This window comes from Pseudomonas pisciculturae, from assembly GCF_015461805.1.
Taxonomy (GTDB): Bacteria; Pseudomonadota; Gammaproteobacteria; order Pseudomonadales; family Pseudomonadaceae; genus Aquipseudomonas; species Aquipseudomonas pisciculturae.
In genome coordinates, this window is the sequence record NZ_JACVZE010000005.1 from 517,601 (window position 1) to 574,613 (window position 57,013).

Sequence of the window (57,013 nt, forward strand, 5' to 3'; positions counted from 1 at the left end):
CGGTGCCGGCCATGGGCATCCTGTTGTGCCTTTCGATGTGGGTGGCCACGGTGAAAGTCGGCGGGCTGGATGGGCTGCTGGCGGTGGTGCCGACCGGTGAGCTGGACTTGTCCACGGCGATTACCCTGGTGTTCGGCACCTTTGTCAGCGGTGCGACACAGGCCACCAACTGGACGCGGTTTTCCCGCTCGGCCAAGGTGGCGGTACTGGCCAGCCTGATTGGTTTCTTTATCGGCAACGGCCTGATGGTGTTGATCGGCGCTTATGGCGCCATCGTCTATCAGCAACCGGACGTGGTGGAAGTTTTGCTGCTGCAAGGCTTTGCCATGGCCGCGATGGCCATGTTGTTGCTCAATATCTGGAGCACCCAGGACAACACCATCTACAACTTCGCCGTGGCCGGCTGCAACCTGCTGCGCACCAAGCGCCGCAAGACCGTGACCCTGGCGGGCGCGGTGATCGGTACCTTGCTGGCGCTGCTGGGCATGTACGACATGCTGGTGCCGTACTTGATTCTGCTGGGCACGGTGATTCCTCCGATTGGCGGGGTGATCATGGCGGACTTCTTCTACCGCTATCGCGGCAATTACCCGCGCCTGTCGGATGCACGCTTGCCGGCGTTCAACTGGCCGGGCCTGGTGGCGTACGCGGTGGGCACGGTGCTGGCATTTAACTCGCCGTGGGTCGCGCCGTTGGTGGGGATTGCCGCCGCGTCGCTGACGTACATCGCGCTCACCGCCGTCCTACGGGTGCGTGCGCCCTTGGCTGACGCCTCAGCATGAGCCTGACGGTTGCCGATGTGCTGACCCTGCCGGGTTTGGAGTCCATGCACCTGCGTGCCGGCGAGGCCGGCCTGGACAACACTGTGCGCTGGCCCTATGTGGCGGAAAACAGCGGGATCGCCGAGTGGGTGCTGGGGGGCGAGTTGGTGTTCATCACCGGTATCAACCACCCGCGGGATGAGGCGAATCTGCTGCAGATGCTGGACGAGGCCTGTCAGCGCCAAGTGGCCGGGTTGGTGATCCTCACGGGGCCGGCGTATATCCAGGCGATTCCCCAACGGTTATTGGACGCTGCCGCTGCCGCCGGGATGCCCCTGATCGAGCAGCCCTACTCGCTGAAAATGGTGCTGGTCACCCAGGCTATCGGGTCGGCGCTGATTCAGTCCGAGCAGTTGGGGCGCTCGCGACACGACGTGCTGGAGCGCTTGCTGACCGGCGACTATCAGTCCCTGGAGTTGCTACTGCATCGTGCCGTGCAACTGGGTATGTCGTTGGCGGGGCACTGGCAGGTGGTGCAATTGCAGTTGGAAGGCAGCGAGTTGCTGTTTGCCCAGGGCGATGCCGCGGCTGTTGAAGCCCAATTGGCCCAGCAACACGATGGCATCACTCGGCGTTTGCATCAGCTTTCAGCACAGCTGCCGGTACTGGGGCGCGCCGGGCAATGGACCTTGCTGCTACCTGCCTCGGATGCCGTGGCGGCCTTGGCTAATCGACAGCAATTGGCCAACTGGCTAAAGCCCCTGAACCTGCGCCTGGCACCGCTCAAATTATTGATCGGCCTGAGCGCTGCCGCCCATCCACCTGCGCGGCTGGCACAGGCACAGGAAGAGGCGCGTCAAGCGCTAGCCGCTGCACGCCGTTTCAGCGAGCGCGCCGGGCTGTGCGTGTATGACGAATTGGGCGTGCTCAAGTTGCTCAGCGGCGTGCGCGATCGCGCCCTGCTCGACCAGTTCCTCAGTGAGCGCCTCGGGCCGCTGCTGCGCCATGACTTGCACCACGGCCCAAGCCTGATGCCTACCCTGGAAGCCTGGTTTCACGAGAATGGTAACCTTGTGGCCGCCGCCCAGCGGCTGGCTGTGCACCGCAATACCCTGACACACCGAGTCCAGCGAATCGAAGCCTTGTGCGGGCTGAGGCTGGATAATTCTTATGACCGCCTGGACATCGGCATCGCCCTGATGATCTGGCGGCTGTCTGCCTGATTGTTTTTAGCCAAGAGGAACTTGCCCATGCACATCATCAACGCCCGCCTGCGCAACCGTGAAGGCCTGCATGATCTGCACCTGGAACACGGCCGGATCGCCAGCATCACCGCACAGAAAACAGCACCTGTACTGACCGCCGACGACTTGGACGCAGCCGGTAACCTGGTGATCCCACCCTTCGTCGAACCCCATATCCATCTCGACGCCACCCTCACGGCCGGAGAGCCACGCTGGAACATGAGCGGCACCCTGTTCGAAGGCATCGAGTGCTGGGGCGAACGCAAGGCCACCATCACCCAGGCCGACACCAAGACCCGCGCCAAAAAAACCATCCAGGCCCTCGCCGCCCATGGCATCCAACATGTGCGCACCCATGTCGACGTCACCGACCCGGACCTCACCGCGCTCAAGGCCATGCTGGAAGTACGCCAGGAAAGCGCGCACCTGATCGACCTGCAAATCGTTGCATTCCCCCAGGAAGGCATCGAGTCCTACCGCAACGGCCGCGAACTGATGGAAGAAGCCATCCGCCTCGGCGCCGATGTGATTGGCGGCATTCCACACTTCGAATACACCCGAGACCAAGGCGTCAGCTCGGTGAAGTTCCTGATGGACCTCGCCGAACGCACCGGTTGCCTGGTGGACGTACACTGTGACGAAACCGACGATCCGCATTCACGCTTCCTCGAAGTGCTGGCCGAAGAAGCCCGCAGCCGCGACATGGGCGCCCGCGTCACTGCCAGCCACACCACGGCCATGGGCTCCTACGACAATGCTTACTGCGCCAAGCTGTTTCGTCTGCTGGGGCATTCCGGGATCAGCTTTGTCTCCTGCCCCACCGAGAGCATCCACCTGCAAGGCCGCTTCGATAACTTCCCGAAACGCCGTGGTGTAACCCGCGTCAACGAACTGCTGGAGGCCGGCATGAACGTGTGCTTTGGCCAGGACTCCATCGTCGATCCCTGGTACCCCTTGGGCAACGGCAACATCCTGCGGGTACTGGAAGCCGGCCTGCACATCTGCCACATGCTCGGTTACCGCAACCTGCAAAGCGCCCTCGACCTGGTCACCGACAACAGTGCCAAGGCCATGGCCTTGGGCGATCGTTACGGCCTGGAACCTGGGCGCCCGGCCAACCTGTTGATCCTCTCGGCAGACAGCGACTACGAGGTTATTCGCAGCCAGGGTCTGCCGCTTTACTCGATCCGCAACGGCAAGGTGCTGATGAAGCGTCAACCGGCGCAGGTAGAGTTCGTCTAAACGATCGAGTCGATATCCAAGGAATGCGCCCTCCCCCGTTCGCTATAAATGGAGGGAGGGACGCTGGCAAACTGGGACAACTCGCGGTTTTCACGGTGGCTGAACCAACGTTTCAGGCTCAGTTGCAGTTGGCTGGAATGGGCATGCGTGCCATACACATCGCGAGCTTCAAGGCGGCGCCAACGCAAGGTTTCGAGGCGCCCGCGGCTGGTCTGCAAGCGGTCGATTTCAGCGTTCAGCGGCTCATGGTGTTCATAGCCACGGTCATCGCTCGGCGAGCGGCGAGCAAGTTCCTGGCGCTTTTCTCGCAGTTGCTGACGCATGCTCGCCAATGCATGATCAAGCAGCTCAAACTCCCTCGGGGTCACCAACGGGCCATTGCTGTCCAAGGTCTGCTGCCAACGGCGCAGGGTTGCCCAGGCCGCCGGGATGTAGCTGGCGGTCATGAAGTGCTGGCTGGCCTGGAATAGCTGACTCAGCAGGTTGTCACGGTCTGGCATGTCGCCATGCAGTTGCAGCGCGCGATTGCAGCCTGCCTCTTCGATGGACTCACAACCTGGCTTCCATAGCACCGAAGACTGTGTGCCGTCCGGGAGCATAAGCGGCATGAAGTGTTGTTGTTCCCCATGGTGTTGATAAGGGTTGCCACCGAAGCGCACCAGCCCTGCGGCGAATAACAGCCCACCAGGCGCAGGGGCGCTGAACAGCGTGACGGCGCCGGGAACCCAGAGTTTGGCGGTGGTGTTCATCCACGGGGCCGGGACACTGGGGACGGGGTCGTTGTGGTTGACGATGCGGTGGTGCACCAGGTTTGCGGCGCCGGCGGTGAATTCGGAGTCGGCGGCTCGGGGGGCGCCGTAGGTGTAGAGGAGGATGTTGTAAGTGGTGTCTGAAGTTCGCCGCAGGCCTTCGGCCAGAAGCAAAGCGATTGCTCCTCCCAGGCTATGGCCGCAGATGAGTATCCGCTGGCCTGCAAAAAACTGGTCGAGGTACTGCTGCACGAAACCTCGCATCGCGCTGTAGGCCTGATAAAAACCTTCATGCGCCTTGCCGACACCTTCGGCGAAAGGCACCTGATGGGCGTTTGCATCCCGCAGCCCGTCGGCGGCGCTAGCGGTACCCCGCACAGCAATCAGGATGATCTCCTCATGATGAGTGACAAAAGCCTGGGTGTCGGTACCAAACTCAACATCATCGAAAAAGTGCAAGCTTGCTGGGTGCTCCTGGTTCTTCTCCAACTCTGGCTTGTTCTGCGAATACAACTCAGGATCGAAAGGCAAAATCTCGAAACGCTGGGAATACGGGACTTCCTCGTAGATAGGATAGAAACGCTGTTGCTGCTCCACATCTACCCGCCAGGCTTCCTGATAACCCGAAAGCTTCTCAGCGAATAAATGACCCACGCTTGGATCGAAGGGAAAGCGAACCTCATCTGTTGGTCTTTTGGGTGGCTCTTGCCCGAAGTCGCAGTAACTTAAGGTAGATATCAATGCCAATTGGTAGAGGTTTAATGCGCAGAAGCTATCTTCGGTGGAAAGCATTGGCCGAAAGGCTCGCAGTGGCCGAACCTCAAGAACGGTGTGCTGGTTGGGAAAAAGCACCACCCCGGACAAAGTTGGCTGGGGCGGGCTGAACCCCAGGTCGGCCATCATTTTTAGGGCGTGTCGCTGGGGGGGATGTGTACGTTGCGCAACCGGAGGTAAATGGGCAGTAAGGCGGACCAGATCGCGGACCTCAACCTGATAGAAGCGATTGGCTTTTTGCTTGGCCGGATTATTGTCAGCGCGCTGGCCATCAGCTTCAGCAAACCGACTCTGTTCAGCACGAACCTGGAGCTCGGTAATGGGAAGTGGGTATGTTTGGCGCTCAACAAGGCGGCTATAAGGTTTCTCGATTCCTGAATATATGTCATCAAAAACAAGAACTACCGGGCCGCAGTAAATAGCTTGAAGCTTGGCAAATCCGTCTTTATCCAGTCGACCTTTATGCTGCTGCCCTGCACTGTCGTGAACGGTATACGGCAATCCACCGTATACAGCGCCGATACCAAGCTCATCGACCAGACCAAAACTCACCCAATCGCCTCGCAACGCGCACGCTGGCTTACTGTCACTGAAAAAAGATTGCTTCCGTGCATCCAACTTCATGAAATTGCTCCTTGTCACTCACACGATGGATAGACATCACAGATACGGCCATCCGGCATTTTTATGGGCTTAAAATCGGTGCTATTGCCGCGGCAAAAAGCATCTATGTCTTCAAAACTATCGCCTTTACAACGCTTCCACCCACCCGGCACAGTCACCCAGTTATCGTTAAAATAGGGCTGTTCTTCATCAGTCAGCGCCAGCACCATCCGGAGTTTTTTCCCCGCCAGTTGATCTCTCTGCGCCACTCCTCCCGCAAGCCTCTGCTGCCCCGCTGCGTCCAACGAGCGACACCGCAAAATCTTCCTGATTGCATGCAGCGGACCTACCGTCCGGAACATCCAATGACACCGCCCAACCAACTTTTGAACACCCGACTCAGGCATACCGTTACCGTGACCCCAACGATCTCGAATACCAATAACCGCACGGTCTCCACCCATATCCCATTGGCGCTCCCCCCATTTCGCACGCACATCAAAATCCACACTGCTCAAAACCGTAGGGCAGCCTTCAATGACTTTCGACAGTGGCAAGTCAAAGCTCACCCGTTCAGCCTCCGGCTTGTATTGGGTGATTAAAATCTTGCGCTCCGGCCTCTTGCCCCGACGCGTCGGTAACGTGCAGGTTTCCCCGGTCGCCGGGCTGTAATTGGCGCCGGCTATAAACCGAAACTGCGCCGGCAGATCCACCTCCAACGTAACGTTATCAACCGGCCTCCCCGCACACCCCGCAAGCCCCACCATCAGCAGCACTATCAACCCGCCGACCCTTTGCCTACTCATCTTTCACCCTCGTCATTTCCCACTGTGCTACCACCCGCTCAAAGTGCTCCCTCGGAGCCTCCCCAGCCATCGGCGGCCATCGGATAACGCTGTTACGGGTAGCCTCTGCCAACCTGCGCACCACCAAAAACGCCAATTGCTCAGGGCTGCGCCACTGCCAGGCGCGGGCCTGTTCCAATACGTGGGCGAGCCAGGTCCTGGGGTTCTGGAACTCCACCAATGCCGCCAGGTCTTCGCTGTGTTCGGCCAGCAGATAGCGCAGGATATTGGCGTGCAGGATGGCGCCGGCGTTGGGGTTTGGCGTGTCTAGCCAAGGGGCCGGGTCGGGCACTGTGTACTCGCCGGGAGCGGGGTTTTCGTCGCAGCGCCAATGCTCATCGTGCCAATAACACACGCCAATTAATGGGCCGAGAAATGCTGGCCAATGGTCCGGGTTCAGATACGCCAGCGCTCGCGCCAAGGTGCGATTGTCGTGAAAACGGTACATCACCTGCTCGCCTTGCCCCCCCACCAACAGCCGGTCGCGCCAATGTCGAGTGACAGGCTCCAGGTCGTCGCTTGGCAAGCTGCCCAGCCACCCCCAGTTCGTCTCGGGCGCTTGCAGCAGGTTGAGCAACACGGGCTCACTTAATGACTCCAGCAGCAGGATGACCGGACCTGCCATCGCCAACTGCGCAACCCGAGTCTCGGCGTAGAGACTGCGATAGTGCTCCAGGCTTCGAGCCGCCAACATCGACTCACGTGCTTGGTTGTCGCCCTCAAGGATCAAGCACAGCCGGTGCCCAGCCTGTTGCTGTCGGGCCATCCATTGGCCTGGCATGTTCGGCATCACGCAGCCCTCCCCGGAAGATCGCATTGACCTTCGCGGCAACGTTCACACACCGGGCAGAAGTCTGCCCCCAGTTGACCCGCCAAGTGCATGATGGCGCCTTGTATCGCAGCGACCTTCGGCACATCCGCCACCATCAGGGAGCCCGCCAAGCGGATCGCAGCGGGTGAGCCGCCCAGGGTAATGGGCCGACTGCTGAAAATACCGCCGGCCTGGATCACCAGGTGCTCACCGCCCGCCTTGAGGCTCAGTTGCGCCCCCGCCTCGATCACCAGGCTCGCACCACAGCTGAGGTGCAGCTGTTGCCCGGCCTCGACGATCAGGGTCTTGCCAACATGCGTGCGGCTATCGCCTTGCACATCGAGATGATCGCTCGACTTGAGCACGATTTTACGATCGCCAGTGACCTGGTGATGCTCCTCGTTTTCCAGGTGAACGGTGCTCAAACCGTGGATAACTTCCTGTCGCTGCCCCGCCACTTCCAACCGACTGTCATGGCCCACCTGTTGCTCCAGGTCGCGCTGTGCTCGCAGGTAGATGAGTTCCTCGCCTCGGCGGTCTTCAAGATGCAGTTCATTGGCGCCTTCGCCACCTGGCGAACTGCGACTGCGCAACACACTGCGGGTCTTGTGCTGTGGCAACGGGTAGGTCGGCCTGTGCAGTGCGTTGGGCAGGCAGCCGTTGATCAACGGTTGGTCGGGGTCGCCTTCCAGGAAGGTCAACAGCACTTCCATGCCCACCCGAGGGGTCATGGTTACGCCATAGCCGTCACCGGCCCATCCGGATGCCACACGCACCCAACAACTGCTCGTATCATCCGCCCGGTCCAGACGGTCCCAGTGAAAGCGCACTTTCACCCGACCATATTCGTCGCAGTGCACCTCCTCATCAGCAGGCCCCGTTACGGTTGCGGTCTGGCTGCCAAGCAGAGTCGGCTTCGGGTGCTTGAGAGGCGGCCGGTGCACCGCTTGCCAAGGCGTCGCGGTGAAGCGATTGCGGTAGCCCTGGAATGCGTCAGTCGAAGGCGCCGCCTCCTCCAGCACCTGCGGCTGATACCCTTCATGGCGCACTGAGGTAATCAGCCATAAATCGTTGCAGGACGAATCGGGATGATCACGCAATTCAAGAAAATGCCCACTGCGCAAAACCGGCAGGTCGCTCTTGCCTAGCGCCCGAAAGCGATCACGTTGATGGCGCTCCAGCCCGCGATGTGCCAGGCGCATACCACGCGCACGGCCGGTAAAACCCGCGGGGTAGTGATAGTCCTCGAGGGTGGGTGCCTTCGTTGCACCGGCGGTGTCTTGCAGGCGCAATGAAGGGCGTTTGAAATCGCGGTCGCGGCGTACCGTTTTCTGGGCTCGGGTAGCCAGGCGCACATCAAATCGCTGGATAACCTGCGTCTCGGCTTGCGGCCCGCCGACAGGGCAATAGCGTTGCGCCGGCAAACGGCCGAATACCGTCTGATCATCGCCAAACACCAACATATGATTGTCTGGGCTGTGGCGAAAATGAAAGTGAATGCCCTCCTCTTCGCACAGCCGCTGGATAAAATGCAGGTCGCTCTCCGCGTACTGCACACAGAAGATACGCGGCGGGTACACCACGGGGCCGAGTTCAAACACATAGGCATCGGCCAGGATGCCGTGCTGTTCAAGTACCTGCGAGATGATCTGCGGCACGCTGCGCTGCTGGAAGATCCGCTGATCGCGCCGGTAGGCGAGAGAAGCCAGGCGTGGCGCAAGGGTCAGATGGTAGCGAGTCAACCGTCGGCCCGGATCATCGCGCCCGACGGAATGGACCTGACCATGCAAACCTTCGTTCGCTTCACCAAAGTCCAGATAAGCGGGCTGATGAAGCAGTGCCTCCAGATCAAGGGATGGGTTTTCACTGACCCACTGAACCTGGATAAAAAAGGGTTGATCAAGGGCTTCGCTGCCGTTGAATGCCAACACTTGAAAATCGTTATTTAGAGTAGGGAGAACCAATTTAAAACGTGACGATACAAACGCGCTATCCATCCGCTATTACCCGCCATCAATTATCACGCCGAAAACTTTCTCCCTTTGCACGCCGAATACACTGCCGAGAAAAAGCGCCTGAACGCCAACAAGCTTAGCGATTTCAGGCACAAATCGGCCGTCATAAAATAAAAAAGAAGTTTCGTACGAACTAGCTGGAAGTATCTTTTACAAAATATATAAACCAAGTCAAATTGCCACTTACCAGCGAATGAAATGCCCTACACAAACTTGCTATTTAAGTAACTAATAAAAAGAGAAACAGCTGACACTTGCTCAGGGCATCAGCGGTTCAATGGGGTCAGGTTTGCGGCCGCGCAGTCCCGAACAGACTAACGCTCAGCAGCGTCCCGGCTTGAGCGCGCAGACGCACCGGCGCAGTGCCACCTGGCATGACCACCGCAACGTCGCCCGCCTCAACCCAGCCAGCTCGCCACGCCGCGCAGGCCACGGCACTGGCGCTGGTACCGGATGACGCCGTGGGGCCTTCGCCTCGTTCAAACACCCGCGCTATCACGCGCTTGGCAGACTCTCGCGCAGCCCATTGGAGATTGACTCCAGCGGCGCAGGGCTGGCCGTTGCCCACGGGAGGCGCGAAGGCAATCGCCTTCAAGGGCTCGAACAGCGCCGGTTGCTGCATTTGCGGGTTATCTGGCAACGCCGACGCCTGCTCGACCAAGGTCACGCAATGGGGGTTTCCCACACGCACAAATTGGCTGCGCCACCACAGCGGGTTGATCGCCGCCAGCTCGCTGACGTGGCTGAGCCCGGATTCAACCCCTTGAGCCCCCACCGCCGTAGGCCCGAACTCGGGCATACCCAATGCGAGCCAAAAGCCCTCGGCCTGCTCGTAAACCGCCGGCTCAACCTGCGTGACCACGGGTGACAAGGCGTCCAATTTGTCGTGATGCACACGCAGCTCACAGGTCGCGGTCATCAGGCCTTGGTCAGTGAGCCCCTGGGCAAAGATGGTCAAGCCGTTACCACTGCGTTCGGCCAGGGTACCGTCGGTATTGACGATCAGCAGGTCAAAAGGCGGCTCGGCCTGGAACGGCCCCACCAGCAGACCATCGCAGCGGTGGGCCTTGGCATCGGGCGGGGGCGGCACTGAGCCCCAACCGCATTCGGCGGCGATGGCTGCCGGTGCCCACGACGCCCGATTACTTGCCGCCCGGGCTGCGCTCGACGGCACCTCGATGCCTTGGCCGCTCAGAGCCTCGGGGCTTACGACCCCATAGATATTGCCCCGCGCATCATAGAACCGGGTCATGTCACTACCTTCCAGAGAATTTTCATCCACCCAACTTATCCAGTTACCCACAGAGCTCGCCGGCAGCGTATTACAGATCAGCCCGTTGTGGGAGGCGGCTCGCACGCTGCGACCTGATGTGCAAGGATGTCGCGCCGGACATCGTTCACTGAACGCAAGACCAAGGATTTTTCATGACTGCCATCCCCACCTCCGCCCCCTTGGTTCCCGGGCGGCTGGAACAAATGTCGACCCGTATCGCATTTTTTATCGCCGGCTTCGGCATCGCCGCCTGGGCACCCTTGGTGCCTTACGCCAAAGCCCGCGCGCAACTCAACGAAGGCACGTTGGGCTTGCTGTTGTTGTGCCTGGGAGTGGGGTCGATCATCGCGATGCCCGTGGCGGGTGCACTGGCCTCGCGCTACGGCTGCCGTCGTGTGCTGACGGCCGGCACGATCATGATCTGTCTGGCCCTGCCGATGCTGGCCACGGTCAGCTCGATCCCGCTGCTGATGGTCGGGTTGTTTCTGTTTGGTGCTGGCCTGGGGACGGTGGATTCTACGGTCAACCTGCAAGCGGTGATCGTCGAGCGTGCCAGTGGCAAAACCATGATGTCGGGCTTTCATGGCTTGTTCAGCCTGGGGGGTATTGTCGGTGCGGCTGGGGTCGCCGGCTTGCTGGGGCTGGGTTTGTCACCACTGCAGGCGACTCTGGTGGTGATTGTCATCATGGTCGCAGCACTGCTCAAGGCAGGGCCGCACCTGTTGCCCTACGGCAGTGAAAGCTCAGGGCCAGCCTTTGCGGTGCCTCACGGCGTCGTGCTGTTTATTGGCTGCCTGTGTTTTATCGTGTTTCTGGCCGAGGGTGCGGTGCTGGATTGGAGCGCTGTGTTCCTCAGCGCCGAGCGTGGTTTGGACGAAGCCTATGCCGGCCTGGGTTATGCGGCGTTTGCCCTGACCATGACCGCCGGGCGCCTGACAGGTGATGTCATCGTACGGCGCCTGGGCGCCACCCGCGTGATCGTGATCGGCGGCGCGCTGGCTACCGCCGGGATGCTGCTCACCACGTTGCTGCCGGGTTGGGAAACCGCGCTGTTGGGCTATGCGCTGGTGGGTGCGGGCTGCTCGAATATCGTGCCGGTGTTGTATTCCGCTGTCGGCAAGCAAAAGGTCATGCCCGAACACATCGCAGTACCCGCCATCACAACCCTGGGGTATGCCGGCATCCTTGCAGGCCCGGCCATGATCGGTTTTATCGCCCACGGCAGCAGCCTGAACACAGCCTTTGTTCTGATCGCGTTGTTACTGGCGGGGGTCGCAATCAGCGGCAAAATTCTCAAGGTCTAGAAACCAGCCTCTCAATACCGGAGGCTATCGGGCTTTATACATTTTGTAGCGTTCGAGCCAGCGCTCCAGGCTTTTATTACTGAGCCACCCCTCATGGCTGGGTCGACCAAACAGCCGGGGGGTGTTGGCGCGCTCCAGTGACCGTAACAGCCCTGGCCTCTCGATGATGTTTTTGGCCGTGTACACGCAGTGTTCGCTGTACTTTTTTGTGGGCAAGCCGGTCGTTGGTTCCAGTCTGGGCTGCCCCAAGAGATCGGTGTCGTCGGGGTCGTTCATCACTGTTCTGAGCAGGGTGATTTCCACATACTCCAGAGCTTCGAAAAAGCCTCTCCGATCTTTGGTCGTGTCCCTTAGCTGTTTGAAATAGCCTTGCAATGCCAGGACGACCTTGGCGTTGCACTGCCCATGAAAAGGGTCCTGGCTGAAAGCGCTGGGAGAACTGTTGCCTCGTAATGCGGCCGCTGCGGCCCTAAGGCTATCGCGAGTGATGAACCCCTCGAAATCGATGATCGCGTCGTTCAACAGCGGGCGTTTGAGAATCTCCCTGACCACCAGGATAATGCGGTCCCGCACCTTAATCTCCCAATAGCTCTTGCGCTGCAATTGTGCGTAGAGATGACTGCGTCAAGCGTCCGTCCTTGAAAAATGAGTGCAGTTCACCGAAGTTCTTATCCAGCTCACTCGCTAATTGACTGTCTGTCGAGTGTTGGCCGGGCGGCGTGGTATTCGCGCGGATAACCGGCGCGATTTGTAAAGCCTGGTAGCGTAGCGACGACAAAGCACCTCGACCCAGAGCGCGCCGAGTGGGCGGCACCTCCCAATAGATGCGCTGGTCATCGCCAGGCTTGTGGACCATGGGCGTTGCGGCAATCGAGCGCTCATCTACCGCACCTATGACCACAGGTAGCCCAAGCGGTGTTACACCATTAATTGTCATACTTCATCTCCTGCCATTTGCGTATACCCGCGTACCTGGTAGCCACGAACACGTGGCCAACGTCTTCAAACAGACTCCAGCGAAGCGCGTCTTCGATATGTGGCGGGTCGAACGCAATAGTTCCGAGTGGCGGGCACGTAGCAATGACAGCATGTAAACGTTCACAGCACGCGGCCTGAGTCAGTCGGGGTGCAAACCTGCGCCCCTAATCCCTTTGCCCAGTGCACAGGCTCCGTAGGCCAAGGATCACCGACGCCAGCGAACCACGAATCGGGCGATTACCATCAACCGGGTCATGCCCGGGTGCAAGCATGCCGCGCGCAAAATCATCAGCGACTGGTGCCTGGAACCTGTGCCGTCCGGCAAAGTCTTTCATCCGCTGAACTTCGCAGGCATGGCGTACTGGGCCAGTCTCAAGTTCCCGGGTGGCCCCTGGTATTTCGCATTGGCCAGGCGTGTCTACGGGTTGCCGATACTCTGGCGGGCGAGTGTTTAGAAAAGACGTCGTCATAAAAACCCCAAAAGGGAAATCGCCCAGCATGCGGCGACTTCCCTGTTCAATGAATGACGCTGTGGCGCGGCTGTATCAATGAGCCATCTGGCGCAGCGTATCCTTGTGAATCCAACCGTCCTTGCCCCAATGATCACCACCGTCCGCCGCTGCCAGCGTATCGGAGCGCTTGAGGATCTCCTGTGCAATCCAGGCCAGGCGGCCATGAACCGGGTCGTCAGTAGGCCATTGGGCCATTCCGCGCAGCTTGTCGATGTTGATGTAGTCAGTGTTGTCAGGATCTCTCAATGCCCGGAAATGATTGAGCATCTCGCCAGCCAACTTATTGTCGTCCAGGTACTTCAGGGGGCTCTGACTGCCGAGGGTCATTTGGATTTTCTGGCGATCGATCAAGCCGTCCAGTGCACCCGTGGTGCTGTGCCGATCCATTGCGTTGACCAGTTCGGGGCGCTTCATCAACTCCCGGGCCAGGCGAATGTTTTGGTCCTGGGCCGCGTTACCCGTCAACGGCTTGTTGGCCATAGCCTCGATGCCTTGCGTGGTCACGTACTGAGGTTGCTTTGGGTCTTTGAAAGCATCGAAGCTATTGAGCAGCATTTTCGCCAAATCATCGTTGCTCTTGTTCGAAAACCAAGGGTCAGGCTTTCCATGACAAGGATCGGGTTTGCACGGCGTTGGGCGTACAGGCGGCCTGCTATTGCACGGGTCTGGCTTGCACGGCGTTGGACGCTCTGGCGGCCTGCTATTGCAGGGGTCCGGCTTGCACGGCGTCGGACGCTCTGGGGGCCTGCTATTGCACGGGTCTGGCTTGCACGGCGTTGGACGCTCCGGCGGCCTGCTATTGCAGGGATCTGGCTTGCACGGCGTTGGACGCTCCGGCGGGCAGGGTTTGGGTGGCCTCGGCGGTTTGGTGTAGCACGGCGGCGGCGGGCAAGGGTCCGGTTTTGGCGGGCGCTGCCCACCACACCAACCTTTCAGGTTCTTCTTGACGGTATCGAGGAGCCCCGATGACTGGGAATCCGACGCCGTTGATTGGCGGCTATTGCTCTGGAGCATGTTAGCGTCGGTGCGCGCCTTAGAGGTCGACTGTTGATCAGCAAACAACTTGCCGGGCTTGTTATCGCCTGCATTAAAGCTGACTTTGTCAGCCGTTTGCCCACTGGCGAACGCGTCTTTGTTTTTGAGTTCAGGTTTAGGCGGCGGAGCGTACGGGGGTGAGTTGGAAACAGGTTTTTCGAGGGCTGATACAGACATTTGAATCTCCAGTCCGGCTTTATCACAGGGTTCACCTGGCTATCCAATGCCGTTCCAAGCGCATGAATACAGGCAACATCTGTGTGGTTTCCCCACCCGATTCAGTTCCTGAAAGATGCTCCAAATAGCCGAGCACCGAGTAGGAGGCTGGATCATCGAGCAAAAAAAATCGCAGCATTGCGCTGCGATTTTTCCGTTTCTGGTGCAGGTCAGAACCCGACACTGGCCTGTACGAAGAACGTCCGTGGCTCACCCAGGTACAACCCGGAGTTGTTGTCACTGGAGCGGGTGTAGTGCTGCTGGTCAAAGACGTTTTTTACACCCACGCCCAGTTTCAGGTTGGACAGTTGCTCGCCAAAGTCATAACCGCTGCGCACGTTGACCGAGACATAACCGGGAATATCACCGTATCGGCCGTCTGCGGTGCCTTCAGTGATGTAGGTGGTACCGGTGCCTGGCGCACGCTGGCCCGACTGGGCGTAGACGTCGAGGTTATGGGTCCAGTGGTTGACGTCGTAGCGCAAGCCCAGGGTGGCCACTTCACGGGAATACAGCGGCAGGTCACGGCCTTTGAATGGCACGTCACCCTCGGAGGTGGCCTTGGTATAGGTGAAGCCGGCGTTGGCGGTCAGACCGTCGAGGCGTGGGTCCAGGTTCGACAGGTCGTAGTGGGCCGAAGCTTCGATCCCCGTGTGCTTGGTGGCGCCAAGGTTGGTCCAGCCCACCGCGTTGCTGACGTATTGCAGCTCATCCGCGAAGTCGATGTAGAAGAACGTCAATTCGCCGCCCCACACGTTGTCGCTGTAGCGCGTGCCTAGTTCGTAGGTTTTGGCTTTTTCCGGGGTCAGGCCATTGGCAGTCTGGTCGCCCGTGCCGCCCTGGGCCAGCTGGAAGTACTGCAGGCTGCCAAACGAGGTCTCGTAGTTGGCAAACAGTTTCCAGGCATCGGAGAGGTGATACATCACGCTCAAGGCCGGCAGCGGTTCGTTGTTGTGGACCTCGCGGCGTTTTTCGGTGGTGCGGGCGCCCGTCTGGGAGATGACTGGGCGGTCGTGCCATTCGGTGCGGATATCTTCAAAGCGGATGCCTGGGGTGATCGTCCACTTGCCGATATCGATCTTGTTGTCGATGTAGAACGCGTTGGCCTCGGTGCCGCCGGTGCGGTCCTGATAGACATGGCCGTCGTTGAGGCCGTCCGGGGTCGGTATGTTATTGATCAACCCCAGCATAGTGGCCTGCTCGTGCATGCCTTCCTTGAGGTAGCGATAGCCGACGCTGACTTCCTGCGTGCTGGGGCCTATGTCAAACACATGGGACACCCGCGGCTCAATGCCGAAGGTGTAGTAGGTGCGCGGGTACGAGCCGATAGTCAGCAGATCACGGTTGGCGATGTTGCTGCCCCGGAAGCTGTCGGAATAGTAGGTCAGCACTTCGGCCTGGGTGCGATCGTCGATCTGGCGGATGTACTTGAAGGACACATCCTTGCGGCGGCCGCTGAAATTGTCCCAGTCACGCACCGACTGATACGGGTTGGCGTCGAACTGCTTCTGGGTCAGGCCCCCGGGCATGTCGGCGCTGGCGTCGTAGTAGTGGAAGTTGAGCGAGAAGTCGTCTTGATCGGTCGGCGCCCAGTGGGTCTTGAGGATCACGTCGTCTATATCGTTGGAATTGTTGCTGTTGCGATAGCCGTTGCCATTGACCCCGGAATACAGCAACGCGACGCCAATGCCGTTGTCGGCGGTACCCCCGATAAACGCGTTATCGACGTGCTTCCAGCCACCGTGGGCAGAGGTTTGCAGGGTGGTGCCGACTTCGCCGGAAAATTTCTCGGGAATCGCACGGGTGACGAAGTTGATCACGCCGCCGACGTTTTGCGGCCCGTAGCGCACGGAGCCGGCGCCACGGACAACGTCGATGCTCTCCAGGTTGCCCGCGGAAATCGGTGCCATCGACAGTTGCGGCTGGCCGTAGGGCGCGAACGCGGCCGGCACGCCGTCGATGAGCACGGTGGAGCGTGGCGACAGGCGCGATGTCAGGCCACGTACGCCCACATTAAGGGAAATATCGCTGCCGCCGGTGCCGTTGGATTCTTGCACCTGCACACCCGGCACACGGCGCAGCACGTCGCCGACATTTATCGCGCCCTGCTCCACCATGGCTTCGCGACGGATCACCGTACGGGCGCCAGGGTGGTTCTGCACCACTTCGGCATTGGCATCGCCGAGCCAGTCGCCGACCACCTTGATGTCGGTGGCGCCGAGTTCCAGGGGCGCACCCGCTTCACCGCTGCCGCTACTCAGCGGGCGCAGGGTCACGTTGCCCGCGTCGATCTGGTAATCCAGGCCGCTGCCTTGCAGCAATTGGCGCAGGGCTTGTTCTGCAGAGAGGTTGCCGTCGACAGCAGGTGCTTGCTTGCCGGCGACCAGGTCGGGGCTGAAGAACACTTGCAGCGCGGTCTGCTGGCCCAGTTGGCTCAGCGCCGCACCCAGGGGCTGGGACTTGATATGGATGGCGTCGCCAGCGTAGGCCGCAGGCATGGCGGCACTGACGGCAAGTGCCAGGGCCAGTGGCGCCCAGCGGGAGATTTTATTGTTGTTAAGGGTGAGTTTTTTCACGTCGAACCTTGTCCTGTGATCGCAAGTGCATGCGGCCGTTAATGCAAACCAGTTGCAGTTGCAGGAGAAGACGAAGAACTCGAAAAAAACCTGAATGTCAGCGCGAAATAATTTCCTGGCTGCCGTCCGGCAAGGTGCGCAAGGCCACTGGCAGGATGTGCGGCAAGGCTTTGAGCAAGGCATCGGTGTCGTTGGCCTTGAACACACTGGTCAAGCGCAGGTTACTGACAGCCGCCGTGCTGACCCGCAGCGGATGCTCGCGATAACGCGAGACTTCCCGCGCGACTTCCCCCAGCAAGGCGTTGTTGAACACCAGTTTGCCGGTGCGCCAGGCGGTCAGTTCTTCGGTATTCACCGCGTAGGACGCCGCCACCTGGCCCTGGCTGTCCACATGGGTGCCCAGGCCCGCCGTCAGTGTCACGATTTTCTCCGGCGACTGCCCTTGCACCTTCACAGTGCCGGCCTCGACCACCACGCGGGTCAGGTCATCATCGCGGCGCACATCAAAGCGCGTGCCGGTGACCGTCACCTGCCCTGCTCCGGCGGCGACCACAAACGGGCGGCTGGTATCATGTTCGACGCTGAACATCGCTTCGCCCTGCTTGAGTTCTACGCCTCGACGGCCGTTTTCATAACGCACCACCACCACGCTACGGCTGTTGAGGTCCATCACCGAGCCATCGGGCAATGCCACCTGGCGATGCTCGCCCAGACGCGTGCTGAATTCGGCACTGTAAGGCTTGGGATGATTGAGGCCACTGAACAGGCCCAGCGTCAGGGCGACCGCCACCACACTGGCAGCCATGGCGTAGCGCAGCACGACACGTCGTTTTGGATGCTCGGCCGGGGCCTCGCACAGTGCCTGCAAGCGAGCTTTCGGCAGTAAGTCCGTGGCGCTCCACACCCCTTGCAGCACATCGAATTCGTATTGATGTTGGGGCTGTTCATGACGCCACGCATCGAACTGCTGGCGCTCGGCGGCACTCATTTCGGTGTCTTGCAGGCGTGCAAACCAATGCGCGGCTTCGTCGCGTACACGGCTATCCATCATGGAAGGTCCTGTTTCAAAGCGGGCATGGTTCATGGGGCCATCGCGTCCAGGCGGTCGCGCAGATGCCGCAGGGTGCGGATCATATACTTTTCCACCATGTTCTTGGACAAACCAAGGCGCTCGGCGATTTCCTGTTGGGTCAGGCCCTCGATCTTTTGCCAGATGAAAATCTTGCGGCAGTTAAGCGGCAGTTCGGCCAGGGCTTGCTCGATGGAGTGCGCCAATTGGATCGCGTGCATGAAATGCTCCGGGTCGCCGCTGGGAGGCGCGTGTTCCAAGGCTTCCCGCTCGATAGCCTCGCGCCGGTCTTCGCGGCGGTAGGCGTCCACGGCAATATTGCGTGCGGTCTGATGCAGGTAGGCACGCGGTTGTTCAACTCGTTCAGACTTGGCCTCCAGCACTCGCAAAAAAGTGTCGTGGGCCAAATCTTCGGCCTGCTGACGGTTTTTCAGGCGACGCGTCCAGGTGCGGATCAACTCTTCGTAGTGCTCGAAAAAGCCTGTTCTGCGGGGCGGCTGAGGGATCATCGCGGGAGCACTGGGGAGGCGGGGCGTGAATAGTAATGCTTCCTATTAAACGGGGCAATTGCTACCGGTCGGGCCTGTCATTGAGCCGCTTGCTTGAGGCGGCTGAGTTTCTCGCGGCTGCCACACACGCTCATCTGGCACCATTTGCGCTGCTTGTTCTTAGAGATATCCAGGAACACCCAATCGCAATCCGTGCAGCTGCAACTGCGCAATGCCTGCAAGTCGGCGACAACCAGCAGCTGCGTGGCTTCGATGGCCAGGCGCCCCAACAGCATCGCGGTCAACTCTTGGGCGTTTGCGCATGCCTTCCAGTCCCACGTCGGCGCCCCGTCAATTGAGCGCAGTACACGCCAACTGACACCTTGTTGAAACATCAGATTGATCTGCTGCAAAGCCTCATCGGCAGCCGACTGGCGCAACGACAAAGTGTAGAACACGCCGTACACGCATTCCCTGAACGCGATAACCGCATCCAGGTCAGGCTGGTAGGAAATAGGCGACTCGAACACCATCGACTTATAGGCCTCAAACTCTTGAGCCGAGACCAATGAAGCATGCAGCGCCCATTCAAAGAAGAACTGAAAACTGGTGAGCCGCTCTTCAACGATTTTGAGCGCCGTGCCAGGACGGCGCCCATTGGTGGTGTTGATAAAGTCCAATACCCGAGCCCCGCCAACCAAGCGAATCGACCTTGCAGTGCCCGTAAAGTGCGTCATGCGTGCTCCAAAAAAACGTGATACCCGTGCGATGGCGCAGGGTAACTTGTTTTTTGGAGTTACAAATACCGCCAGCCCTCACGCAAAGACCAACGGCTAAGCATGATCATCGCTGCGTGCAATCCAATCCAGGATAGCGACCACCGACTGTTCAACTGAAAGCGTCTGGGTATTTAGATGCACTTCGGGAAAAACCGGCACGTCGTAATGGGAGTCGATAGCGGTGAAGTTTTTGATCAAGCCTGACCGGGCCTTTTTATATAAGCCCTTGGGGTCGCGTTGTTCGGCGGTTTCCAACGGTGCATCGACGTGTACTTCAATAAAAGACGCGTTGCCGATAATCGAGCGCGCGTAATGCCGGCTGGCCGATGAAGGTGAGATCAACGCCACGATCACGATCAACCCCGTGTCCAGCATCAACCGCGCCACTTCGGCCACCCGGCGGATATTTTCATCACGATCACCGTCGGTAAAACCCAAGTCTCGACACAGACCACCGCGTACCGAGTCGCCATCGATGATGCAGGTGAACCGCCCTTGCTTCTGCAGGGCAATGTCCAGTGCATCGGCAATCGTCGACTTGCCGGAAGCAGAAATACCGGTCATCCAGATGACCCTGGGTGTTTGCTTCATTCGCGTGTGTGCTGCACTTGGGTGGCTGAACGCAAAGGTGTGCAGGTTCTGGTTTGCACTGTCTGGAAAATAACTCATGGCCGCTCACCCTGCGCTGCTGAATCCGGCTGTTTGCCCAACATGAACACCATCACGCACTGCACGAGCAGCAGCAGCGCAACCACCCCATACACCGTCGAAAACGAGCCCGTCAGGTCCTTGGAATACCCACCCAGAAAGTTGCCGCACACGCCGCCCAAGCCGATCAACACATTGGCAATGCCAAAGGCCTGGGTCAGGCGATTGACCGGTACGATTTGCCCGATGTAGCTGGGGACGAGCCCGAAGATCGGGTAAAACGCCAGCGCAAACAAAAACGCCGCCAGGTAGAACAACGGCAGGCTGTTGACGCTGTAAACCAGCGTGGCCGCCAAGCCTGCGCTAAAAAAACACATCGCCAGTGATGCCCGCACACCGACCTTGTCGGCGATCCATCCCACCAGAAAACCCGAGGCCATGCCCACGGCGCCTAGGGTGGTCCAGATGAAACCGGCGTCCTGCACCGACACACCCAACTCATCTCGCAGAAACGGCGCGAGGTAAGTCTGGAACGGCAGCAACGCCATGCCATTGAGAAAGGCGATGGCCCAGGTCAAGTACAGCGAACGACTCAGCCAGGGGGCAGCACTGTTGATCGTCGCCGAACGCTCACCGGAAAACCCGCTAACCGGCCCCGCCGCCATGGTGCGCAGCAGAAACCAGGCGACCCCACACAGGGCCAGCGATATCAGCCCCGCCGTCAGCCAGATAGAACGCCAACCGCCGTTCAACGTCAGGAACGACACCAGCAAGCCATTGATAAATACACCGTAGCTGGTGCCACTGGAAATCAGCCCCATGACCCGTGAGCGATTGCCCGGGCTGAAGCCCTTGGTGACGATCTCTGCCAGCGGGATATACACCGACGCCGAGCAACCACCGAGCAAAATCAACAGCGCGCCGGACACCCAGATGCTGTCGCTCAGACTCAACCCCAGCAGTGCCAGCGACGTCATCAGCGTAGACACCAGGCTGATCTTCCAGCCCTCGAAGAAGCGGCTGATATAACTGGTCACCGATGAAAACAACAAAAAGCCGATCTGCGCGCCGCCGGTAATCAGGCCCACCGTGGTGTAGTCGAAGCCGATGTCGCGACGCATGTCCACCACCAGGTTGGCGAACAGGTAAACCCCAAAACCATAGGTGCTGGCCACAAAACCCGTCAACACCACCGCCAGCACAACGCTGTCCAAGGTGCGCGGGCTGCTCTGTACAAGTGTGCTCATGCTGCCCCCCTTAAACGGCGCGCGCGGTGTGGATGACAAAGTCGCACTGCATCATGTCGTAGTCACGTTCAAAGTCGCCGTAACTCTCATGTACTGAAAACCCGGACGCGAGCACTTCTGTGGCCAGCTCCCCCGGCAACAGCGGGTAGACCTTGAGCCGGTACTGTTCGGCGTCGTTGAAGGTGTAGATGAACTCGCACAGGTGGGGGTCTACCTCGCCCAACGTGACCGACGCGTTGGTGCCGCAGTAATAGTAATTGCCGCTGGCCTTGAAGTTGCCCGCGCGAATGGCCAGGAAGTTACGTTGATCGACAATCAGCAAGCCCCCCGGTTTGAGCAGGGCCCTGAACTTTTCCAGCACGCTCAGGCGGTCGCACGCGGTAAACACATGGCACAACGAACTGCCCAGGCACACCAGCGCATCGAACTGCCCCAGGTCCTGAGGGTCAAGGGACAGCCAGTCGCGGTAATGAGACTGGATATCCAGGCCGCGCTCCCGAAAGTTCGCTCGGGCCTTGGTCAGCATGGTGCTGCTGCCGTCCGTGGCTACCACATCAAACCCCGCCCGTTTGAGTTGCACTGCATGAAAACCGCTGCCCGTCGACACATCGATCACCGATTGCACGCCGTGGGCGCGCAGCAGTTTTTCAAAAAAACCGCCCTCCCCGGCCTGACGCTTTTCCCAGTCGATCAACTCGTCCCAGCGCTCGACAAAATCCGCTGAATACTGCGCCGCGTAACTGGCGACTTCGTGGTGCTTTTGCCTTGACGTTTGATTCATCACACACCTACCAGGTTGAATTCTTGAAAGACAGGTACTTGCTCGCCAACTCACGGGCAAAATCGGCGGACTGCTCGATCGACATGATGTTCTTGGAGTAGCCCAGCATCGTGTGCATGACGGCCATGCACTGAGGGTTGAACGTGACGGAGCCATCGCAATGGATCTCGTCGATGCCATCCTGGGTCTGGCAAATGGTGTTGATGCGCACCGCTTCGTCCAGTGGGCAGGCATCCGAGCACTGCACTTCGATCTGCCCATCGTGCAGCCACACGGGATACCCGCCCGGCAGCCCCAGCGGGCCCGGCGCATGCACCAGCACCTGCGTGGGTGAAAACAGCCCTTCGATCACCGTGACCGCGGAGCAGGCGGTGAGGAACTGCCCATCGACACCGCCCAGGCGTCGGAACTCAGACTTCACAGTGGAGAAAATCGCTTCTGCCGGCAGGCGCGCCACCTCGGGTCGGTTACGCACTTCATATAACAAGCGATAGCTGGCATGGGGCGGCAAACCGCCACGCGGCACGTAATGGCTGAAATAGTGCTGGGCATACAGGCGCACCTGCACATCAGAGGCTTCGCACTCCAACAGCCGGGCGATGGAAAACCGCACCGCCGGGATCAGGTTGGCCACGTTGCCCACGCCGATATCCGGGGCCAGCCCGACCCTGGCCAGGATCGGGTTGACCGCATCGGGGAAGGCCGCATTGACGGTCTTGGCGTTGATCCCCGAAGCCTTCACCGCTTGCATCAGGCAATGCATCAGCGTCAGGTGCATGGGCAACCACGGGCCGAACTGGGCCTGGTCAAGCTGCTCAAAGGTCATCTTGGGCAACCCGGTGATCACCCGCCACGACTGCAACGACGCGCAATTGACCAGGATGTGCGGCGCCTCTTCGCGCAGCAGCCGCGTGACTTTACCGATGTCCATGAGGTCGGCTATCACCGGTTTGATCGCGATGTATTGCCCCAACTGCGCACACGACAGTGCCACCAGGTTGCACAGGCGCAGGGTTGACTCTTCATTGCGGCCCAGCACCACAAACTCGAATTCATTCTTGGGCCCAAGAATCTTGAGAATCTGCAGGCACAGGTTGCCCGCACCCACCAACAGCAGTTTTTTCTTGCCCAGGACCTGGCTCATCGTGGGTAGGCTCCGTTGTCCACCGGAATGACCCTGCCGGTGATGTGGCGCATGGCATCGCCGACCAGCAGCAGGATCACCTCGGCCACACCGCTGGGCTGAATCGGGTTTTTGAGGACTTCCTGGCGCGCGTACTCATCACGGCGGTAGGTAGGGATGGTGTCGTAGATGGCGGTGTCATGGATCAATGCCGGGGACACGGCGTTTACCCGCACAAACGGCGCGAAGTTCCAGGCGTTGGCTTTGGTGAGGCCGATCACCGCCGCCTTGGTCGCGCCATACAGCGCGTCACAGCTGCCCACCTCGCCGGCCACCGAGGCGATGTTGACGATGCTGCGCGGGGCCTCGTGTGCCATTTCGCGCTCAGCGAAGTCTTTGGAGAGATAGACCAGCGCCTTGAGGTTCACATTGAGGATTTCATCCACTTCATCTTCGGAATAGGCATACACGCTTTTGCCGTGGTAAATCCCGGCGTTATTGACCAACCCATAAATGGTCGCGTGGCGCTCATACAAACCCGGTATGAAACCCTTGATGACCGCAGGGTCCGAAAAGTCGGCGACATGGGTTTCCAACTGGTGCGCGCTGTATCGGTTTTGCAGTACTTTCAAGCCTTCAACATCCTTGTCAGCAGCAATAACGAAGTAGCCATCTTCAATGGCTTTTTCCAACGTGGCCCGACCAATTCCGTTGGCGGCACCCGTAACAATCAACTTTTTCATGCAACTGTCCTTATTGACAAAATTCGTTCATGCGCGCGTAAAACGTCCGATGGTATTCATACATCGCTTTTAACTTCGGAAATTGATCGAACAACGCCATGTCCAGCTGTTGTTTTTCTGGCAACCCAATACGATCGCTGTTCTCTGCCGCCACATGCCAACTTCGCCAGGTCTTCCACTGTTGTGGGCATTCGCGCTTCCAGGTCATGGCGTGGGGCAGAAATTCTATTTGCAAGTGCTCACACAATTTGCGAATGACGCGTTCCGGGTCTGCCGCAAGATCATCCGCATTAATCACATACGGCACAGTGCCTGTGAGTTTGGTGACTACACAAAAAATCTCATACAAGGCTTTATGCCCAATGGCGTGCAGCGGCATATCGGGGTGCACACGATGATGGGAAATAATGCTGCTGGCCGGCTCGCGAATAATAAAAATGTTGTGCTGTTGCGCCAAAAACGCCACATCAACTTTCAAATCATCCAGGCAGTGGTAGCACATATCTTTATGAAAGACGTTAGTACGCTCCCTGGCTTTGATAAGTTGCTCTTTTATGCCGGTGTACGTCGTGGGCAAACTGTGGTCCCACTCATCGGAAGGAATCGCCGAATCTGCCGAAAACGCCATATGGGCGAACGGCTCGTGAAAGACCTCAAAGTCGCCGCGTTCGATAAATACGCGCTCCAACACCGTAGAGCGCGAGCGTGGGTGGGCCCACAACCCGACCATCTTGTTCATGCGACCACCCCGTACTCGGCGGCCAGCAGGGCGTTGAGCGACACTGTGAAAGGCTTGGCCGCGGGGCATAATCGCACGCAGTAGTCGACCAGCCGTCGGTGTGCGCTGTTGGCTTCGTTGCAAGCGTTGAGAAACGCCTCGTGGTTGCCGAAGTCATAAGGTTCGATACTGCCTGGAAAGTAGGCATCGCAGAAATAGGCAATGCGCAGCAGTTTTGCGAAGGTCGCCGGCGGCGGTTGCAGCGGCTCGCTACCAGGCAATACCGGCTTGCCTCGGCTCTCGCGTTCGACCAGGAACTCCACCACGTCCGGCGTGAGCGTGTAGCAGGTGGTGCTCAGCCCGGTTTTTTCCAGGTGCCAACAATGCTTGTTACCGCGCTCGTCTACGTCAATTTTGATGCTGGACAGCAGCGTCTTGACCGGCACCGTCGAGGCCGCTACCACGGCCTGGACCTGCGTGTAGATCAGCAGTTCGGCCCAGCGCAGTTCCTCGGCCTCCAGCGCCAGGCCACGCTCGGCGGCTTGCACGGCGAACTCGGGCTGGCAGGCAAAGCGCCCGATCATGAAGGTGATTACGTATTTGCAGTGCCGGGTGCTAACACCGTTACTGCGCGCAGCCGCCAGGCCACGTTCGATGGCCTGGATGCCGGCCTGGAACTGCGAGACGGTGAAGCAGAAGGTGATATTCACCGAAATACCCTGAGCCGCCAGGCTTTCAACGGTCGCCAGCCCTTCTTGGCTGCCGGGCACCTTCACCATGACATTCGGCGCCAGTTGGTGCAGCTCAAGCCCTCGGGCCGTCATGCGCTCGGTGCAACGTACATCCACCGGGTCGACCTGGGCCGAAAACCAACCCTCACCCTGGCCCGACTGCACCCACAACGGCTGGAGCGCAGCAGCGCCTTCGGCGATGACGGCGTTGTAGAGTTTTTTGCGCAATGCCTGGGGCGACAGCCCGTCCAGATTGAAGCGCGAGGACCAATACTCACGCTTTTCAAGCACCGCCGCTGTCACCAGGCGCGGGTTAGTTGTAACGCTGCTGAAGCCAGTGTGCTGAGTGAAATTGTCGGGCATCAACTGCTCGATAGGCGCCGCCGCCGCCGGGTACTTGTCCAACAGATACTGTTTAAATGGCGCATACACGATGGGTGATGAATCCCACCACACTTCTGAAGCGCGATCGTTGCGCTTAAGACGTTCCAAGTAACCGAATGTGCTCACCCCATCTGCTCCCTGAATAATCGATCAATTAATGATGGTTAATAATTCACGCATATCGGCAAACGGCAGTGCCCCGGCTTCGGCCAACTTCACATGCCGACTCACTGGGCCAAAACCCAACACGTTTATTTGGGCTGCGATTGCCGCCTGGATACCGGTAACACTGTCTTCAACAACCAGCGCGTCATGCACATCAACTTCGTAAGCCTGGCACGCTGTCAAAAACACCAGAGGATCAGGCTTCCATCGCTCCAACTCATAACAACTGAATATTCGCCCTTCGAAATAAGGGAGCAAACCTGTCAGGCGCAAACAATGTTCGATCTTGTTACGCGGCGCACTGGAGGCCACGCAATAGGGCACTTGCAACTTTTCCAGCACCTCGAATATACCGTCAGTGGCTTTCAACTCATGTGTCAATGCGCTGAGTGCCTGCGCTCTAAACTCCTGTTCAAACTGGGCGGGCAGGCAAACGTTTAATAACTGCTCGGCCTCGCGCAAACACTCAGTAATCTTTCGCCCGCGAAAGTGCTCAATGAAACACTGCCCGTCCAGTGTTGTGTTGCCAGACGCATAACCATTTAGCAGGGATATCAATACCGACAGGGTGATCTCTTCGCTTTGGACCAAGACACCGTCACAATCGAAAATAATTAACTTAGGCGCTCTTTGCAGTAAAGAGGCTGCCGCCTGTTCTGGTAGTTCCCCTATAGCTGCCGATTGATACATGGGCATCTCTTATAGGTGACTCCGCGATGACTGCTGAACTACCAACGGAGTGGGTTGAGGTGTGCCTATAAGACACGCGGCCAAAAACCCTGTCAAACGCTTTTAAGCGGTTTTTTAGTATCTTATGGTTATTTTTTATAGTTCTGTTATTCCATTTTTCACCATGGTTGTAGTCGCTAAATTCACGCCGGTGAACTTCCGTTGCCCGTCATCAGTCAGCTGCTTGAACTCACGAATTCAAGGTCGGGTGGGCAATGCGTATTTCGTTGGAGCGGCAAGTGGCACTGGTGACCGGTGCCAGTTCCGGAATCGGTGCCGGTGCGGCAATGGCTCTGGCTCGGGCCGGAGCAGCGGTAGTACTCAACTACAATTCCCAGGCCGCGCCAGCCGAAGCCTTGGCGGCGCAGATCAATGCCGAGGGTGGCCAGGCCATCGCCATAGGGGCTAACGTATCTAAAGAAGCTGATGTAGAACGCCTGTTCGCCCAGGCCCTCGATGCCTTCGGCCACCTGGACATCCTTGTGGCCAATTCCGGCCTGCAAAAAGACGCCAACCTGGTGGACATGACCCTCGACGACTGGAACACCGTGATAGGCGTCAACCTCACTGGCCAGTTCCTCTGCGCCCGCGCCGCCGTGCGTATCTTTAATCGCCAAGGCGTGCGGGACGGCGTGTCACGGGCGGCAGGAAAAATCATCCACATGAGCTCGGTGCACCAGCTCATCCCTTGGGCCGGGCATGTGAATTACGCAGCCTCCAAAGGCGGGGTGGAGATGTTGATGCGCACCCTCGCCCAGGAAGTCAGCGAGCAGCGCATCCGTATCAACGGGATTGCGCCGGGGGCAATCCGTACGGCAATCAACCGCGCCGCGACAGAGGGGGCGGCGCAAAAAGAGCTGTTGAAGCTGATCCCCTATGGCCGTGTCGGCGATGTGGAAGACGTGGCCAACGCCGTGGTGTTTCTCGCCAGCGACGCGTCGGACTATGTCGTCGGCAGCACCCTGTTTATTGATGGCGGCATGAGCCTTTATCCGGAGTTTCGTGGCAATGGTTGATTTGAAGAGTGAGCAACAAAGCCCAATCGATGCCCACGGCATCATCGGCGATATGCGTAGTGCGGCACTGGTGAACGATAAAGGCAGCATCGACTTCTTTTGCTGGCCGGAATTCGACAGCCCCTCGATCTTCTGCTCGCTGCTGGACACACCCGACGCCGGGATTTTCCAACTCACCCCAGACCTGCCAAACGCCCGCCGCGAACAAATCTACCTGCCCGACACCAATGTGCTGCAAACCCGCTGGCTCAGTGATGACGCGGTGGTGGAGATCACCGACCTGCTCACCATCAGCGAAGAAATCGACGACCTGCCCTTGCTGATTCGTCGTGTGCGGGTGGTCAGCGGCAAAGCCGACATCCACCTGCGCTGCGCCGTGCGCCATGACTACGCGCGTACGGCCACCCACGCCACGCTCGACAGCGGCACTGCGTGCTTCAACGCCGACGGCCAGCCCGGCCTGCGCTTGTCCGGCAGCCAGCCGCTGCACGTCGAAGACAACGCCGCAGTCGCCCGCTTTACGTTGAAGCAGGATGAAGGCGCCGAGTTCGTGCTGGGCGGTCAGGACGACGAGCGTGTAGACAGCCGCTGCACCGACTTGGCACTCGCCCATACCCTGAAGTTCTGGCGCGGCTGGATCGCGCAGTCAAACTACCGTGGGCGCTGGCGCGAAATGGTCAACCGCTCGGCCCTGGCCCTGAAGCTTTTGACCTCACGTAAACACGGCGCAATCATCGCCGCCGCCACCTTCGGCCTGCCGGAAACGCCCGGCGGCGAGCGCAATTGGGACTACCGCTACACCTGGATCCGCGATGCTTCGTTTACTGTCTACGCGTTTATGCGCTTGGGTTTCGTCGAAGAAGCCAACGCCTATATGCGCTGGCTCAAGGGCCGGGTCAGCGACTGCTGTGGGCAGCCGACCAAGATCAACATTCTCTACGGCATCGATGGCCGCCAGGAGCTGCCGGAAGCTGAACTCGAACACTTCGAAGGCCATGGCGGGGCCAAGCCCGTGCGCATCGGCAACGGAGCGTTCGATCAGATCCAGCTGGACATCTACGGCGAGCTGATGGACGCGGTTTACCTGGTCAACAAGTACGGCGAAGCCATCTCCCACGAAGGCTGGAAACACACCGTGGAAGTCGCCGACCAAGTGTGCGAGATCTGGAACACCGAGGATGTCGGCATCTGGGAAATGCGCGGCGAGCAGCATCACTTCCTGCATTCGCGGCTGATGTGCTGGGTGGCGTTGGACCGGGCAATTCGCCTGGCCTCCAAACGCTCGCTGCCGGCGCCATTCGCACGCTGGGACCAGACCCGCCAAGCGATCTACGCCGATATCTGGAGCAACTTCTGGAACGAAGAGCGCGGCCACTTTGTGCAGCACACCGGCAGCACCGCCCTCGACGGCTCGATGCTGTTGATGCCGCTGGTGCGCTTCGTCGCCGCCACCGACCCGCGCTGGCTCTCGACCTTGGAAGCCATCCAGAAAAGCCTGGTGCGTGACGGCATGGTCTATCGCTACCGCAACGACGACAGCCAGATCGACGGCCTGCAAGGCACCGAAGGTGCGTTTACTGCCTGCTCGTTCTGGTACGTGGAATGCCTGGCCCGCGCCGGCCAAGTGGAAAAAGCCCACCTGGAATTCGAACAACTGCTGCGCTACGCCAACCCTCTGGGTTTGTACGCCGAAGAGTTCGACAGCCAGGCCCGCCACCTGGGCAACACGCCCCAGGCCTTGAGCCATTTGGCCCTGATCAGCGCGGCGACCTTCCTGGACCGCAAGCTCAGCGGGGAGAAGACGACCTGGCAGCCCTAGGGCACAATCAGAGCGCAAGGCAAGCTGTGGCGAGCGAGCTTGCTCGCCACAGGTAATCGCCCCCCTTAGGAGCTCCATGCGCCAGGTACTGCTGATCATCGATGTGCAACCCTCGTTCACCCCACCCGAATGGCTGGTAGACGGCATCAACACCCTGCTCGGCCGACTGCCCTCGGTAGCCACCGTGGAGCGCCATGACGAAAGCATCACCCCGTTCACCCGCCAACTGGGTTGGCAACCGGCGCCAAATGACCAAAGCCTGATCGCGGCGGATCGCATCTTTATCAAACATGGCTACGCGCCCACGCCCGAGACAGTCGCCTACCTCAAAAGCCTGGCGCCGGAGCGCGTGTTGGTGTGCGGCATCCAGACCGATACCTGTGTGCTGGCGGCGGGGTTTGCGTTGTTTGATGCGGGGCTGCAGCCGACCTTGATCAGTGATTTGACGGTGGGGTCGTCGCTGGATCGGTCGGGGCAGTTGGGAGTGGATCTGTGGCGGCATCACTTCGGCAAAGTGATTGCCCGTGATGATGTCTTCGCCACCGTCATGTCGTGAATAACTTCCCCACATTGCAAACCCAGCGCCTGCAACTGCGGGAGTTGGTGGCAAGCGACGCACCGCCATTATTCGCCATCTACAGTGATGCCGACAGCATGCGCTGGTTCGGAGCCGACCCGATGACCGACCTCGTCCAGGCACAGGCCTTGATCGAAACCTTCGCCCAATGGCGCACTCAACCCAACCCCGGTACACGCTGGGGGATCGAGCTTGAGGGAGCGTTGGTCGGCAGTTGCGGGCTGTTCAAGTGGAATCGTGGGTGGAATAGCTGCGCACTGGCCTTTGAACTGGCGCCTGGTGCGCGTGGCAAGGGTTTGATGGTCGAAGCGCTGCGCGCCATGCTCGATTGGGGTATCGCGCATATGCAGCTGCATCGCGCAGAAGCACTGGTGCATCCGCACAACAACGCGTCGCTGAAAGTATTGGAACGCTTAGGTTTTAAATACGAGGGGACCTTGCGGGAAGCTGGATTCTGGGGTGGTCAGCGGCATGACTTGCATGTGTTGGGTTTGTTGACCCAGGAGTGGCCGAACAAGAAAAAGACGGGTATATAACGGTATCAACCCAGTACGCCTCGCTTGATATTCAAGGAAAGAATATGACATCACGTATCCATCAAGACATCAGCACACCCCATCGCCCTGCGTTGAGCTGGCGTGATGGGTGGGATGGAGGCGATAAAGGTTTGATCAAGTGCTGGGAAGTCGGCCGAGAGCTCGCAACCAAACGACCTGATCTTGAACAAGCCTGTCTCAAAGGCGAGTTGCCCACGCTCGGCTGGAAAGGCGGTGTAAGCCGTAGTCTAAAAAAACTCGAAAAATTCGGTTCTCTGAACTACCTCGCACAATGGCAGGGCCTGCGGGGCGAAAACCTGGATATCGACCCTGCGCAAAACGTAGTGAAGACCTGCTCGCGCACAGGAATGATTGTCACGTTCACACCGGACAAGTCCCAATACATCAATCAAACAACGGAAACAGATGAGTAAGGAGCACGGATGCATGGTCGATCTTCATCAGGAATTCGAACGAAGCCAATTCTTCCATCAAGCTCGTATTGATCGGCGCTCTGCTGATGCATTGGTTGGAATTACTGCCGGACTAACTGCCGACGGGAAGATCAACCAACTGGAAGCTGATTTTCTCAAAAAATGGATAGAGACCCACCTGATACACCTTGAAGACCCGGTCGTTAACATTCTCTATCAACGCCTTGCCGACATGCTGAGCGATGGGGTATTGGATGAAGATGAGTCGGTGGAGTTGTTGGAAATACTCCATCAATTTTCAGGAATTCCAGTAGGAGCACCTCAACGTACAGCGAGTGTAACCAGCCTTCCTCTCAATGACCCAGCACCCCCACTCGATTGGCGAGATAAGGTGTTTCTCTTCACGGGCGTCATGGCTCTCGGTCCTCGCAAAGACTGTGAATTGCTGGTACTCGAACGAGGGGGAATGATAGGTAACTCGGTGAGCAAAAAAGTCCATTTTCTGGTCGTTGGCAGTGTTGGCAACGAGCAATGGCTTCACAGTTCATACGGCACCAAGATCAAAAAGGCCGTGGAGTTGCGAAACAGCGGTGTCCCCATTGCAATCATCAGTGAACGCCACTGGCAACAGGTGCTGTTCGGTTGACTCCGATCATCTCAATCCTCATTCACGTCCCGGACTGGCGTGCGGCTACCGAGTGGTATGCCGCAGCCTTTCCGTTGGCCACGCGCATTCGTCATGACCCAGATGACTTTGGTCACCTGGATCTGGCAGGCATAGCCCTCGAGATAGTCAACGCCGATAGTAAGGTCGCGTCAGGAGCCGCTGGGTCAGTTGTGTACTGGGCTGTGCATGACGTGCTGCAGGCACTCCGGCGGTTTGAGGTACTGGGTGCGACGTTGTATCGCGGCCCGATGGAAATCGAGGGTGGCCATTGGATTTGTCAGGTGCGCGACCCCTGGGGAAATTGCATCGGGCTGCGGCAAACCGGCCCGGGCGAGTAACCCCACTGCCACACATCCCCCCAAACCTTCACGGCAATCGGCTAGAGTTTCAACACCCCTGGCCAGCCGGTAATCGCCCACCATGACCACCACTTCACTGCTCTACGTGCGTACCAGCATGCTCGACGTGGCGTATGAAGCCCACGGCCCCCTCGACGGGGCACCGGTGATCCTGCTGCACGGTTTCCCCTACGACCCGCGTGGCTACGACGCGATTGCGCCGGTGCTTGCCGAGCGTGGTTATCGGGTGTTGGTGCCGTACCTGCGTGGTTACGGCCCGACGCGGTTCATCAACGGGCAGGTGATGCGCTCCGGGCAACAGGCGGCGTTAGCCAAGGACTTGCTGGACTTCATGGATGCGCTGTCGATCCCCCAGGCGACACTCGCCGGGTATGACTGGGGCGGGCGCGCCGCGTGTATCGTCGCGGCGCTGTGGCCGCAGCGGGTGCTTGGGTTGGTGACGGGAGACGGCTACAACATCCAGCACATCGCCAAGTCGCTGACACCACGGGCGCCCGAGACGGAGCATCGCTTGTGGTACCAGTATTACTTTCATACCCAGCGCGGCGTCGACGGCTTGACCGCCAATCGCCGTGCGTTATGTGAGTTGTTGTGGTCGCTGTGGTCGCCGTCGTGGGCTGAGGGGCCGGGCCTGTATGGGCTGACCGCGCCGTCGTTCGATAACCCGGACTTTGTCGACGTGGTGATTCACTCTTATCGCCACCGCTTCATGTACGCGCCGGGCGACCCCGCGCTGGAAGCCATTGAGCAGGCGTTGGTGCTGCAACCGCCGATTTCGGTGCCGAGCATTTCACTGTGTGGCGCCGATGATGGGGTGGGCCCACCCCCGCAAGTGGATGACGACGTGGAACATTTCAGCGGTTTTTATCAACGCCGAGTGTTGCCGGGTATCGGCCACAACATCCCTCAAGAAGCACCTCAAGCAACGCTGGATGCACTGTTGGAGTTGCTTGGCGAGAAGCGCTCGCGGTAGGCCTGGGGCGTTACCGACAAGGCGCGCAGAAAGCTGCGACGCAGGGTCTCTTCACAGCCAAAGCCGCACTGCACGGCAATGCGTTTGATCGATGCGGTGCTGTCGGCCAACTGCCGGCGCGCCGTCTCGACGCGGATCAGTTCAACCGCACGCGCCGGGGTCTGGCCGGTTTCGGCGCGGTAGTGGCGCACAAAACTGCGTTCACTCATGCCAGCCTGGGCGGCCAGGGTCGGGATGTTCAAATCCAACGTGAGGTTTTCGGCCATCCAGGCATGCAGTTCGGTGAAGCGGCTGTCGCTCTTTTGCAGGGACAACGTCACGCTGAATTGCGACTGGCCGCCGGGGCGCTTGAGAAACACCACTAAGTGCCGTGCGACTTCCAAGGCTACTGCACTGCCCAGGTCTTCTTCCACCAAGGCCAGGCACAAGTCGATGCCGGCGGTGACCCCGGCGGACGTCCATACACTGCCTTGCTGGATGAAGATCGGGTTGGCCTCCACCGTCAGCGTCGGGAATTTGCGCGCCAGCTCTTCACAACGCGTCCAGTGGGTGGCCACGCGGCGGCCATCGAGCATGCCGCTGGCGGCGAGCAAAAAGGCGCCGGTACACACCGAGGTCATGCGCCGGGTGTGCCGGGCTTTTTCTCGCACCCAGTCCACCAGGGTCGGGTCTTCGGCGGCGCCGTACACCCCCCAGCCGCCGGCGATCACCAGGGTGTCGCAGGGAGTGTCGGCATCGGGCAGCGGCTCGGCCACCAACGCCAGGCCAGCAGAGGTCATCACCGGCTCGCTTTGCGCGGCGATCACCGAGACGGTGTACGGCAACGGTTCGCCGCGCTGGCGCGCCAGGTCGTTGGTCGAGGCGAACACCTGCAACGGCCCGGTTACGTCGAGCACCTGGGCGTTATCGAAAGCGAGTACGTGGACAATTCTGGGCATGATTGGCGTGATCTGTGGGCTCAATGGCGTATTCGCCAAAGCCTAGGCCTCTAGAGTGAAGCCGTCCACCCCCTTTATCGGAGCGCCTTTATGACCTTGCAGATCGGCTTTGTGTTGTTCCCTGGTATCCAGCAACTGGACCTGACCGGCCCCTATGACGTGCTGGGTTCGCTGCCGGATGTGAAGTTGCACTTGGTGTGGAAAGACCTGGAGCCGGTCACCTCCAGCACCGGGTTGGTGTTCACTCCGACCATGACCTATGCCGATTGCCCCCAACTGGATGTGATCTGCGTACCCGGCGGTTCTGGTGTGGGTGCGTTGATGGAAGACCCGCAGACTCTGGACTTTCTAACCTTGCAGGCTGAAACCGCACGATACGTCACCTCGGTGTGCACCGGCTCACTCGTGCTGGGCGCAGCGGGCTTGCTGCGCGGTCGCAAGGCCACCACCCACTGGGCCTACCACGACATGCTCGCCCCGCTCGGCGCAATCCCGGTTCAAGACCGCGTGGTGCGCGACGGCAACCTGCTGACCGGTGGCGGCATCACGGCCGGTATCGACTTTGCCCTGAGCTTGGCGGCGGAGTTGTACAGCGAAGCGGCGGCGCAACTGGTGCAGTTGCAGATCGAATATGCTCCGGCGCCGCCGTTCGATTCAGGCAACCCGCAGACCGCACCGCTGCATGTGCTGGAAGAAGCGCGCAAGCGCACGGCAGAATCGCGCAAGACCCGCGGCGAAATCGTAGCGCGGGCAGCCGCGCGATTGGGCTGACCCCAAAGGGTCTAGTGGTGCACTCAATTCCCAGGCTTGGCACAAATCAAGGTGGGAGCTGGCTTGCCTGCGATAGCGGTGGGTCAGTCAGCATTTTTACCGACTGGCACGCCGCCTTCGCGGGCAAGCCCGCTCCCACAGGGGATTGCGGGTCTGGCACAGCGCCCCCACAGGGTCAGCTTGGACGCGACATCACTGCCAAGCGCACCGCCAACGCCATCAACACTGTCGCCAGCCCCCACTTCTGTAGCAAGGCACTGTTCGAGCGCCGGGCGAAGAACCGGCTCAAAGCGCCGCCAAAACTCCCCAGTACGCCATGAAACACGGCAGCGATCAGCGTCAGGACACCGCCGAGCACCATCAACTGCACGGCAATGGACCCGGCCTGCGGCCTTACGAACTGCGGCAAGAACACCACGAAAAACAGCAACGCCTTAGGGTTGAGCAGGCTGTTGAACATCGCTTGCAGGAACACTCGCCCCAAAGGCACACGGTTGACACAGGCCGTGCTCAGCCCCGTTTTTTTCTGCAAAGTCTTGAACACCAGCCACAGCAAATAGACCACCCCCGCATACCGGATCAAGTCAAAGGACGGCGGCCAACTGGCGACCAGCGCTGTCACCCCTGTGGCGGTCAATACAGTCAGCACCAGGTCGGCCACACTGATGCCCAAGGCGGATGCCACCCCGCCACGCCAGCCAAGGGTCATGCCATGGCTGATCACAAAGGCCATGTTCGGCCCAGGCGATAACAGCAACAGCAAAACAGCACCGGAAAAAACCGCCAGGGTTGCAAGGTCGATCATGCTCAAGCGCTCCACCGGGAAAAGCCTGCAGATTAGTCAGCGCCTGCTCTGCGAACAAAAAATTGTGCTGGATACATTGCTCATTGCCGTATCTCACCCCTGGTAAAACCGACCTCGGGGCAACTTACGTGTTAAACCGCATAATTTTACAGTGAGTGTCCAAACCAACTTCCAACCCTACGAAAGTCCCTCTGGCGGGGCACTTAATCCGTTCCTCCACCCTGTTTTGCCCCCCCTTTCCTACCCCATTCAGAAAAAGGTTTTACCTTTAAGCAGGAAAATTCCTGCATTTGTTCCTACACTCAAAATAACACCTTAAAACCGAGTGTACGGACAAGGAATGTCAATAAAATGCCGAAAAAAAGACTGATTAACCTGTCTAGCACGCCACCCCCGCACCATCGTCAATTCGTTGACAGAGCAAGATAAGGAAACACTCCTTTAGCCACGACCCCCGCAAATTCCCTTGAGTTAGATAGGTGATTGCGTATTACCCAGAGTAGCCGTAGTTCGACTTCCCTCTTTAAAGCAGCCCACCGCTTTATTGAACAAACAGCCGAACAGTAAAGTCTGGAGTGCAATGAGGGATGTTTTTATGCGAGAGAAGTCGTCCGTCGACAGCCTGTTTTTAACACGTGCCGGTTTTGTTGAGTTCTTCGTTGTTTTCGTCAAGTTCATCCATGGCCTGAGCGCCATTCTGCCCGCGTTGGCCCTGGTGTTTTTCATCGACCCGATGGAGCCCGAGCTGCGCCCTCACTTCGTGGGTTTGTTGCTGTTTTTCGCGGTGCTGACCATCATTCTGTTCCAGGCCTTGGGCATCTATTCCGAGGAGCTGTTCAGCAATCGCCTGCGCCTGAAAACCAAGATCAAGGCCTGGTCGGCGGCGTTTTGCATCCTGCTGTTCATGTACCAGATCCTGCAGTTTTTCCCTCAATTGACCCCGCGCAACCTGGTGGCCTGGTACTTCGCCAGCCTGGCGCTGTTCTGCCTGGAACGTCTGGTGATGCTGCGCCTGTACCGCAACCTGATGCGCAAGGGTAAATACCTGCAACGCACGGTGATCCTGGGGTTTACCGACACCGCCATGCACGTCGCCGATCACCTGCAACGCAACGGTGACATCCGCTCGGGCCTGATCGGCTTTATCGACGACCGCACCGAGCGAATACCCAAGGAATTAAGCAACCTGCCGCTGCTGGGCAACACCCGTGACCTGGAAAAACTGATCCGCGCCGAGCAGGTCAACCAAGTGATGATCTGCCTGCCGTGGGCCGCCGAACAGCGTATCCACGGGCTGGTCAACCGCCTGCGGCAGATGTCGGTGAACGTGATGCTGGTACCCGACATGGCCGCCCTGCGCTATGGCCACAGCAAGATCACCGACGTGGGCGGCATCCTGATGTTCAACACCTCGCAGTTGCCGCTGCGGGGCTGGTCGCCCGTGATCAAGCGCCTGGAGGATCTGGTGCTGGCCAGCCTGGCGCTGGTGTGCCTGTCGCCGGTGATGCTGGCGACCGCGATCGCCATCAAGCTCGATTCCAAGGGCCCGGTGCTGTTCCGCCAGAACCGCTATGGCTACAACGACAATGAGATCCGCGTGTTCAAGTTCCGCTCGATGTTCACCGACCAGAGCGACTTCACCGCCGAACGCCAAACCACCCGCCAGGACCCGCGCATCACTCGCGTGGGCCGCATCATTCGCAAGACCAGCATCGACGAGCTGCCACAGCTGTTCAACGTGCTGCTGGGCAACATGTCGATGGTCGGCCCGCGCCCCCATGCCACCGCGACCAAGGCCGCAGGCGTGCCCTTCGAGGTGGCGGTGAGCGAATACAGCTCGCGCCACCGAGTGAAACCGGGCATCACCGGCTGGGCGCAAATCAATGGTTACCGGGGTGAAACCGACACCCTTTATAAAATCCAGAAACGTGTCGAGTACGACCTGGAGTACATCTCCAAGTGGTCGGTGTGGTTTGACTTGTACATCGTCTTCATGACGGTCCCCGCCGTCCTGTCCACCAAGGAGGTCTACTGATGAACACCCTCAACGGGTTGATTCCCTGCATCATTTCCGGTGGTTCGGGCACACGGTTATGGCCGGTGTCGCGGCAGAACATGCCCAAGCCGTTCATGCGCATGCGCGACGGCCAGAGCCTGCTGCAAAAGACCTTTCAGCGCGCCGCCAAGCTGCCCGGCGTAGAAAGCGTGCTGACCGTGACCAACCGCGACCTGCTGTTTCGCACCCTGGATGACTATCGCGGGGTGAACAAGGCGCACCTGCCCCTCGACCTGCTGCTGGAGCCGTTCGGGCGTAACACCGCAGCGGCCATCGCGGTGGCTGCGCTGCATGTGCAGGAGCATTTCGGCGACATGGCGCAACTGCTGGTGATGCCGGCCGACCATTTGATTCTCAACGAAGTAGCGTTCGCCGAGGCCGTGACCCAGGCCCGCGACCTGGCCGAGGCCGGCTACCTGGTGACCTTCGGTATCCAGCCTGACCACCCGGAAACCGGCTTTGGCTACATCGAGCAAGGCGACGCGCTGGACACCGGCTACCGGGTCAAACGCTTTGTCGAAAAACCCGACCTGGCCACCGCGCAAGCCTACCTCGACGGCGGCAAGCACCTGTGGAACGCCGGCATGTTCTGCTTCCAGGCCAGTACCCTGGTGGACGAACTGGCCACCCATGCTCCGGATGTACTCGCCGCTGCCAAAGCCGCGCTTGAACACAGCCAGAGCTTGCAAAACAAAACCTCGCGCCAGCGCGAACTGGAGCCGGAGGCGTTTGGCAGCGCACCGGATATTTCCATCGACGTGGCACTGATGGAAAAATCCAAGAAGGTCGCTGTGGTGCCCTGCGACATCGGCTGGAGCGATATCGGCTCGTGGGAAGCCCTGCGCCAACTCACCCCCAGCGATGCCCATGGCAACCAGGTCAATGGCGAAGCGATTTTGCATGACGTGCACAACTGCTACATCGACTCGCCCAAGCGCGTACTCGGCGCGGTCGGTGTGCGCGACCTGATCATTGTCGACACCCCCGACGCCCTGCTGATTGCCGATGCCAACCGCAGCCAGGATGTGCGCCACATCGTCGCCGAGCTCAAGCGCCAGAACCACCCCGCGTACAGCCTGCACCGCACCGTCACCCGGCCGTGGGGCACCTACACGGTGTTGGAGGAAAGCAGCCGTTTCAAGATCAAGCGCATCGTGGTCAAGCCCCAGGCGTCGCTGTCGTTGCAGATGCACCACCATCGCAGCGAACACTGGGTGGTGGTCAGCGGTGCCGCGCAGATCACCAATGGCGAGCGCGAATTCTTGATCAACGCCAACGAGTCCACCTATATCCCGGCTGGCCACAAGCACCGCCTGACCAACCCCGGCATCATCGACCTGGTGATGATCGAGGTGCAAAGCGGCGAGTACCTGGGTGAAGACGACATCGTACGCTTCGATGACATCTACGGTCGCGCGCCGGCCGAAGTGAAAAAATGACATGCGCATTTCACTGATCATCCCGACCCGTAACGCATCCAGCCATCTGGCGCGCCTGCTGCCGGCGCTGAAGATGCAAACCCTGCAACCGGACGAGATGCTGGTGGTGGACAGCGCCTCCAGCGATGACACCGTGGCGCGTTTTCGTGAGTTCGGGGCGCGGGTCGAGGTGATCGATGCTCGTGACTTCAACCACGGCGGCACCCGACGTTGGGCCAGCGAGCAAGTGGGCGGCGAGGCCTTGATCGTAATGACACAGGACGCCATCCCCGCCAATGCGGACACCTTCGCCAACCTGGTCAGCGAATTGCAGCAAGACCCGCTCAACGGCGTGGCCTACGGTCGCCAATTGCCCCACCCCAACGCCGGGGTGCTGGGCGCACAGTCACGGCACTTCAACTACCCCGAACAGAGCCGCACCAAAAGTCTGGCCGATGCGCCGGAACTGGGGATCAAGACCTGCTTCAGCTCCGACTCGTTTTCGGTGTACCGGCGCAGTGCGCTGGAGGCGGTGGGCGGCTTCCCCCGGGACGTGATCGGCAGCGAAGACGCCTTTGTCGCGGCGCGCATGCTGCTTGACGGCTACCAGGTGTGCTACGCGGCCACGGCGCTGGTGCATCACTCCCACGATTACAAGCTCATGGATGAGTTTCACCGCTACTTCGACATTGGCGTGTTCTACGGCCGCGAACCCTGGATCCGCCAGGCCTTTGGCGACGCGGGTGGTGAAGGCAAGCGCTATGTGCTGGCTGAACTGGCCGCCTTGCGCAAGGCCGGCGCCTTGCACCGCGTGCCCGAAGTGCTGCTGCGCAGCGCATTCAAATTGCTCGGTTACCGCCTGGGGCATCTGGAGCGGCGCCTGCCGCTGAGCCTCAAGCGGCGCATCAGCATGTTTCCCGGTTATTGGAGGTGAGCAGCATGACCTACAGGAAGTCCCCCTTGATGAAACGAAGCCTGCTCGTCGTGGCCATGTTGGCCCTGGCCGCCTGCAATACCCCGGCGCGTATCGAGCCACCGGATGGCAAAACCGTTGAAGACGGCAAGCGCGCCCTCGAACAGTTGGCCCAGTTGCCACCGGCGGTGGAGCGCATCCGCGTCGGCGACCAGTTGCGCATCGTGCGCGATGCCGGCGAGATGCCGACGCTGTCGGCGTTCAACGTCAGCACCATCTACGAGCTGACGCTGTACACGGTGCAAACCGACGGCAAGATCAATTACCCGTTCCTGGGGCCGATCCAGGTTGCCGGGCGCCCGCCTTCAGAGCTGGCGGCGGAGCTGACCCAAAAGCTCGCGCAAACGTACCGCGAGCCCCGGGTGACCGTGAACATCAACCAGGCACCGAGCAACTCGGTGATCGTCGGCGGCGCGGTGAACAACCCGACGGCGGTGCAGATCGCCACGGCCAACACCCTGGAGCAGGCGATTATCGGGGCCGGCGGGGTGAGCCCGGCGGGCAATGCGAGCATGGTCGCCCTGCTGCGCGAAGACGCCCAGGGCGCCTATCGCGCGTACTTCCTGGACTTTAGCCAACTGCTCAAGACCGGCGCCAACGGGCGCAAACCCGTGCGCCTGCAACGGGGTGACGTGGTATTCGTACCCAAATCCAACGTGGGCGAGCGCATCCAAGGGGTGGATACCTATATGAATCAACTGATCCCGTTCACCAAGTCCATTGGGGTTGGCTACAACTACACCAAAACCAGCGGCGGTAACTAAAGGAGCGACATCCCATGATCGAGATCCGTTCTTTTCGTGATCTGCTGCGCTTGTTCTTCATCTTCCGGCGTGAGTTCAAACTGGCGGCGATTGCCGCGCTGGTGATCATCCTGCTGGGGGCTTTTTTACTGCCGGCCAAGTACGAGTCCACCGCGCGCTTGCTGGTCAAACCAGGGCGTGATTCCACCCTGCCCATCGAGATCAGCAACCGCCAGGCGCTGGTGATGCAGAGCACCCAGCGTGACCCGATTGTCGACGAAGAGCGCCTGCTCACCGGTCGGCCGATTGTGCGTGCGGTGGCCGAGCATTATCTGGAAGTGGTTAACAACGCGCCGCCGCCGGAAGGCTTCGTCAAGCGCACCAAGTATTACGTAAAAAGCGCAGTGGGCGGGGTGTTCGACGGCATTCGCGTGGTGCTGGAAAGCATCGGCATCATCGAAAAAACCACACCCGTGGAGCGTTTGGCCGCGGGCCTGGAAAAGAGCTTTGACGTCAGCCACGCCGCCGGCTCCACAGTGATGGACATCAGCTTCACCTGGAGCGACCCGGAGATTGCCCAGGCGATCGTCAAGGACTGGGTCGAGACCTACGTCAACGAACGCACCCAGGCCTTGGGGCGCAAGAGCCTGTACGTTTTCTACGAAGGCCAGGTGAGCAACAGCGCCACCGAGATCAAGAGTTACAAAGAACAGATCCTCACGCACCTGAACAAGATCGGCGCGGCGAGCATTACCGACCGCCTCGAAGACTTGTCCGAGCGCATCAACGTGCTGCGTGGCGAAGCCTTCAACACCACGCGGCTGATCGCCTCCTCCGACAGCGCCATTGCGAGCACCCGCGAACAGCTCAAAGGCCAGCCCAAGGAAGTGACCACGGTGCGCCAGATCGCACTCAACCCTCAGCAACAAGACTTGCGTCGCCTGCTCAACCAGAAGTTTCTGGAAAAAGCCGACATGATGCGCACCTACACCGACAACGCGCCGCCCGTCAAAGCGCTGGATGCGTCGATTCGTGCGATGCAGGCGCAAGTCGCCAGCGAAAGCCCGACCGTGCAGGCTTCGGAAAACCGTGCGCCCAACACCCTGGAGATCCACCTGCAGCGGGTGCTGCTGGATGAAACCAGCAACAACAAGGCGCTGCGTACCCAACTGGTGCAGCAGGAAAAACAACTGCTGAACCTCGACGCACAACGCAAGGAAGCCCTGGAGATTGAACCGGAACTGGCGCGTCTGTCCCGCGAGCTGAACGCCACCGAGCGCAACTACACGCTGTACGTCGACAACCTGGAAAAATCGCGCATCGACCGTGAGTTGGATAACAGCCAGATCAGCAACATCGCAGTGATTGAAGAAGCCACCCTGAACCCGGGCCGCATCTTCCCCAAAACCCTGGTGATGCTGCTGTTGGCGATCCCGTTTGCCATCGTTGTCGGCCTGCTGGTGATCTACCTGTGCTACCTGCTGGACCAGCGTATTCACGACGGCGGCCTGGTGGAGCGCAAGTTCGGCCTGCGCTTGTGGACCACCCTGCCGGAGTTGGACACCACCACCGCACAGAGCACCAACGCGTTCAATGCGAGCATTTACAGGCTATATAGCTTGCTCAAGCCCGACCGTATCGCCGAACAGGGCCTGACCCTCGGGCTGACCTCGGCGCGCCACGGCGAAGGCGTGACCTTTGTGGTGGAGCATCTGCGCCAATTGCTGCTGGAAAATGGCGTGAATGTGCGGGTCGGCGGCCTGGCCCCGGCCGAGCCCGGCGAAGTGGTGGTACTGGATGCGTCGGCGCTGCTGGATAACCGCGAAGCGTTTGTCACCCTGCGCCGCGCTGACCTGATTGCGCTGGTGGTGGAGGCGCACAAAAGCACAGTGCCGGTGGTGGAACATGCGCTGTCGATCCTCAATACCGCGTTCGGCAAAGTGGACGGCATCATCATCAACCGGCGCAAACTCGAAGTGCCGGCCAAGGTGCTCAGGTTCATCGCCAAGTACCGGGGGGCGTTCTAATGCGTATCGCCCTGCTCGCCCCGCTGCCGCCGGAGAAAAACGGGATCGCCGACTACGCGAACCATTTCCGCACGGCACTGGAGCTACTCGGCGTCACGGTGCTGACGCCGTTGGCCGGGGTGGCGGGCAACTCCGAGGCGATCAAGCAGGCCGTCGCGGCGTTCGACTGGCACGGCGTCGACCTGGTGCACGCCGAGTTGGGTGGCGGGCGGCTGGGAGAGTTTCTGGCCCTGCGCGAACTGCGCAAGGCCTACCCGCAGTTGCCGTTGACTGCCACCGTGCATGACCCCGAACGCATCGTGTGGCGGCGTGAACACCTGCCGTTTCCGCTGAACCTGCTGGAACGTTTGCCCAGCCCGTTGCCCCAGGCGGCGGTGGTGCTGGCCGACCCGCTGACCTTGCGCGAAGAACGCCACGTCGCCAAAGGCCTGACCCGGCTGGTGACCCTCACCCGCCTGGGCGCCGAGTGCCTGACTCAGCGCATGCAACTGCCAGCCGGCAAAGTGGCGGTGATCAACCACGCTAACTTGGCGATTGCGCCTGTGCCGCTGCCGCCACTCGAGACCTTGCGCCTGCTGTATTTCGGTTTTATCTACCGGGGCAAAGGCATCGAAGATCTGGTGCAGGCCCTGGCTAATGTGTTCGAAAAAGCGCCCCAATTGCGCGACCGTGTGCGCCTGACCCTGGCCGGTGGAACGGCGGCGGAAATGGCGTTTGGCGCGGGTGGCAATTACCTGGAGCAACTCAAGAGCCAGATCGCCGCACTGGGCCTGACGGGCTCCATCGACTGGCGCTTGAACCTGCCAGCCGACGAAATTGCCCAGACCATCCAGGCCCACCATGCGATGGTGCTGCCCTACCGCGAATCGAAAAAACTCGGCCTGCTGGGGCGCCAGCGTGGCACCAGCGGCGCGTTGTCGTGGGCCACCGCGTGTGGGCGCGGCGCGATCACTTCGGATGCGCGGGCATTTGCCGAGGAAGTCGCCAGCGGCAACGGCGCCATCTACCCCGAAGGCGACGTGAACGCCCTTGGGGAACAAATCCTGCGTTTGGCACGCACGCCAGCACTGGCCCGGGATTGGGCCGAGCGCGCTGGCGAAATCGGTCGCGAACGTTTGTGGCCGCTGACCGCACAGAAGTTCAAGCAGCTGTTCGAACAGGCGATTGCGGGAGCCCCCTATGGCGCGTAAACCGACCTTTTTTGCGACCCTTGCGGTGGTTGCCGTGCTGGGCCTGAGCGCCTTCCTGTGGGGGCGCCAGGCCGATGCCGAGAACCATGTGCTCAAGGGCAGCAAGGTGGTGGTGTGGAAGGATTTTCTGGGGGTGAACGCGCAGTTCCTGTGGTTCAGCCCGCAGCGTTACCAGATGCAGATCGACCGCCTCAAGGCCTTGGGCCTGGAATGGGTGCGCCTGGACTTGCACTGGGACCAATTGGAGCCGGTGGAAAACCAATACCAGGTCGCCGCACTGGACCAACTGGTGGGCAACCTGCAAAGCAACCAGCTCAAGTCGGTGTTCTACCTGGTGGGCTCGGCGCCCTTCGCCACCACCGCGCCAGTGGGTGCGCCCTATCAAGACCAATACCCGCCCAAAGACCCCAACGTATTCGCCACCCGTATGGCGCTGCTCTCTCAGCGCTACCCCAGTGTTGACGCGTGGCAAGTGTGGAACGAGCCCAACTTGCTGGGCTTCTGGCGCCCGGTGGCCGACCCCGCTGGTTTTGCCAACCTGTTGACCGCCACGGCGGGCGCGTTACGCGGTGTGAACCCCACCAAACCGGTGGTTGCCGCCGGCATGGCTTTTTTCAGCGAAATGCCCAACGGCCAGACCATGTTCGACGCTCTCGGCGCTCTGGGTGTCGCGAGCCTCAACACGGTGATTTCCTATCACCCCTACACCCAACTGCCCGAGGGCAACGACCCGGCCAACCTGGACTTTATCGCCAAGACCAACGCGCTCAACCTGGCCCTGCGCAATGGCGGCGTACAGACCTTGTGGAGCACCGAGTGGGGCTGGTCCACCTACCCCGGCCCCAAAGACGCTCAGGACATCATCACGCAACAAGGCCAGGCCGATTACATCGTGCGGCGCGTGGCGCTGATGAGTGCGATGGATTTCGACCGGATCTTCCTGTTCACCTTGAGCGACCTCGACCAGCGCGCCAGCGTGCGCGACCAGTTCTACGGCCTGCTGGACATCGATGCCAACCCCAAGCCGGCCTACACCGCGCTGAAAAATTTCCTGGATGTCAGCGGCCCGCAACTGACCCCCGCAGACCCACCGCAGGCCGACCAGTTGCCCGACGGTTTGTTCAGCGTCGGTTGGACCCGCAGCGATGGCAAAAAACTCTGGTTCTTCTGGTCGGCCGAAGGCGGCAACGCGCACTTGCCAGGCCTTGCCAGCGCCACGCTGTACGACCCCCTGCGCAGCACGCAAACCCCGGTCAGCGGGACCGGCGGCCTGACCGTACCGGTGAAGCCGAACCTGCAAATTCTGTTATGGGAGTAGAGCCCGCCATGCGCATTCTATGGATACTGCCCTACTCACCCTGGCCCGCCACCAGCGGCGGCAAGACCCGCCAATACCACTTGCTGCGCAGCCTGGCGGCACGCGGGCATCGCATCACCTTGCTGCTGCATGACAAACAGTCGGTGTCGCGCGCCGACCGCGAGGTGCTGGAGGGGTTTCTTGAGCAGGTGATCATCCTGCCGCGTCGCCCATTGAGAAGTGTCAAAACCCTAGTGGCCGGGCTGGTTGCGCCCTACCCGCTGCTGGCCAGTGTGAACGGCCTGTCGAGTGAACTGCAGGAGACATTCGATTGGCTGCTGGCCGAGCCATGGGACGTGGTGCAGATCGAGCACAGCTACAGCTTCCAGCCGTACGAAGAAGCGCTGGCACGCAAATCCCAGCCGTTTGTGCTGACCGAGCACAACGTCGAATCGGCCCTTGGCGCCGCCACCTACGACCGCTTGCCAAGCTGGGCGCTGCCGTTCATTCGCTACGATCAGTGGCGTTACGCACGCTGGGAGCGCCGGGTGATGCGCCAGGCCACTCAAGTCGTCGCCGTGACCGAGGCCGACGCCCAAGTATTGGAAACCATCGCCGGCAAACCCGTGCCGGTGGTGGTCAATGGCGTGGACTGCGATCACTTCGCCGCCGCCCATCCCGACCCGTCGACGCGCCGTGTGCTGTTTTTGGGCAACTACGAATACGCGCCGAATGTGGACGCCATCGAGTGGGCCCTGGATGAGATTTTGCCCAAGGTCTGGGAGCGTTGCCCGGACGCGCGCATGAGCGTGTGCGGCTTCGGCATGCCGGGCAGTTGGCGGGAACGTTGGAAAGACCCGCGCATCGAGTGGCAAGGCTTTGTGCCCAACCTGCTGGACCTGCAATCGAGCTGCTCGGTGTTTCTCGCGCCGTTGCGCCATGGCGGCGGTTCCAAACTCAAAGTGCTCGAAGCCCTGGCCGCCGGCCTGCCGCTGGCGAGTACCGCGCAAGGTGTGTCGGGCCTGGACCTGGTGGATGGCCTGGACTACCTCGGTGGCCAGACCGCCGCCAACCTGGCGGATGCGGTGGTGCGCCTGCTGCAGTTCCCGGACGCTGCCGCGCCCATGGGCGAAGCGGGCCGCGCCTACGTACGCCGCGCCCACGACTGGAGCGTCGCCGCCAGCCAGTTGGAGCAGGTGTATGCGACCCTTGCGCCATTGAATCAAAAGGAGCCCGCATGCGTGTAGGTCTTGATTACCGCACCGTCGGCACCTCGCCGCAATCGGGCATCAGCCGCCAGGTGTACGCGCTGGAAGCCGGCTTGCGCGCCCTGCCGGACGTTGAGCTTGAACGTTTTACCGTGGCGCCGCTGGGCGACGAAACCCGCTTGCAGGCCCATTGCCCCGCCTGGGGGTGCGCCAAGACCGCCATGCACCAACCCCACAATCGCCTGCGTTTCGAAGCCGGTTTCTTGCCCCGTGCGCTGCGCGAGCAGCATATCGACCTGTACATCAGCACCTTCAATATGGGCCTGCCGCTGCCGCCCAAACCCAAGGGCTTGCGCACCGTGGTGCTGCTGCATGACTTGTTCCAGATCACCTTGAACAACTACCACGCCAACCGCTTGAAAGCGCTGATCTACAAGACCAGTGATCGCCTGTCGATTGCCTACGCGGTGCACAGTGCCGACCGGGTGTGGACGCCCTCTCAGTACAGCGCCGATGAAACCGCGCGGTTGTTTCCCAAGGCCGCGGGCAAGATTCGTGTACTGCCCAACCAGGTGGATGGGTTTGTCGAACCGGCGGCAGATATCAGCGCCCGCCAATTACCCGAGCGCTACTGGTTGCTGGTGGGCACCCGTGAGTTGCGCAAGAACGTGCCGTTTTTGGTGGACGCCTGGCAGCAAGCGCGGCGCCAATCCCCCGAGGTACCGGAGTTGGTCCTGGTGGGCAGCCTTGAGCACTTGCCCGAAGCCCAACGCACGTTGCCGGGGATTCGGGCCTTGAGTGGTGTGTCGGACGCCGAGTTGCAGGCGCTGTACCGCCAGGCGTCACGCCTGTGGCAGCCGTCTTACGCCGAAGGCTTTGGCCTGCCGGTGATTGAAGCCCTGAGTGTGGGCACGCCGGTGGCCGTGGCCAGCGGTACGTCGCTGGATGAAATCACCCCACCGTCGGCACCGCGATTCTCCCCTACCGATGGTGTGGCGTTGGTGCAATTGATGCTCAGCCTGGGTGCCAGGCCCGATGAAGAAACACACGAGCAACGGCGGTTGTGGGCGCAGCGTTTTAATCAACATGCCTACCGCCAACGCCTGGCCGAACTGATCGAGGAGTTGAAGTGAGAGCAAACCTGACAAGCCTCATCGCGATTCTTTTCGGCCTGCTGTTTGGGGCACTGGCGCTGTTGTTGTCACCGGCCAAGGCGTTCATCGCCGTGCTCGGCCTGGCGGGGGCGGTGACCATCCTGCGCTTTCCGTTCTGGGGCCTGCTGCTGTTTGCCCTGATGGCGACGTTCATGCCGTATTCCACGGTCAACCTGGGCATTCGCACCACCGTCAGCGAAGCGATCCTGGCCCTGACCTGGGGCGCCGTGGTGTGGCATCGGTTTTTGTCGCGTATGCCCGATGGGACGAAATTCGCCCGACGCCCCACCGACCAGGCGCTGCTGTGGTTGATGCTGTTCAGTGTGTTCCCGTTTATCGTCGGCCAGGTCATCACCCACGCCGACAGCAGCGGCGTAGCGAACTGGCTGCGCTGGTTGTTGAACCTGTCGGGGGTGTTCCTGGCCGCCCAGTTGCTGGTGGACCGCAAGCACCGCGAATCCCTGGTGATCGCCCTGCTGCTGGGCACCCTGGCGATGCTGGTGCTGTCGATTGTGGTGTTTGTACGCACCCGCTCCGGGGCTGGCATCGCGCCGATCCTGGCGCTGTTCAACTACGCCAACTTCGACACCTTGAAGTTTGGCCTGGAGGCTATGTCCTCGCGCATGGGTTCGCCGTGGACGCACCCGAATGCCATCGGCGGGATCATGGCCTTGCTGCTGCCCCTGGCCTTCTGCTTTGGCATGACCGAACAAGGCTGGAAGCGCGCACTGGGCCTGGGCGTGGCGTGCCTGGGCGCGGCGGCATTGTTGTTGGCCAGTAGCCGTGGCGCCATGGTCAGCCTGGCGCTGGTGTTGCTGTGGATGGCCTCGCGACGCGTGCCCTACACTGGGCGCCTGCTGATGATCGGCGCAGCGCTGACGGTGGCGCTGGTGCTGGCTTATCCGCCGTTGCAGGAGCGGCTGGCGACGATTTTCTCGTCGAGCAACGCCAGTACCGAAGTGCGCTTTGACGAATACCGCATGTTCCCGCAGGCGGTGGCGGCGTATCCGCTGGGCATCGGCTTCAAGGTCGACCCGCCCGTGCCGGGCACGCACCTGCTGGGCATCTCCAACCTGTGGCTGAACTACATCTACAAGATCGGCATCGTCGGCATGCTGTTCTTTGTGGCGGTGACCGTGCGCTGGTGGCGTGAAGCCCGCCCGGAAAAAGGCCCGATCCGCCTGAACAAAGACAACGCCCTGTGGCTGGGTACTACGGCGGGCATTCTGTCGGCACTGGTCAGCGGTTTGTTCGACCACTATTTCAGCTTCGCGGTGGTGATGGTGGCGCTGTTCTGGTTGATGGTGGGTATCAATGTGTTGGAAGCACGGCGGTTGTTTCCGGCACGGCTGCGTCAGGTCAAGCGCGTGGATGTGGCCGAGCCGCTGCCTGATGGCGTGCGCCACTGATGCTCGGTTCTGCCGCCTGGCTGACCCTGGCGACGCTGCTGGGCCTGTGCCTGGGCTTTGCCCGCGAATGGTTGCTGGTGGCGGCCTGGGGGGCGGGAGAGCGCAGTGATGCGTTCCTGATTGCGCTGTTTTTGCCCGAGGCATTGCGCATGTCCCTGGCCGGTGGCGTGCTGAGCGCCGCCGCGTTGCCGTTGTACCTGGCGCGCAAGGACGGCGAGCGATTGGGCTGGCTGGCGGTGTTGTTCCCGGCCTTGATGCTGATCGCACTGGTGACCAGCCTGTTGCTGACGCTGTTGGCGCCGTGGCTGGTGCAGTTGCTCGGCCCGGGGCTGGCCGCCAGCGCCACGGCACTCGCCAGCAGTAATTTGCAGATCGTCGCGTGGTGCGTGCCGGGCTTGATGCTGCACGCGCTGTTCAGCATTCCGTTGCAGGCCAGCGAACGATTTGTGCTGGCGGGGTTGGGCTCGCTGCTGTTCAACCTGCCGCCGGTGACTTATCTGGCGCTTGCCGGCACCGCCACTCAACCGCACTCGCTCGCCCTGGCCTGCCTGGCCGGCAGCCTGCTGATGCCACTGGCGATGCTGCCGGCCCTGTGGCGCCAGGGCTGGCGGCCGTGGCGCTGGCAGCTGTCTTTCGCGCCATTAAGAGAACTGGGCCAGCGCATCGGCCCACTGTTGCTGAGCAACGGCGCCAGCCAAGGGTTGGCGTTGGTCGAGCGTTTGGTGGCATCGCTGCTGGGGGAAGGCGCGGTGACCTGGGTCAACCTGGCCCGCAAACTGATGAACCTGCCGCTGATTGCACTGATGAGCCTCAACCAGGTGCTGCTGGGCATGATGAGCCGCCGCCAGGGCGATGAGCGCCTGGCCCTGCTCAAGCGCGGCCTGGAAACCGCCAGCCTGCTGACCCTGCCGGCGGGTGTCGGCCTGGTGGCCGCAGCGCCGAGCTTGGTGGCGCTGCTGCTGCCCAAGCAATCGGCGGAGTCGCCGCTGCCCCTGCTGTTGGCCTGGTTTGCCGTGCCGCTGGTGTTCGGCGCCTGGAACGCCCTGCTCGCTCGTTACGCCTACGCTGCTGGCGATACGCGTCAGCCCTTGCGCTGCGAATTGCTCGGTAGCCTGGTCAACGTGGTGCTGCTCGGTGCCCTGCCCTTTGTGTTTGGCTTGGCAGGCATCCCATTGGCCGCGCTGGCGGGCGTGATCTGCACCGCGCTGCTGTTGATGCAACGCCAGGCCCTGCTCGACGCCTTGCCTTGGGCGCGGCACTGGTTGCTCAGTGCCGTGCTGATGGGGTTGGCTGCGGCGGCGCTGTTCCGTATTGAAGGTGTGTGGATGCAACTTGGGCTGAGCACCCTGGCCGGCGCCGTGGTGTTGCTGGGGATGGGGTTGTGGCTCAAGCCATGGCGCAAGGCATGAATGAACGATGGGGAGCGCACAGGTGAAAAATCGCTGGATTCAAATGGACATCGCCAAAGGCATCGGCATCTTGGTGATCGTGTATGCCCACAGTTGGTTCGTGGCCACGTCCCTGGACCTGATGTACCCGATTCTGGCCTCGTTCGTGTTGCCGTTGTTCTTCTTTTTGTCAGGGGTGTTGTTCAAGCCAGAGCAACCTTTTGGCGAAATGGCAATGCGTAAGGCCGACGGCCTGCTCAAGCCGTTTTTCTTCACCATGCTGTTGTACGTGATCGTGCGTGATGTACTGCGCGGCCAGCCGCTGTTGCCAGATATCGGCGGTGTGCTGTATGCCTCGGTAAGCACCATCCCGTGGCAGGCGCTGTGGTTTTTGCCGCACTTCTGGGTGGTGATTTTGTTCAGTTGGGGGGTATTGCGGCTGATCCAACGTCTGCCCTTGGCGGTGAACTGCGGGTTGATGGCGTTGATGTTGCTGATGGGTACCTGGGTGCTGCCATGGTTCTGGCAATTGCCGGTGACGATCGGCGGGCAAACTTGGGTGTTGCCGGGCCTGCCGTTCAGCCTCGATATCACGCTGATCAGCAGCGCCTGTTTTATCTTGGGCTACCTGCTGCGGGACTGGCTGCGTCGGCATGAAGGTTCGCTGCTGACGCTGGTGATTTCGGCGGTACTGTTTGCGGCGGTATTCCTCTGGCGAGGCGACACCATGGACTTGGCGCAACGGCGCTATGACCACTGGCTGTGGACCAGCCTGCTGGCAGTGATCGGGGTTTACCTGTGCTGGGCACTGGCACGGGTACTGATGGTGTCTCGCGGACTGACGCGGGCGATGACCTACATTGGTCAGTCCACGTTGATTCTGTTGATCTTTCACGGGGAGATCCAGCACAAGACCTTCGACCTGATGGAACGCCTGGGGCTGCACCCGTTTGCGGCAGCGTGCGTGGGGCTGGTGGTGGCGGTGGTGGCGCCTTTGTTGATTGGGGAAGTGATCAAGCGGGTGGCGTTTTTGCGGTTTTTCTACTTTCCGTTCCCGGTGCGCAAGAAAACTCAAACCCAATCCCCGGCACCCAGCTGAACCCAATGTGGGAGCTGGCTTGCCCGCGAAGGCGGTGGGTCAGTCGCCGAAAATGCCAGCTGATCTACCGCTTTCGCAGGCAAGCCAGCTCCCACATTTGGATCGGTGCCAGTCCCGAAAACCATGTACACCGCCGATCCCCTGTGGGAGCGGGCTTGCTCGCGAAGGCGGTGGGTCAGTCGCCGTAAATGCCAGCTGGCCCACCGCTTTCGCAGGCAAGCCAGCTCCCACATTTGGATCGGTGCCAGTCCCGAAAACCATGTACACCGCCAATCCCCTGTGGGAGCGGGCTTGCTCGCGAAGGCGGTGGTTCAGTCGCCGCAAATGCCAGCTGGCCCAACGCTTTCGCAGGCAAGCCAGCTCCCACATTTGGGTCGGTGCCAGTCCCGAAAACCATGTACACCGCCACCCCCCTGTGGGAGCGGGCTTGCCCGCGAAGGCGGTGGGTCAGCCGCCGCAAATGCCAACTGGCCCACCGCTTTCGCAGGCAAGCCAGCTCCCACATTTGGATGTGTGCCCTGCCGATAAATTGAGCACACAGCCAAGCCCTTCCCACTTGAGGTTAAGCGCTCAGATTAGAAATCGTATTTGACACTGGTCATCAGGTTGCGCGGCGCGCCGTACATGCCGTGGTTGCCGGCGTAGCTCAGGTACTCGCGGTCGAACAAGTTGTTGAGGTTCACCGAGGTGCTCAGCTGGGGCGTTATGTCGTAGCGCACCAGCAGGTTGGTGACCGCGTAGCTGCCTTGGCTGAAGGTGTGCAAGTCTTCACCGACCTTGCTCTGCCAATTTACCCCGCCGCCCACGGTGAGTTTGTCGAGAGCACCCGGCAGGCGGTAGGTAGTGAAGGTCTTGAGGCTCTGGCGCGGCAAGGTGGTGACGATGCGGTTGTCGTCGGCATCGGTGCTCACCGCATAGGCGTAGCCGGCGGAGGCTTGCCAGCCTTCGGCCAATTCACCATTGAGCTCCAGCTCGACGCCTTTGGTGGTGGTGCCCTTCTCGTTGCGGTAAGTGTCGCCGCCGGGGGTGTCGATCCAGATCGCCAGGTTGTCCTGTTCCAGCTTGAACAGTGCCAGGCTGGTGTTCAGCTTCTCGTCGAAGAAACTTCCCTTGAGCCCGACTTCATAGCCCTTGCCTTCCATCGGCGGCAGCGCCTTGTTGTTGATGTCGTGCACGCCCATGGCCTGGGGGTTGAAGATCTTGGTGTAGCTGGCGTACGCCGACCAGTTGTCGGTGAGGTCATACACCACGCCCGCGTAGGGGATGTAGACACCGGTTTCGGATTCGTCGGTACGCGTGGTGGCGCCGCCATAGGTGCTGCTCTCGGTCTCGCGTTTCCAGTCGATGACGCGGCTGCCGAGGATCAGGCTGAGGTCATCAGTGACCCGCAGGCGGGTGCTCAGGTAGGCGGCGTATTGGCTCTCATCCACCGAGGATTTGCCGGTGACGTCAAACGCAGGTTTGGCCGAATTGCCGTCCCAGTTGAACAGGTTGTCGATGGCACCGGCGGGCGAGCTGGAATAGTCGTAGTTCCAACTGCCGTAGCTGGGCACGCTCTCGCGGTATTTGGACAAGGTGACACCGGCGATCAACTCATGCTCGCGGCCTAACAGGTCGAACGGGCCGGTAGCGTACAGGTCGAGGTTGTTTTGGCGCGGCGTGCCTGAGAAACGCACCGGCAATTGGGTGGTGCCGCTGCCATCGCTGTTGAGGCTACCGTTGACGTAGTTGAAGACTTCGTCGAACTGGTTTTCGGTGTGGGTGAATTCGGCCTTGGCGCTCCAGCCATTGTCGAATTTCTGCTCCAGGGATGTGAAGAAGCTGGTCTGTTCATGGTCATTGTAGGACCAGGATGGCGCTGTGTTCAGCGAGCGGCTGAGGTTGCTGCGCGAGCCATCGGTGAAGCGTGTGGGCAAACCGGAACGCGCCGGCGAGTCGACATCGGTGCGCAGGTAGCTCAAGCCCATGGTCAGCAAGGTGTCTTCGGTGAGATCAAACTCGGTGATGCCGTAGAGCAGTTGGCTTTCCTGCTTGTAGCGGTCGATCCACGAGTGCTCGGTCTTGTAGTCCGCCACCAGGCGCCCACGCACATTGCCGGTTTCGGTGAGCGGGCCGGAGACATCGACGCCGGTGCCGTAGCGGTCCCAGGTGCCCGCATCGGCCGTGACACTGGCCCGCGCTTCGGCGGTGGGGCGCTTGCGGATCAGGTTGATGGTCGCTGCCGGGTTGCCCATGCCGCTGATCAAGCCGGTGGCACCGCGCACGATTTCAACACGGTCGTACATGGCCATGCTTTGGGTGTAGTTGTCCATGCGCGTGGCGGTGGGCACGCCGTCGATCTCGAAATTCTGGATCTGGAAGCCGCGGGAAAAATACCCATCGCTTTCCGCACCCTGGCCGTCGCGCAGCACGATGATGCCGGGGGTGGCGTCGAGGGTGTCGCTGAGGTTGGTGAGGCGTTGGTCGTCCAGGCGCTGGCGGGTCATTACGGTGAGGGACTGCGGGGTTTCGCGCGGGGTCAGGTTCAGCCGCGTCGAGCTGCTGGAGGATTGCGTGGTGTAAGAACCGGTGCCCTCGGTGGTCGAGCCAGGGGCCTTGCCCGAGATGGACACGGTGCTCAGTTGCAGCGCACCACCGGCCGGGCGCGGCTCCAGCGAGTAGTGGTTGCCACTGCCACGCACGGCTTGTAGGTCGCTGGTGCTCAGCAGAATGGCCAGGCCGGTGTCCAGGTCATGGCGCCCTTGCAGACCGGGGCTGGTCTTGCCGTCGGTGAGTGCTGCGGGGTAGGACAACAGGATCTGGCTGGCCTGGCCGAACTGGTTGAGGGCGCCGGCCAATAAGCCGGGGGCGATGTTGAAGTCCAATTGCTCTGCGGCCTGTACCCAGCTCGACGCGAGTACCAACGGTGTAGCGAGCGTTAGACCTGCGATGCCTTGCATGACGGCAAGGGCCAGTGATGTTTTCAATGTTGTGCGTGGCGGCATGCCTGTTTCCCCAGTGAAGGTAGTGTCTGGGGATATAAGTCTCGTGAGATTGGCAAACGGACCACCCTGGCGCGAAATAAATTCAAACCATGCCCTGGCGAGGCTTTAAGGTGACCCAGAAGCGGGTGAAATGCTGCACATCCAGCCTGAGGGTTTGCGCCAGCGCCGCCAGGATGCGGTCGGTGTCGGCCAGCGGATAAGTGCCGGAAACACGCAGGTCGCGCACTGTCGGCTCACAAGCCAGATGCCCGCGACGGTAGCGGCCCAGTTCATCGAGAAAGTCTTCCAGGCGCATGCCCTGGGCGACGATCATGCCGCCACTCCAGGCTAACTCGCCGTCTCGCTGAGGGCGGCGGGCGAGCAAGGTGTGGGCGTCAAAGCTGATCAATTCGCCCGCCTGCAAGACGAGGCTGCCGGATGGGAGCTGCACCGACAGCGCGCCTTGGTCGACGGCACCCAATTGGGTGAAACCGCTGCGTTGGCGTACGCTGAAACGCCCACTGACAGCGCGGGTCAGGCCTTCGGCGGTCTTTACCCACAATGGGCGGGCATCGGTGGGGTTTGGGGCCACCAGGATTTCGCCGCGCAGCACGTGGATCTGGCGCAGCTGCGGGGTGTATTGCACATCGATAGCCGTGTCGGTATTGAGTTGCACCTGGGTGTTGTCCGCGAGGTCGATGCGCCAGCGTTCGCCGACGCTGGTGCTGTAATCGCTGGCCCAGTGTTGCAGCAGTTCGGTGTGCTTGATGCTCCACGTGGTGGTGCCCGCCGCCAGCAGCACGGCCAGGTGCTTGACCACTTGGCGGCGGGACAACGCCGGCAGCAACGCCGCGCTGACCAGGGCTTGATGGGCCGGCGCGCGCACGCCTTGCAGGCGTTGGAAAAACCGCTGGGAATGCTGCCACGCCAGTTCATGGGCCGGGTCTTGCTCGCGCCAGCGCTGCCAATCGGCACGGGTCTGCTCGCTCACATCCGGCGCCTGTAACTCCAACTGCCAGTGCATCGCCTGTTCGGCGGCTTCCAGGGAGACCGTCATGGCCGTTGGCTGTCCAGCAGGATGCATTGCGCACCGGCCTTGATGATGTAGCGCTTGACCGTGGTGATGCTGGCGCCCAGGCGCTCGGCAATCTCGCCGTGGCTGAGGCCGTCGAGCTGCGACCACAGGAACGCCTGGCGCACCGGCAGGGCCAGGCGACTGAGGGCTTCATCAAGGGCGGTGAGGGTTTCGAGCAGGATCCACTGGGTTTCGGCGCTGGGGGCTGACTCTTCAGGTAGCAGGGCCAGGGCCTGCAGGTAGGCTTTTTCCAGCTTTTGCCGACGGTAGTGGTTGGACAATACGCTCTGCGCCACCTTCGCCAAAAAACTGCGGGGCGCCTGCACTTCAATCGGTTGGTTCTTGACCAGCAGGCGCAGAAAGGTGTCTTGGGCCAGGTCGGCGGCGCTCTGCGAGCAGTTCAAGCGACGCCATAGCCATTGCTGCAACCAGCGGTGTTGCTGCTGGTACAGGGTGGCCAGATCAGTGGGGCTTACCGTTGGAGTCGAAGACATGGAAGGCGCGCGCGGGCAATGAAGCGTAAATGATAACGCTTATCATATGGCGCATCAGGCTGATGCTGCAAGTTTGTGCTGCAGGAGCCGGCTGGCCGGCTCCTGGCGAGGGTCAGTCGTCGAGTTGTTGTGGCGCTGGCTTGCTGCCCGGTTTAACCGGTTTGGCGCCTTTGGCCGGCGCGGGGGCAACGGGCTCGGGCTCTGCGGCAGCGGCCGCTTCTTTTTCAGCCATCGGCATCTGGTCGATGGTACTGAAGAACTCTTTCAAGTCGAGGGTATCCGGTGGCACGGTCTTCTCGAGTTTCTTCTCACCGTCCTTGCCCACCAGAATCACTTTGGTGCCGCTGCCAGCGCCGAGCTTGAGGGCACGGATCAGGGCGTTGGTTTCAGGCGGTGTGAGTTTTTTGTTGTCTTTTGCTTCCTTGGCGAACTTATCCCCTTCGGCACCGATGCTGCCGAACTTCACGGTGTAGAACACCATGTTGCGTTGTTCGAACGCCTGCTTGTTGGCAGGTTCGTCCAATTGCTTTTGGAGGGTCGCCAAGGTGGAGTTACCGGAATCAAGCTCCACCACCACCAGCGGACGGGCCTTACCCAGATCCTGCTTGAGCGGGTTGATATCATCCGCGGCCAACAGCGGCCCCGTAAAAGCCATCAAGGTAGCCAGGGTCAGCGACCGGATGAGCATGCGCACCTCCTTTGAATTCCATGCAGGGTTCTTGAGTTTCATGTCTGCGACAGTCAAATTCAAGGATGATTCCTACAGCACTTCAAGAAAGCGTAGGCCAGGACGCCCGCTACGCAAGGGGTTGAGTGGGGTTGGCGGTGATTGTTTCCACAGATTGCGGAAACATCATGAGACCTTCCACTCGGGCCAATGCCGAGCAAATACGGGGGCCACAATGGGGTCGGCATCCACCTGTGCCAGGCTTTGTGCAAAGCCCGGCGCCAAGCCATTCAAGGCCTCGCGCGCCTCGTCCCAGCGCGACACCGCCGCGGCCATGAGCCCCAATGCATTGGGCACACCGTTGGGGGCAAACAACTGCTCGGCGAACTGGTCGGCGAACACGACCCAGGCCTG

General features: G+C 60.5%; 52 protein-coding genes (2 of these 52 cut by a window edge). 25 read left to right on the top strand and 27 right to left on the bottom strand.

What is annotated here, in order from left to right; genetic code table 11:
* The 3 genes in view from codB to codA are tightly spaced (at most 27 nt apart) and all read left to right on the top strand, a layout consistent with a single transcriptional unit that may run on beyond the window.
* Positions 1-782, top strand: the 3' portion of a protein-coding gene (gene codB, locus ICY20_RS16835) for a cytosine permease (protein WP_159961538.1). 487 nt of this gene lie to the left of the window's left edge; 782 of the gene's 1,269 nt are visible here — the last part of the coding sequence; the start codon falls outside the window, past its left edge; it ends in the stop codon at positions 780-782.
* On the top strand, positions 779-1,984 hold the full coding sequence (locus ICY20_RS16840; RefSeq protein WP_159961541.1) for a PucR family transcriptional regulator: 1,206 nt from the start codon (positions 779-781) through the stop codon (positions 1,982-1,984). The genes codB and ICY20_RS16840 overlap by 4 nt, the downstream gene beginning before the upstream one ends.
* Positions 1,985-2,011: 27 nt before the next feature.
* On the top strand, positions 2,012-3,247 hold the full coding sequence (codA, locus tag ICY20_RS16845) for a cytosine deaminase (protein WP_194938043.1): 1,236 nt from the start codon (positions 2,012-2,014) through the stop codon (positions 3,245-3,247).
* Here codA and ICY20_RS16850 read toward each other — a convergent pair.
* The 5 genes from ICY20_RS16850 to ICY20_RS16870 all read right to left on the bottom strand — a co-directional run bounded on the left by ICY20_RS16850 (position 3,244) and on the right by ICY20_RS16870 (position 10,296).
* The gene (locus tag ICY20_RS16850) at positions 3,244-5,394 is read right to left on the bottom strand and encodes a lipase family protein (protein ID WP_194938044.1); all 2,151 of its coding nucleotides are present in this window, start codon (positions 5,392-5,394) and stop codon (positions 3,244-3,246) included. The two genes, codA and ICY20_RS16850, sit on opposite strands and share 4 nt — an antisense overlap.
* 14 nt (positions 5,395-5,408) lie before the next feature.
* On the bottom strand, positions 5,409-6,179 hold the full coding sequence (locus ICY20_RS16855) for a hypothetical protein (RefSeq protein ID WP_194938045.1): 771 nt from the start codon (positions 6,177-6,179) through the stop codon (positions 5,409-5,411).
* Positions 6,172-7,008: a DUF4123 domain-containing protein gene (locus ICY20_RS16860; RefSeq protein ID WP_194938046.1), complete on the bottom strand. Its 837-nt coding sequence runs from the start codon at positions 7,006-7,008 to the stop codon at positions 6,172-6,174. The genes ICY20_RS16855 and ICY20_RS16860 overlap by 8 nt, the downstream gene beginning before the upstream one ends.
* Positions 7,008-9,026: a type VI secretion system tip protein TssI/VgrG gene (tssI, locus tag ICY20_RS16865; RefSeq protein WP_194938047.1), complete on the bottom strand. Its 2,019-nt coding sequence runs from the start codon at positions 9,024-9,026 to the stop codon at positions 7,008-7,010. The genes ICY20_RS16860 and tssI overlap by 1 nt, the downstream gene beginning before the upstream one ends.
* Before the next feature lie 301 nt (positions 9,027-9,327).
* A complete protein-coding gene (locus ICY20_RS16870) occupies positions 9,328-10,296 on the bottom strand; it encodes a diaminopimelate epimerase (RefSeq protein ID WP_159961559.1) in 969 nt (322 codons plus the stop codon).
* Between the two features lie 173 nt (positions 10,297-10,469).
* On the opposite strand from ICY20_RS16870, the gene ICY20_RS16875 reads away from it, so the two are divergent.
* Positions 10,470-11,621 carry an MFS transporter gene (locus tag ICY20_RS16875; RefSeq protein WP_194938048.1) on the top strand — a complete coding sequence of 384 codons (1,152 nt, stop codon included), beginning with the start codon at positions 10,470-10,472 and terminating at the stop codon, positions 11,619-11,621.
* A gap of 24 nt (positions 11,622-11,645) precedes the next feature.
* Here the strand turns inward: ICY20_RS16875 and ICY20_RS16880 are convergent, their stop codons facing one another.
* The 15 genes from ICY20_RS16880 to ICY20_RS16950 all read right to left on the bottom strand — a co-directional run bounded on the left by ICY20_RS16880 (position 11,646) and on the right by ICY20_RS16950 (position 26,504).
* Positions 11,646-12,194, bottom strand: a complete 549-nt coding sequence (locus tag ICY20_RS16880; RefSeq protein WP_159961565.1) for a type III secretion effector protein — start codon at positions 12,192-12,194, stop codon at positions 11,646-11,648.
* A gap of 1 nt (position 12,195) precedes the next feature.
* A complete protein-coding gene (locus ICY20_RS16885; protein ID WP_159961568.1) occupies positions 12,196-12,558 on the bottom strand; it encodes a hypothetical protein in 363 nt (120 codons plus the stop codon).
* Between the two features lie 586 nt (positions 12,559-13,144).
* Entirely contained in the window at positions 13,145-13,666 is a 522-nt protein-coding gene (locus ICY20_RS16890) for a hypothetical protein (RefSeq protein ID WP_159961571.1), read from the bottom strand.
* Positions 13,667-14,532: 866 nt separating this feature from the next.
* Positions 14,533-16,938, bottom strand: coding sequence for a TonB-dependent siderophore receptor (locus tag ICY20_RS16895; protein ID WP_194938049.1), 2,406 nt, complete (start codon positions 16,936-16,938; stop codon positions 14,533-14,535).
* A 97-nt stretch (positions 16,939-17,035) separates the two neighbouring features.
* A complete protein-coding gene (locus tag ICY20_RS16900) occupies positions 17,036-17,989 on the bottom strand; it encodes a FecR family protein (protein WP_159961575.1) in 954 nt (317 codons plus the stop codon).
* A 29-nt stretch (positions 17,990-18,018) separates the two neighbouring features.
* Positions 18,019-18,516 carry a sigma-70 family RNA polymerase sigma factor gene (locus ICY20_RS16905; protein ID WP_194938050.1) on the bottom strand — a complete coding sequence of 166 codons (498 nt, stop codon included), beginning with the start codon at positions 18,514-18,516 and terminating at the stop codon, positions 18,019-18,021.
* Between the two features lie 77 nt (positions 18,517-18,593).
* A complete protein-coding gene (locus ICY20_RS16910; protein ID WP_159961580.1) occupies positions 18,594-19,232 on the bottom strand; it encodes a CGNR zinc finger domain-containing protein in 639 nt (212 codons plus the stop codon).
* 96 nt (positions 19,233-19,328) lie between these two features.
* Positions 19,329-19,943 carry an adenylyl-sulfate kinase gene (gene cysC / locus ICY20_RS16915; protein ID WP_194938051.1) on the bottom strand — a complete coding sequence of 205 codons (615 nt, stop codon included), beginning with the start codon at positions 19,941-19,943 and terminating at the stop codon, positions 19,329-19,331.
* Positions 19,940-21,169 carry an MFS transporter gene (locus ICY20_RS16920; protein ID WP_159961585.1) on the bottom strand — a complete coding sequence of 410 codons (1,230 nt, stop codon included), beginning with the start codon at positions 21,167-21,169 and terminating at the stop codon, positions 19,940-19,942. The genes cysC and ICY20_RS16920 overlap by 4 nt, the downstream gene beginning before the upstream one ends.
* Before the next feature lie 10 nt (positions 21,170-21,179).
* A complete protein-coding gene (locus ICY20_RS16925; RefSeq protein WP_159961588.1) occupies positions 21,180-21,950 on the bottom strand; it encodes a class I SAM-dependent methyltransferase in 771 nt (256 codons plus the stop codon).
* Between the two features lie 7 nt (positions 21,951-21,957).
* Complete coding sequence (locus tag ICY20_RS16930; protein WP_194938052.1) at positions 21,958-23,094, bottom strand: Rossmann-fold NAD(P)-binding domain-containing protein; 1,137 nt, start codon at positions 23,092-23,094, stop codon at positions 21,958-21,960.
* A complete protein-coding gene (locus tag ICY20_RS16935) occupies positions 23,091-23,816 on the bottom strand; it encodes an SDR family NAD(P)-dependent oxidoreductase (RefSeq protein ID WP_159961594.1) in 726 nt (241 codons plus the stop codon). The genes ICY20_RS16930 and ICY20_RS16935 overlap by 4 nt, the downstream gene beginning before the upstream one ends.
* A gap of 10 nt (positions 23,817-23,826) precedes the next feature.
* Positions 23,827-24,555 (bottom strand): sulfotransferase-like domain-containing protein, encoded by a 729-nt coding sequence (locus ICY20_RS16940; RefSeq protein ID WP_159961597.1) that lies wholly within the window; start codon positions 24,553-24,555, stop codon positions 23,827-23,829.
* The gene (locus ICY20_RS16945; protein WP_194938053.1) at positions 24,552-25,775 is read right to left on the bottom strand and encodes a transaldolase family protein; all 1,224 of its coding nucleotides are present in this window, start codon (positions 25,773-25,775) and stop codon (positions 24,552-24,554) included. The genes ICY20_RS16940 and ICY20_RS16945 overlap by 4 nt, the downstream gene beginning before the upstream one ends.
* Positions 25,776-25,799: 24 nt before the next feature.
* Positions 25,800-26,504 (bottom strand): HAD family hydrolase, encoded by a 705-nt coding sequence (locus ICY20_RS16950; protein ID WP_159961603.1) that lies wholly within the window; start codon positions 26,502-26,504, stop codon positions 25,800-25,802.
* Between the two features lie 254 nt (positions 26,505-26,758).
* On the opposite strand from ICY20_RS16950, the gene ICY20_RS16955 reads away from it, so the two are divergent.
* The 8 genes from ICY20_RS16955 to ICY20_RS16990 all read left to right on the top strand — a co-directional run bounded on the left by ICY20_RS16955 (position 26,759) and on the right by ICY20_RS16990 (position 32,924).
* Positions 26,759-27,559, top strand: a complete 801-nt coding sequence (locus tag ICY20_RS16955) for an SDR family oxidoreductase (protein ID WP_159961606.1) — start codon at positions 26,759-26,761, stop codon at positions 27,557-27,559.
* Entirely contained in the window at positions 27,552-29,378 is a 1,827-nt protein-coding gene (locus tag ICY20_RS16960) for a glycoside hydrolase family 15 protein (RefSeq protein WP_194938054.1), read from the top strand. Before ICY20_RS16955 ends, ICY20_RS16960 begins: the two co-directional genes overlap by 8 nt.
* Before the next feature lie 76 nt (positions 29,379-29,454).
* Positions 29,455-29,934 (top strand): cysteine hydrolase family protein, encoded by a 480-nt coding sequence (locus ICY20_RS16965; protein WP_194938055.1) that lies wholly within the window; start codon positions 29,455-29,457, stop codon positions 29,932-29,934.
* Entirely contained in the window at positions 29,931-30,491 is a 561-nt protein-coding gene (locus ICY20_RS16970) for a GNAT family N-acetyltransferase (protein ID WP_194938056.1), read from the top strand. Before ICY20_RS16965 ends, ICY20_RS16970 begins: the two co-directional genes overlap by 4 nt.
* A 44-nt stretch (positions 30,492-30,535) precedes the next feature.
* Positions 30,536-30,925: a hypothetical protein gene (locus ICY20_RS16975; RefSeq protein ID WP_159961618.1), complete on the top strand. Its 390-nt coding sequence runs from the start codon at positions 30,536-30,538 to the stop codon at positions 30,923-30,925.
* 13 nt (positions 30,926-30,938) lie between these two features.
* Complete coding sequence (locus ICY20_RS16980) at positions 30,939-31,571, top strand: BRCT domain-containing protein (RefSeq protein ID WP_159961621.1); 633 nt, start codon at positions 30,939-30,941, stop codon at positions 31,569-31,571.
* A complete protein-coding gene (locus ICY20_RS16985) occupies positions 31,568-31,930 on the top strand; it encodes a VOC family protein (protein ID WP_159961623.1) in 363 nt (120 codons plus the stop codon). The genes ICY20_RS16980 and ICY20_RS16985 overlap by 4 nt, the downstream gene beginning before the upstream one ends.
* 82 nt (positions 31,931-32,012) lie before the next feature.
* Entirely contained in the window at positions 32,013-32,924 is a 912-nt protein-coding gene (locus ICY20_RS16990) for an alpha/beta fold hydrolase (RefSeq protein ID WP_194938057.1), read from the top strand.
* On the opposite strand, the gene ICY20_RS16995 is transcribed toward ICY20_RS16990, so the two are convergent.
* On the bottom strand, positions 32,870-33,862 hold the full coding sequence (locus tag ICY20_RS16995; protein WP_194938058.1) for a GlxA family transcriptional regulator: 993 nt from the start codon (positions 33,860-33,862) through the stop codon (positions 32,870-32,872). The genes ICY20_RS16990 and ICY20_RS16995 overlap by 55 nt on opposite strands.
* A 90-nt stretch (positions 33,863-33,952) precedes the next feature.
* On the opposite strand from ICY20_RS16995, the gene inhA reads away from it, so the two are divergent.
* Complete coding sequence (gene inhA / locus ICY20_RS17000) at positions 33,953-34,633, top strand: isonitrile hydratase (RefSeq protein WP_194938059.1); 681 nt, start codon at positions 33,953-33,955, stop codon at positions 34,631-34,633.
* 175 nt (positions 34,634-34,808) lie between these two features.
* Here inhA and ICY20_RS17005 read toward each other — a convergent pair whose 3' ends face one another.
* Complete coding sequence (locus ICY20_RS17005) at positions 34,809-35,438, bottom strand: LysE family translocator (RefSeq protein WP_159961635.1); 630 nt, start codon at positions 35,436-35,438, stop codon at positions 34,809-34,811.
* Between the two features lie 595 nt (positions 35,439-36,033).
* Between ICY20_RS17005 and ICY20_RS17010 the strand changes: the two genes are divergently transcribed.
* From ICY20_RS17010 to ICY20_RS17065, 12 genes are read left to right on the top strand one after another with little or no spacing between them, the layout of a single operon-like run.
* Positions 36,034-37,473, top strand: a complete 1,440-nt coding sequence (locus ICY20_RS17010; protein ID WP_194938060.1) for an undecaprenyl-phosphate glucose phosphotransferase — start codon at positions 36,034-36,036, stop codon at positions 37,471-37,473.
* On the top strand, positions 37,473-38,933 hold the full coding sequence (locus tag ICY20_RS17015; RefSeq protein WP_194938061.1) for a mannose-1-phosphate guanylyltransferase/mannose-6-phosphate isomerase: 1,461 nt from the start codon (positions 37,473-37,475) through the stop codon (positions 38,931-38,933). Before ICY20_RS17010 ends, ICY20_RS17015 begins: the two co-directional genes overlap by 1 nt.
* Position 38,934: 1 nt before the next feature.
* Positions 38,935-39,846, top strand: coding sequence for a glycosyltransferase family 2 protein (locus ICY20_RS17020; RefSeq protein ID WP_159961644.1), 912 nt, complete (start codon positions 38,935-38,937; stop codon positions 39,844-39,846).
* A 29-nt stretch (positions 39,847-39,875) separates the two neighbouring features.
* The gene (locus ICY20_RS17025) at positions 39,876-40,649 is read left to right on the top strand and encodes a polysaccharide biosynthesis/export family protein (protein WP_194938062.1); all 774 of its coding nucleotides are present in this window, start codon (positions 39,876-39,878) and stop codon (positions 40,647-40,649) included.
* Between the two features lie 14 nt (positions 40,650-40,663).
* On the top strand, positions 40,664-42,655 hold the full coding sequence (locus ICY20_RS17030; RefSeq protein WP_159961650.1) for a GumC family protein: 1,992 nt from the start codon (positions 40,664-40,666) through the stop codon (positions 42,653-42,655).
* Positions 42,655-43,845, top strand: a complete 1,191-nt coding sequence (locus tag ICY20_RS17035) for a glycosyltransferase (RefSeq protein WP_194938063.1) — start codon at positions 42,655-42,657, stop codon at positions 43,843-43,845. Before ICY20_RS17030 ends, ICY20_RS17035 begins: the two co-directional genes overlap by 1 nt.
* Positions 43,835-45,163, top strand: coding sequence for a glycoside hydrolase family protein (locus ICY20_RS17040; RefSeq protein ID WP_194938064.1), 1,329 nt, complete (start codon positions 43,835-43,837; stop codon positions 45,161-45,163). The genes ICY20_RS17035 and ICY20_RS17040 overlap by 11 nt, the downstream gene beginning before the upstream one ends.
* An 8-nt stretch (positions 45,164-45,171) precedes the next feature.
* Positions 45,172-46,389: a glycosyltransferase family 4 protein gene (locus ICY20_RS17045; protein WP_159961659.1), complete on the top strand. Its 1,218-nt coding sequence runs from the start codon at positions 45,172-45,174 to the stop codon at positions 46,387-46,389.
* A complete protein-coding gene (locus ICY20_RS17050; protein ID WP_159961661.1) occupies positions 46,380-47,483 on the top strand; it encodes a glycosyltransferase family 4 protein in 1,104 nt (367 codons plus the stop codon). The genes ICY20_RS17045 and ICY20_RS17050 overlap by 10 nt, the downstream gene beginning before the upstream one ends.
* Positions 47,480-48,913, top strand: coding sequence for an O-antigen ligase family protein (locus tag ICY20_RS17055; protein WP_194938065.1), 1,434 nt, complete (start codon positions 47,480-47,482; stop codon positions 48,911-48,913). The genes ICY20_RS17050 and ICY20_RS17055 overlap by 4 nt, the downstream gene beginning before the upstream one ends.
* The gene (locus ICY20_RS17060; RefSeq protein WP_194938066.1) at positions 48,913-50,322 is read left to right on the top strand and encodes a lipid II flippase MurJ; all 1,410 of its coding nucleotides are present in this window, start codon (positions 48,913-48,915) and stop codon (positions 50,320-50,322) included. The genes ICY20_RS17055 and ICY20_RS17060 overlap by 1 nt, the downstream gene beginning before the upstream one ends.
* A 22-nt stretch (positions 50,323-50,344) precedes the next feature.
* Positions 50,345-51,400, top strand: coding sequence for an acyltransferase family protein (locus tag ICY20_RS17065; protein ID WP_407692624.1), 1,056 nt, complete (start codon positions 50,345-50,347; stop codon positions 51,398-51,400).
* A 575-nt stretch (positions 51,401-51,975) separates the two neighbouring features.
* Here the strand turns inward: ICY20_RS17065 and ICY20_RS17070 are convergent.
* The 5 genes from ICY20_RS17070 to ICY20_RS17090 all read right to left on the bottom strand — a co-directional run.
* Positions 51,976-54,384: a TonB-dependent siderophore receptor gene (locus ICY20_RS17070; RefSeq protein WP_407692625.1), complete on the bottom strand. Its 2,409-nt coding sequence runs from the start codon at positions 54,382-54,384 to the stop codon at positions 51,976-51,978.
* Between the two features lie 82 nt (positions 54,385-54,466).
* Positions 54,467-55,420, bottom strand: a complete 954-nt coding sequence (locus ICY20_RS17075) for a FecR domain-containing protein (RefSeq protein ID WP_159961673.1) — start codon at positions 55,418-55,420, stop codon at positions 54,467-54,469.
* Complete coding sequence (locus ICY20_RS17080; protein WP_159961676.1) at positions 55,417-55,932, bottom strand: sigma-70 family RNA polymerase sigma factor; 516 nt, start codon at positions 55,930-55,932, stop codon at positions 55,417-55,419. The genes ICY20_RS17075 and ICY20_RS17080 overlap by 4 nt, the downstream gene beginning before the upstream one ends.
* Positions 55,933-56,044: 112 nt before the next feature.
* Entirely contained in the window at positions 56,045-56,620 is a 576-nt protein-coding gene (locus ICY20_RS17085) for a DUF4174 domain-containing protein (protein ID WP_194938067.1), read from the bottom strand.
* A 165-nt stretch (positions 56,621-56,785) separates the two neighbouring features.
* Positions 56,786-57,013, bottom strand: the final stretch of a protein-coding gene (locus ICY20_RS17090) for a glutathione S-transferase N-terminal domain-containing protein (RefSeq protein ID WP_159961682.1). The gene runs 405 nt beyond the window's last position; only the last 228 of its 633 coding nucleotides appear in the window; its start codon lies beyond the right edge, outside the window — the gene reads right to left on this strand; its stop codon occupies positions 56,786-56,788.

Excerpts from the sequence above, each read along its gene's own strand:
- ICY20_RS17025 (WP_194938062.1), top strand. The coding sequence starts at position 39,876 with ATGAAACGAAGCCTGCTCGTCGTGGCCATGTTGGCCCTGGCCGCCTGC.
- ICY20_RS16885 (WP_159961568.1), bottom strand. The coding sequence starts at position 12,558 with ATGACAATTAATGGTGTAACACCGCTTGGGCTACCTGTGGTCATAGGT.
- cysC (WP_194938051.1), bottom strand. The coding sequence starts at position 19,943 with ATGAGTTATTTTCCAGACAGTGCAAACCAGAACCTGCACACCTTTGCG.
- ICY20_RS17035 (WP_194938063.1), top strand. The coding sequence starts at position 42,655 with ATGCGTATCGCCCTGCTCGCCCCGCTGCCGCCGGAGAAAAACGGGATC.
- ICY20_RS16980 (WP_159961621.1), top strand. The coding sequence starts at position 30,939 with ATGGTCGATCTTCATCAGGAATTCGAACGAAGCCAATTCTTCCATCAA.
- ICY20_RS17040 (WP_194938064.1), top strand. The coding sequence starts at position 43,835 with ATGGCGCGTAAACCGACCTTTTTTGCGACCCTTGCGGTGGTTGCCGTG.
- ICY20_RS16960 (WP_194938054.1), top strand. The coding sequence starts at position 27,552 with ATGGTTGATTTGAAGAGTGAGCAACAAAGCCCAATCGATGCCCACGGC.
- ICY20_RS16840 (WP_159961541.1), top strand. The coding sequence starts at position 779 with ATGAGCCTGACGGTTGCCGATGTGCTGACCCTGCCGGGTTTGGAGTCC.
- ICY20_RS16975 (WP_159961618.1), top strand. The coding sequence starts at position 30,536 with ATGACATCACGTATCCATCAAGACATCAGCACACCCCATCGCCCTGCG.
- ICY20_RS17070 (WP_407692625.1), bottom strand. The coding sequence starts at position 54,384 with ATGCCGCCACGCACAACATTGAAAACATCACTGGCCCTTGCCGTCATG.
- ICY20_RS17045 (WP_159961659.1), top strand. The coding sequence starts at position 45,172 with ATGCGCATTCTATGGATACTGCCCTACTCACCCTGGCCCGCCACCAGC.
- ICY20_RS16875 (WP_194938048.1), top strand. The coding sequence starts at position 10,470 with ATGACTGCCATCCCCACCTCCGCCCCCTTGGTTCCCGGGCGGCTGGAA.
- ICY20_RS17005 (WP_159961635.1), bottom strand. The coding sequence starts at position 35,438 with ATGATCGACCTTGCAACCCTGGCGGTTTTTTCCGGTGCTGTTTTGCTG.
- ICY20_RS16940 (WP_159961597.1), bottom strand. The coding sequence starts at position 24,555 with ATGAACAAGATGGTCGGGTTGTGGGCCCACCCACGCTCGCGCTCTACG.
- ICY20_RS17020 (WP_159961644.1), top strand. The coding sequence starts at position 38,935 with ATGCGCATTTCACTGATCATCCCGACCCGTAACGCATCCAGCCATCTG.
- ICY20_RS16855 (WP_194938045.1), bottom strand. The coding sequence starts at position 6,179 with ATGAGTAGGCAAAGGGTCGGCGGGTTGATAGTGCTGCTGATGGTGGGG.
- ICY20_RS16965 (WP_194938055.1), top strand. The coding sequence starts at position 29,455 with ATGCGCCAGGTACTGCTGATCATCGATGTGCAACCCTCGTTCACCCCA.
- tssI (WP_194938047.1), bottom strand. The coding sequence starts at position 9,026 with ATGGATAGCGCGTTTGTATCGTCACGTTTTAAATTGGTTCTCCCTACT.
- ICY20_RS17080 (WP_159961676.1), bottom strand. The coding sequence starts at position 55,932 with ATGTCTTCGACTCCAACGGTAAGCCCCACTGATCTGGCCACCCTGTAC.
- ICY20_RS16990 (WP_194938057.1), top strand. The coding sequence starts at position 32,013 with ATGACCACCACTTCACTGCTCTACGTGCGTACCAGCATGCTCGACGTG.
- ICY20_RS16930 (WP_194938052.1), bottom strand. The coding sequence starts at position 23,094 with ATGAGCCAGGTCCTGGGCAAGAAAAAACTGCTGTTGGTGGGTGCGGGC.
- ICY20_RS16910 (WP_159961580.1), bottom strand. The coding sequence starts at position 19,232 with ATGACGCACTTTACGGGCACTGCAAGGTCGATTCGCTTGGTTGGCGGG.
- ICY20_RS17050 (WP_159961661.1), top strand. The coding sequence starts at position 46,380 with ATGCGTGTAGGTCTTGATTACCGCACCGTCGGCACCTCGCCGCAATCG.
- ICY20_RS16890 (WP_159961571.1), bottom strand. The coding sequence starts at position 13,666 with ATGCTGCTCAATAGCTTCGATGCTTTCAAAGACCCAAAGCAACCTCAG.
- ICY20_RS16995 (WP_194938058.1), bottom strand. The coding sequence starts at position 33,862 with ATGCCCAGAATTGTCCACGTACTCGCTTTCGATAACGCCCAGGTGCTC.
- codA (WP_194938043.1), top strand. The coding sequence starts at position 2,012 with ATGCACATCATCAACGCCCGCCTGCGCAACCGTGAAGGCCTGCATGAT.
- ICY20_RS17015 (WP_194938061.1), top strand. The coding sequence starts at position 37,473 with ATGAACACCCTCAACGGGTTGATTCCCTGCATCATTTCCGGTGGTTCG.
- ICY20_RS16925 (WP_159961588.1), bottom strand. The coding sequence starts at position 21,950 with ATGAATCAAACGTCAAGGCAAAAGCACCACGAAGTCGCCAGTTACGCG.
- ICY20_RS16905 (WP_194938050.1), bottom strand. The coding sequence starts at position 18,516 with ATGATCCCTCAGCCGCCCCGCAGAACAGGCTTTTTCGAGCACTACGAA.
- ICY20_RS17060 (WP_194938066.1), top strand. The coding sequence starts at position 48,913 with ATGCTCGGTTCTGCCGCCTGGCTGACCCTGGCGACGCTGCTGGGCCTG.
- ICY20_RS16870 (WP_159961559.1), bottom strand. The coding sequence starts at position 10,296 with ATGACCCGGTTCTATGATGCGCGGGGCAATATCTATGGGGTCGTAAGC.
- ICY20_RS17085 (WP_194938067.1), bottom strand. The coding sequence starts at position 56,620 with ATGCTCATCCGGTCGCTGACCCTGGCTACCTTGATGGCTTTTACGGGG.
- ICY20_RS17030 (WP_159961650.1), top strand. The coding sequence starts at position 40,664 with ATGATCGAGATCCGTTCTTTTCGTGATCTGCTGCGCTTGTTCTTCATC.
- ICY20_RS17075 (WP_159961673.1), bottom strand. The coding sequence starts at position 55,420 with ATGACGGTCTCCCTGGAAGCCGCCGAACAGGCGATGCACTGGCAGTTG.
- ICY20_RS16860 (WP_194938046.1), bottom strand. The coding sequence starts at position 7,008 with ATGCCGAACATGCCAGGCCAATGGATGGCCCGACAGCAACAGGCTGGG.
- ICY20_RS17010 (WP_194938060.1), top strand. The coding sequence starts at position 36,034 with ATGCGAGAGAAGTCGTCCGTCGACAGCCTGTTTTTAACACGTGCCGGT.
- ICY20_RS16955 (WP_159961606.1), top strand. The coding sequence starts at position 26,759 with ATGCGTATTTCGTTGGAGCGGCAAGTGGCACTGGTGACCGGTGCCAGT.
- inhA (WP_194938059.1), top strand. The coding sequence starts at position 33,953 with ATGACCTTGCAGATCGGCTTTGTGTTGTTCCCTGGTATCCAGCAACTG.
- ICY20_RS16900 (WP_159961575.1), bottom strand. The coding sequence starts at position 17,989 with ATGATGGATAGCCGTGTACGCGACGAAGCCGCGCATTGGTTTGCACGC.
- ICY20_RS16920 (WP_159961585.1), bottom strand. The coding sequence starts at position 21,169 with ATGAGCACACTTGTACAGAGCAGCCCGCGCACCTTGGACAGCGTTGTG.
- ICY20_RS16950 (WP_159961603.1), bottom strand. The coding sequence starts at position 26,504 with ATGTATCAATCGGCAGCTATAGGGGAACTACCAGAACAGGCGGCAGCC.
- ICY20_RS16850 (WP_194938044.1), bottom strand. The coding sequence starts at position 5,394 with ATGAAGTTGGATGCACGGAAGCAATCTTTTTTCAGTGACAGTAAGCCA.
- ICY20_RS16935 (WP_159961594.1), bottom strand. The coding sequence starts at position 23,816 with ATGAAAAAGTTGATTGTTACGGGTGCCGCCAACGGAATTGGTCGGGCC.